This is a genomic window from Streptomyces sp. KR80, from assembly GCF_052245555.1.
In the GTDB taxonomy this organism is placed as follows: Bacteria; Actinomycetota; Actinomycetes; order Streptomycetales; family Streptomycetaceae; genus Streptomyces.
In genome coordinates, this window is record NZ_JBQQCD010000034.1 from 1 (window position 1) to 40,838 (window position 40,838).

Below are 40,838 nucleotides of genomic sequence, written 5' to 3' on the forward strand. Positions count from 1 at the left end.
GACGGTGGTCTTGGTCAGTCACAACAACAAGTCGATCCGGGACACCTGTGACCGGGTGCTGTGGCTGGAGAAGGGCGAGCTCGTCATGGACGGGCCCACCGACGAGGTCATCAAGGCCTACGAGAAGCCGCCGAGCGGATGAACCACGGCCCCGGGCCCGCCCCGTGAACACCGAGCTCCGGGGCGACGGGCCGAGGATGAAGGCCGTCGGAGGACCGTGTCCGAGGAGCAGCCGGTATGGAGTGGTTCACCGATTCCGACTACTGGCTCAGCCGGCTGGTCTTCCAGCGGAGTCTCGCCGCCGTCTACGCGGTCGCGTTCCTGACCGCCGCCAACCAGTTCCGGGCGCTGATCGGCGAACGCGGGATGCTGCCGGTGCCCGCCTTCCTGGCCCGGGTGTCGTTCCGCCAGGCGCCCAGCCTCTTCCACCTCCGCTATACCGACCGCATCTTCGCCGGCGTCGCCTGGACCGGAGTCGCGCTCTCCGTCGCCCTGGTCGCCGGCGCGGCCGATGCCGTTCCGCTCTGGGCGTCGATGCTGCTGTGGGCCCTGTTGTGGCTGCTCTATCTGTCGATCGTGAACGTCGGTCAGATCTGGTACGGCTTCGGCTGGGAGTCCCTCCTGCTGGAAGCGGGGTTCCTCGCCGTCTTCCTCGGCAACGAGCGCACCGCGCCGCCCGTCCTCGTGCTGTGGCTGCTGCGCTGGCTGCTGTTCCGGGTGGAGTTCGGCGCCGGGCTCATCAAGATCCGCGGTGACCGCTGCTGGCGCGATCTGACCTGCCTCTACTACCACCATGAGACGCAGCCGATGCCCGGCCCGCTGAGCTGGTACTTCCACCATCTGCCGAAGCCGCTGCACCGCGTCGAGGTCGCCGCCAACCACGTCGCGCAGCTCGTCGTCCCGGTGGCCCTGTTCACGCCGCAGCCGGTGGCCAGCATCGCCGCGCTGGTCATCGTCGTCACCCAGCTCTGGCTCGTCGTGTCCGGGAACTTCGCCTGGCTGAACTGGATCACCATCGTCCTCGCGCTCCCCGCGATCGACGGCACCCTCGCGGCCGAGCTGCTGCCGCTGCTGCCCGAGCCGCCGGATCTCGCCGCGGCGCCGGTGTGGTACGAGGCCCTGGTACTCGCCGTCACGGCGCTGGTCGTCTTCCTCAGCTACTGGCCCGCGCGCAATCTCCTCTCGCGCCACCAGCAGATGAATCTCTCTTTCAACCCGTTCCATCTGGTCAACACCTACGGGGCGTTCGGCAGCATCAACCGGACCCGGCGCGAGGTGGTCGTCGAGGGCACCGATGAGCCGCAGATCACCCGGGACACGGTGTGGCGGGAGTACGGATTCAAAGGCAAGCCCGGGGACCTGAAGCGGCGGCCTCGTCAATACGCTCCGTATCACCTGCGGCTCGACTGGCTGATGTGGTTCGCGGGGCTGTCGTCCGCCTACTCGCGGTCCTGGTTCCTGCCGCTGGTCGAGAAGTTGCTGGAGAACGACCGCCCGACGCTGCGGCTGCTGCGCTTCAACCCCTTCCCCGACGCCCCGCCCACGCACGTACGCGCCCGGGTCTACGAGTACCGCTTCACCACCCGCCGGGAGCGGCGCGAGACCGGGGCCTGGTGGCACCGCACGCTGGTGGGCGAGTTTCTTCCGCCGGTGGCGCTCGCGAAACCGGAGAGCCGCCCCAACGGGGCCTCGTGACCCATCGGACGGCGACGTCCACCTCCAGGCATCTCAGCTCCCCAGACCGCGGTGCCCACTCGGGAGTGGGCACCGCGGAGGGGGCGCGCGCCGGCCGCACCCACGAGGTCAGGGCAGGGTGCGGCGGGCGCGCCGTCGGCGGTGGACCATCAGGCCCCCTGCGCACAGCGCGAGGGAGCCGGCTCCGGCGGCCAGCCAGCGCACGGCCCTGGGGCCGTGCGGCACGACGGACGCCATCCGGTCCACGGTGGAGGTCGTGGCCGCGGGCGCAGCGGCGGGGTGCCGGTGCACCGCACTCGCCACGGACCGCGACCGAGGGGCGGGCAGGGAGCCCACGGCGCTGACCCGGTTCGCCGAGGCGAATCCCCAGTCGAGCAGCGAACCGGCCTCGCGATAAACGGCGTTGGGCATCCCGGAGCGCGGGTTCATGACGGTGACGACGAGGGTGCGCCCGCCTCGCCTGGCGGCGACGACCAGGGTGTTTCCGGCATGGCTGGTATAGCCGTTCTTCACTCCGATCAGCCCGGCGTACGGGGACAGGCCGGGGGCGCCGACCAGCAGCCGGTTGGTGTTCCGGATCTCGTACGAGCCGGTCGCCCTGCCGTCGGCGCCCCGGCCGGTGGGGAACTTCGCAACCGGGGTCGAGGCGTAGCGCACGAAGCGGGGATCGGCCAGCCCCGCGCGGGCGAACAGCGTCAGGTCGTAGGCCGAGGAGACCTGGCCGGGCGCATCGTAACCGTCTGCGGAGGCGACGCGGGTGTCGTGGGCCCCCAACGCCCGTGCCTTCGCCCGCATCTGCGAGATCGTCTCCGACATCGAGCCGTTCATGGCGGCCAACGCCCGCACGGCGTCGTTGCCGGAGCTGAGGAAGACCCCCCGCCACAGGTCGGCGACGGTGTACCGCTTCCCGGGCTTCACCCCGACCCGGCTGCTGCCCGCGCCGACGCCCGCGAGATCGGCCGCCGTGACGGTGCGGAGGGTCGCCTGCGGCAACTTCGGCAGCAGTGTCACCGCGAAGAGGGTCTTCAGGGTGCTCGCCGGCGCCATTGGCCGGTGCGCGTCCCTGGCCGCCAGCACCCGGCCCGTACGCGCGTCGGTCACCATCCAGGAGAGCGCCGAGAGCTTGGGCAGCTGCGTCGCACCGGCCCTCGGCCGCACCTGGACCCCGGGGCGGGGCAGCAGGGGGCCGCCCGCCGCGGCGGCGGGGGGTGCCTGCCGTTGGCCCTCCTCGTCTCCGTCCGCCTGCGCAGGCGCTGCCGGGCCGACCACGGTCAGACACGCGGCCGCGGCTACCACCGCGCCGATCCGCGCATTCCGTCCACACTGTGTGTCCATATGAGCACCGTAGGAAGGGGGCACGGGCCACGCCGCGCGTTCCTGCTCCATCCGGGTCCATGGCCGACTGACCGTCAGTTGTGCTGCGTGCATGCAAAAATGACGGGGCATCGGATCACATGGGCGCCAGGAGCGGCTCTTGCCGGGAGGGCAGGGAGTCGGCGGCACAGCGCGCGGCCCCGTCGAGGGCGGATCTCAGCGGCGCATCGACGAGGTGCACGGCCATGCCCACGGCCTTGCCCAGTTGCTCGGGCAGGCCGGCCAGCAGCGACCCGCCGCCGGTGAGGACGAGCCCGCGGCCGACGATGTCGTCGGCCACGCTCGTGGGGCACCGCCCGATGACGGCGACGACGGCGGCGGCGATCCGCTTGACCTCCGGCGCGACGACCGGGGCCAGCTCCCCGACCGAGACGATCGCCGTCTTGGGGAGATCACTGATCCGGTCGCGGCCGCGCACGGGCAGACAGGTGTTCCGTCCGCCGGCCGCCGCCACGCTGAGGCTGATCTTGACCTCCTCGGCCGCCTCCGCACTGAGGGCCAGCGTGTGCTCCCGGTACAGATAGGCGCCGAGAGCCGTCCCGAACGCATCGCCCGCGGTGGTCGTCGACTCGGCCGCGACCATGTTGCCGAAGGCGAAGGCGGCGACCTCAGTGGTCCCGGCGCCGATGTCCACGATCATCGTGCCGGTCGCGTCCCACACCGGCAGTCCTGCACCGATGGCCGCCAGCGTCACCTTGGGGAGCAGCCGGACCGAGCGGGCACCGGCAAACTGGAAGGCCTCCTCCACAGCCCGTTGCTGCACCTCGGTGGCCTCAGCGGGTACGCCCGCCACGACGCGAGGCGGCAGCCACGAGCGCAGCCGCCCGCGGCGCTGCTGTCCGAAGGCATGCCACAGCAGCCGGGTGGCGGCGTCGAAGTCGGTGATCACGCCGCGGCGCATCGGGGTGATGGTGTCGATGGCGGGGGGCGTGCGGCCGGCCATCACCTTCGCGGAGTCGCCGACCGCCACGATCTTGCCGGTCCGGGTGTTGACCGCCAGCACCGATGCGCCCTGAAAGGAGGTTCCGCGGGGGCCGCACACCCGGGTGCAGGACGTTCCGAGGTCGACTGCCAGGTGGGGCGCGCCGAGGGCCTGAGTCAAAGGCATGGGGAGTCCTTTCGCCACTGGCGTTCAGTGCGTTCTGCATCCAGCCTCGGGCCGGGTCGGGCGTCCTCCGGGCCACCACCCTCGGCCCTCCCTCGAAAGAGTGCGACGATCGGCTTGTCCTATCCGCCGTCCAGCCCCCTTCTGGCCGCGTGGACAGGCCCGTTGGCCGACCACGCGCCACAGCCCGCCACCGGCCGGACCGGTGCGTCGCTGGCGTGTACGAGCAGGCGCCGATGCGGGTGAGTGCTCGGCGGGGAAGGTGACCGCACCGCGGACCACGGCGTTGGCGACGTATGACGACAACGCAGCTACGACCGGTCGCGGGACAGCGCAGGCCGCTGCGCCGTCCGGCAGCAGGCGAAACGGTTTCCCGGTCCACCGACGCACCCATCTACACGGCCATGGTCGAACGTTGGGCATCGGCGGGGCGAGCCGTGCCCGGCCGCTACGACCACGAGTGGACGAATCTCGTACGCAGTCCGTCCTGGCCCGAGCCGCACATGGTCAAGAAGTGACCGCACGGCGCGTCGGATCCCCATCGCGTGCGCGGAGGCGGACCATCGGGTGACGTCATCCGTACACAGGAGGGATTCATCGTGGCGACGACGCGCACCGCGCACACGGTCTGGGACGGCAATCTGCTCGAAGGCAAGGGCACCGTCACCTTCGACTCCTCGGGGATCGGCGAGCACGCGGTCTCCTGGCCCGCGCGCGCCGAGCAGCCCGACGGGATGACCAGCCCGGAGGAGCTGATCGCGGCGGCTCACTCCGCCTGCTTCTCGATGGCCCTGTCCAACGGGCTCACCAAGGGCGGCACACCCCCCGCGCAGCTGCACACGCAGGCCGAGGTGACCTTCCAGCCGGGCACGGGCATCACCGGGATCCACCTCACCGTGCAGGGCCAGGTGCCGGGGCTGGACGAGGCGGGCTTCGCCTCGGCCGCCGATGAGGCGAAGGTGAACTGCCCCGTGAGCCAGGCCCTCGCGGGGACCACCATCACCCTCAGCGCCAAGCTGGCCTGACATCCGCGGCCCTCACGCATGGCGCCGCCGCCCCTGGGGCACCTCCCACCGGTAGCTGGGGGAGGTCCGGCGGCGGCGCCCGCCTCCTGGACACCGCGGCGCGCGCCGCCGTCAGAGACGCACTCCCTTCGAGGCGAGATACGACACGGGGTCGATGTCGGAGCCGTACTTGGCGCTCGTACGGACCTCGAAGTGCAGATGCGGCCCGCTGGACTTGCCGGTGTTGCCGGAGAATCCGAGCAGGCTCCCGGCCTTCACGCGCGTCCCCGGACGGATGACGATCTTGGAGAGGTGAGCAAAGAGCGTGTACCGCCTGTCGTCCATCCGCATCAGCACGATCAGGCCGTAGTCGCCGCCCCAGCCCGCTCGGACGACCACACCGGAGCCGACGGCGTACACCGGAGTACCCGGCCGGACCGCCAAGTCGATGCCCGTGTGGTGTCCGGCGATCCAGTTCCCGGGGACTCCGTAGGCGGCCGACACCCGGCCGGTCACGGTCAGGGGCTTCGCCCAGGTGCTCGGAGGACCCTCGAGCGGCTCCTCGTCGGCGTCGGCCTCGGGATCGCCGTCCGCCTCCTCCTGGGGCTCCGGCTCCCAGGGGTCGCCATCCAGCGCGCCCGAGCGGGCGTCGGTGCCGTACGCCTCCCGGTCGGACCCGAGTGAGTAGTTGGGCTGCCGGGACTGCTCCGGCGACGGAGGCGGGTCCTGGTCCCGCGCCCAGGCACTGGCCGTGGCGGGCCCGAGACCCAGCACACCGACGAGGCCACCGGTCAGCACCTGCCGGAGTATCCGGTGTCGCGGCGTGCGGCGGTGGGTTCCGCGGCGTATGTGTGCGCTCACAAGGATGTCCTTCCGTACGGCGGTCGGTTGTCCCGGTCAGGCGCGGACCCGGTCGGCTGCGCTTCCCGCCCTCGTCCGGTTCGTCGTCGCCGGGGGCGTGGCGAGTGATGCGGCCGCCGCCACGCGCACCGCGGTACGCACGAACCCCCACCTCCGGCACGGATGCGGCCCTCGCCGCCCGTACGGAGACGTCCGCGCCTTCCTGCCCATCGCACCCCGACTGCCCGTCAAGCGCACGTGCCGGAGCCGCTCGGACCATCCCGCGAAAGGAGGACAGCGGCGTCCCGCGAATGCCGCATGTGCGCAGGTGGCTGCGGCGGCGCGGGCAGCGGACGGAATGCCGGACGGCCCGCCGCCGGGCGGGTGAGAGCCACCACTGCGCCGGGGCGGCGGACCCCGGGCCCCGAACTGCCATGCTGGAGGTGTGGAGTACGCGGCGTACGAGGAACGGTTCTCGCCGGAGACCGAGGCGATGCTGTGGACCCGTACGGCGGACGGCACTCGGACTCGGGTCCTGCCGGACGGGTGCATCGATCTGATCTGGAGCGACGGGGACCTGGTGGTGGCGGGCCCGGACACCCGGGCGCATCCGGTCGCGAGCCTGCCGGGCACGCGCTACGCGGGGCTGCGGTTCCGCCCGGGTCGCGGTCCCGACGTCCTGGGCGTGCCGGCGGACGAGCTGCGCGATGCGCGCCTGCCGCTGGATGCCCTCTGGCCCGGCGGACGGGCCCGCCACCTGGCGGAGCGCGTCTCCGCCGCCACCGACCCGGCGACGGGGCTCGAAGCGGTCGGGGCCGAACTGGTGCGGGAGGTGCGCTCGCCGGACCCCTTTCTGGCGACGGTGGTCGCCGACCTGCGGGCGGGCGAGCCGGTGTCGGCCGTTGCCGCGGCGGCCGGTCTCGGCGAGCGGCAGCTGCACCGGCGGTGTCTGGCCGCGTTCGGGTACGGGCCGAAGACGCTGGCCCGAGTGCTGCGCATGAACCGGGCCTTGGCGCTGGCCCGCGCGGGAACCCCGTTCGGTGAGGTCGCGGCGGTCGCGGGCTACGCCGACCAGGCCCACCTGGCGCGCGAGGTGAAGGGGCTGGCCGGCGTTCCGCTCACCGCGCTGGTGCCGTCGCGCACCGCGCTCGCCCCGTAGCGCACCGGGCGGAGGTCACGAGGCGGGGAGCCGGGCGAACAGGTCCACGCCGTTGCCGTCCGGGTCCAGTACGACGGCGTAGCGCATCCCCCAGAAGGCGTCCCAGGGCTCCCGGTGTCCGGTGTAGCCGGCACCGGTCAGTTCGCCGTAGACCCGGTCGACGTCGGCGGGATCGTCGCAGGCGAAGGCGAGGTCGATGCGGCGGCCGCCCTGCGGGGCGGTCCACTCGGGATCGAAGGAGCGGATCGTCTCCACGGTGTCCCAGGCCATGCGCAGACCGCCGGGCAGGGCTGCCTCCACATGCGGCTGGCTGTCGGCGTCGGCCGGTACGTCCAGGCCGAGCCTGCGGTAGAAGGCGAGCGATGCGGCCATGTCGGAGACGACGAGGCCGATGAGGTCGATGCGAGGTGCCATACCGGGAGCGTAAGCAGCGGGCGGGCAACCCGTCTTGAACGAATCGGACGTGTCGGGTGTCCTGCAGAGGTGAGCGGCAGCCGCTCGAGGCTGCCGCTCGGGAAGGCGCCGAGGGGCCGGAGGGGTGGCCGGCTTCCTCGCGCCGCGTCCGGCCCTTCGCCGGGTCAGGTTTCGGCACTTGGCTTGGTCGCCGCGCCCGCGGTGAGCAGGCCGAGCAGGCACACGACGGCGCCCAGGACGACGTTGTTCCAGATCATCCCGGCGTCCGGGAAGCGGGTGACCACCCAGGGCGAAATGATCAGCCACACCCCCATGGCGGCCATGGTCCAGCTGAGCCCGCCGATCCGGTCCGGCGCAATGGCCAGTCCGGCGCCCATCAGAGCGATCGCGATGCCCAGAACGAGGTTGTTGAGAGTCAGCTCGGGGTGGGCATCCGAGAAGTGCACCACCCAGGGGGAGATGGCGCAGTACACGCCGGCGAGGAACGCCAGACCGTCGACGGCACCTGCCTTCCGCCCTTCGAGCATGCGCGCGTACCGGTCCCGCATTTCGTGGAGATCGGGGTGACTCGCGAGATCACCCGGTCTATGCGAGAGGTCGGCCATGCGACTCGCCTCCTTCGATCCATTCCGAACTGCCCGACACCAGGCCGAGCACTATCATTGTGCTCTTTGGATCGGTTTATTGATAGATGTCAACTCAAAATCCGCAGTCACTGGGCGCCGAACAGTTCCAGCAACTCCTGCTTGCCGAACATCCGGGCCGTGTCGACGGCGGACGGGGTGCCCGCGCGCGGGTCGGCACCGGCGGCCAGCAGCGCGCGGATCACCTCGTCCTCTCCCTTGAAGACCGCACCGGCCAGGGGCGTCTGGCCGCGGTCGTTCGCCCGGTCCGGGTCGGCGCCGCGCTCCAGCAGCGCCTGCACCGCCCCGGCGTGACCGTGGTAGGCGGCGAGCATGACGAGCGAATCGCCCTTGTCGTTGGTGAGGTTCGCCGGCACACCGGCATCGAGGTAGGCGGCCAGGGCCGCGGCGTCACCGGCCCGCGCGAGATCGAAGATCCTGGTCGCCAGGTCGACGACCTCCGGATCCGCCTGGCCTGCGGAGTCTTCCGCGTCCGAAGCACTCATCCGATTGATCCGCCTTCCGCGTTCTGCGCCCGTCCGGGTGATTCGACAGCCTACTGCGGCCTCTGGGACATGAGGTGGAGCGTCCGTGGCAATGATCGCCACGGCCGGCGGGCCGCCGCCATCGGGGACGCGACGGCTCGACCGGCCGATGGATTCCCATGACAATTCGCCCATTTGCAGCTTTTCAACTACGGATACATGCTGTGAGCCTGGAGCGACGCATGGTGACGGCGTTCGTTCCCGCACCCCACAGGAGAACTCCATGATTCTGTCCGTCTCGGGCGTGGTACTGCTCGCCATCATCGTCTTCCTGTTCCTCCGCAAGGACGGCCTCAAGGCCTCCCACGCCGTGGTCTGCGCGCTCTTCGGCTTCTTCCTCGCGGGCACCGCCATCGCTCCGAGCATCAAGGCCGGCAGCGCGAGCCTGGCCAGCCTCCTGGGCGGGATCAGGTTCTAGCGGCCGCCGTCTGAAGCACCCGCCGCCCGCGCACACCCCACGCGCACACCAACAGGAGACCGACGTGGCCCGGCGCCCTCTGCCCCGCATCCTCACCGTCAACGCGCCGATCGGCCGTAGCCGCGCGATCGCGCGCACGGCCGTCGACAACGCCACCGACGTGCTCCACCCACTGATCGTCGTCACCCGCGGACTGCACCGACTCGCGGTCATGGGAAGGCGTCGCTGGTCCGCGACGCCCAAGGAGCGGCGTGGTCCCGCACTGTTCCTGGGCGCGCTCGGCCTGGCGACGGTGGCCGTCCTGCCGTACGGACCACTGCTCGCGCTGATCGTTCTGATGGCGGCCGCCGCCTGGGCCGGGCACGATCGCATCTCCGCGAGCGGACCGACCAAGGCTGAACTCGGACGGCTGCGGGTGCTCTACGAAGCCCTCGTCCCGTACTTCTCCACGGCCGACGACCCCACCCCGCTCTACGCCCACGGCGGCGACTGCTCACAGGTCTTCACGGCGTACGAGTTCGACGACCACGGACGGCTCACTGGGCTGCGGCTGCGCTACCCGCCCTGGTTCACCGACGGCGAGGCGTCCTCACGCCGCCGGATCGAACAGCTCCTGCACGCCAAGTCCGGCCGCGGACGGGAGTACCTCTTCGAGTGGGAGGAGGAGGCCAACGAGCTCTCCATGAGCGTGCTCGAGCCCCTCCCCACCGATATCCACGCCCAGCGCTTCGTGACCGCGCCGGGCGAGATCGTGCTCGGCTTCACCGACCCGGGCGGCGTGCAGCGGCTGGTTCCCGTGGCGGGCGAGGGCGGGACGCGCGACGCACCGCCGGTCGTGTGGCGGACCGGCGCCCGGTCCACCGAACCGCATCTGCTCGCCCTCGGCCCCAGCGGCAGCGGCCTCACCACCCTGGTGCGCTCCATCGCCCTGCAAGCGCTGCACCACGGCGACGTACTGGTGCTGGACGGGAGCGGCACGGGCGAATACGCATGCCTGGTCGGGCGGTCCGGCGTGCTCGCGGTGGAGTCCGGACTCGCGGGCGCGCTGGCATCCCTGGAGTGGGCGGCCACCGAGACCGAGCGGCGGCTCATCGCGGGCAACCGGGCCCGGCAGCTGGGCCGTTCTGCGCCGAAGGACACCCGCAGGCCCCTGTGGCTGCTGTTCGACCGGCCGTCCGTCCTCAGCCATCTCGCCACATCCGAGGACCGGACCGATCCGCAGGAGCTGCTGCAGGTGCCGCTGCGGCACGGCCGGAGCGTCGCCGTCACGGTCGTGGTCGCCGAACAGCTCGACTGCGCGGACTCACTGGGCACGGCCGTACAGTCGCACACCCCCGCACGGGTCGCCCTTGGCCCGTGCACCGCCGAACAGATCCGGGCCGTACTCGGCGTGGAGCCGCACACCACGCCGGTCCGGGACGTGCCGCCGGGACGCGGGTACGCGCGGCTGGGCAGCAGCCCGGTCCACCGGCTCCAGGTGCCGGCCACCCCGGACCCGTACGACGACGCGGCAAGCGAGACCCACCGCCGTGCCGTGCTGGAACTCCTTCCGGAGCACACGCAGATCGGCTCGCCGACCGCGAGCCGCGCGACGGCCCACGCTGGGGGCACCTCCCCGCGTTAGCTGGGGGAAGCTGAGAACGGGTGCTCACGCACCAGAGTTCCGCCCGGCTGCCGCGCCCACCCCCCGAACGGACGTGCCCAGCGGGCGGATGCCGGTGACCGGAGCACACGATGGGCTGGGGAAACGGCCACACCCCCGACTCAGAAAGCGGGTACCTCCATGGCTGAGACCACGGGGCGAACCAAACCATCGACGCTCATCGGCGAACTGTGCGCCGAGTTCGCCGGCACCATGATCCTCATTCTCTTCGGCGTCGGCGTCGTCGCACAGGTGGTGGCGGGCCCGGCCAAAGTCGTCCCACCGGGCACCTGGGGCGACCACGACTCCATCGCCTGGGCATGGGGCATCGGCGTCGTCCTCGGCGTCTACACCGCGGCACGGCTCAGCGGCGGCCACATCAATCCTGCCGTGACGCTGGCTCTCGCGATGTTCAAGGGGTTCCCCTGGGTCAAGGTGGCGCCCTACATCGTGGCCCAGACGGCAGGGGCGTTCGTCGCGGCTCTGCTGGTGCGCTGGAACTACACCGAGGTGCTGGCGGCGGCCGACCCCGGCCACACCATCGCCACCCAGGGCGTGTTCACCACCCTCCCCGGCAACGGGGTTCTCCCCGTCAGCGATCTGGGTGCCTTCCGGGACCAGATCATCGGCACTGCGATCCTGGTGTTCATGGTCTTCGCCCTGACCGACCTGCTCAACAAGCCGCCGGCGGCCAACCTGGCCCCGTTCATCATCGGCCTCGTCGTGGTCGGGATCGGCATGGCGTGGGGTACGAACGCCGGGTACGCCATCAACCCCGCCCGTGACTTCGGTCCCCGGCTGGCGACCTTCATCACCGGCTACAGCGGCGCGTGGCGAGATCAGTACGGGGATCTGTACTTCTGGGTGCCCATCGTGGGCCCGCTGCTCGGCGGCGTGGTCGGGGGGCTCCTGTACAAGCTCCTCGTGAACCGCTTCCTGCTCCTGATGCCGCCGCAGGAACCGGGACGGATCCCCACGCCCGAGGGCGAGACCTGATCCGGATCCGGTCCGCCCCGTCCACGACGCCAGCACGTCCCGTACGAGCCCACGAGAGGCGGCAGCGATGCCAGAGTTCGTCGGTGCGGTGGACCAGGGAACCACCAGCACCCGCTTCATGATCTTCGATCACGACGGCAACGAAGTGGCGCGGCATCAGCTCGAGCACCGTCAGATCCTGCCGAGGTCGGGATGGGTGGAGCACGACCCGGTGGAGATCTGGGAGCGGACGAACACGGTGATGCAGAACGCGCTCCGGGACGGCGGCCTGTCCGCCGCCGACCTGGCCGCCGTCGGCATCACCAACCAGCGCGAGACGACCGTCGTCTGGGACCCGCGCACCGGCCGTCCGTACCACAACGCCATCGTCTGGCAGGACACCCGCACCGACTCCATCGCCAAGGCCCTGGAGCGGGACGGCCGCGGCGAGATCATCCGGCGGAAGGCGGGGCTGCCGCCGGCCACGTACTTCTCAGGCGGCAAGATCAAGTGGCTGCTGGAGAACGTCGACGGGCTGCGCGACGCCGCCGAAGCGGGCCATGCGCTCTTCGGCACCACGGACTGCTGGGTGCTGTGGAACCTCACCGGCGGGCCCGAGGGGGGCATTCACGCCACCGACGTGACCAACGCCAGCCGCACCATGCTGATGGACCTGGAGTCCCTGGACTGGGACGACGAGCTGCTCGACATCTTCGGCGTACCGCGTGCCATGCTGCCGCGCATCAATCCCTCCGCCCACCCCGAGGCGTACGGCCAGGCCCGCGCCTCGCGGCCGCTGCGGGCCGCCATCCCCATCGCGAGCGTTCTCGGCGACCAGCAGGCCGCGACCGTGGGCCAGGTCTGCTTCTCGCCCGGCGAGGCGAAGAACACCTACGGCACGGGCAACTTCCTGGTGCTCAACACCGGTACGGAGCTGGTCCGTTCGCACTACGGGCTGCTCACCACCGTGTGCTACCAGTTCGGCGACAGCCCGGCGGTCTATGCCCTGGAGGGTTCCATGGCGGTCACGGGTGCCGCCGTGCAGTGGCTGCGCGACCAGCTGAAGATCATCACTGAAGCGGCCGAGAGCGAGCGGCTGGCCCTGACGGTCGAGGACAACGGCGGCGTTTATTTCGTCCCGGCGTTCTCCGGGCTCTTCGCCCCGTACTGGCGCTCCGACGCCCGTGGCGCGATCATGGGCCTCACCCGCTACAACACGGGCGGTCATCTGGCGCGGGCGGCTCTGGAGGCGATCTGCTACCAGAGCCGCGATGTGGCGGAGGCAATGGAGCGGGACTCCGGCGTCCACCTCGATGTGCTCAAGGTGGACGGCGGTGTGACCGCCAACGATCTGTGCATGCAGATCCAGGCCGACATCCTCGGTGTTCCGGTCAGCCGGCCGGTCGTGGCCGAGACCACCGCCCTCGGTGCCGCCTATGCCGCCGGGCTCGCCACCGGCTTCTGGCGGGACACCGATGAACTGCGGTCCCACTGGCAGGAGTCGAAGCGCTGGGAGCCGCAGTGGAGCGAGGAACAGCGCGCGGAAGGCTACGACGGCTGGAAGCGAGCCGTGGAGCGCACCTTCGACTGGGTGAAGGTCACCTGACCCGGCGATCGTCTCCGGCACCGCGACGGTTGCGGGCGTACCGCCTCATCTCCCGGACGCGACATGGCCGGCCGGGGCGTCAGGCCACCAGGATGCGGGCGGTGTCCACCGCCGCGGGTGCGCCGGTCTCGACCCGCTGGACCGCCGCCGCGAGGCGGGCCGCCGCCGTCTCGGCGAGCGCGCCGCCGACGGTGAACGGCAGCCGGACGAAGCCCTCGAAGGCGCCGTCCACGCCGAACCGCGGCCCCGACGGCACCCGTACGCCCAGCCGTTCCCCCGCCTCCGCGATCCGGGAACCGGACAGGCCGCCGGTGCGGGTCCAGAGCGTGAGCCCGCCCCCAGGGACGGTGAACTCCCAGTCGGGAAGGTGCCTTTCGACGGCGGCCACGAGCGCATCGCGGTTCTCCCGCGCCTGCGCCCTGCGGATGTCGACCGCCGCGTCCCAGCCGCCCTCGCGCAACAGCCAGGCGACGGCGAGCTGTTCGAGTACGGGAGAGCCGAGGTCTGCGTAGGCACGGGCGGCCACCAGGCTGCGGATCACGTCCGGAGCCGCGCGCACCCAGCCCATGCGCAGCCCCGCCCAGAAGGCCTTGCTCGCCGAGCCGATGGTGACGACGGTGCTGCCCGAGGGGTCGAAGGCCGAGACGGGCCGCGGCTGTTCGACCTCCGGGTCCAGGCGCAGCTCCGCCATCGTCTCGTCGACGACGAGGACGGTGCCGGCGGCGCGGGCCGCGGCCACCAAGCCGCGCCGCTGCTCCTCGGTCGCCAGCGCCCCGGTGGGATTGTGGAAGTCCGCCATCACATAGGCCATGCGCGGTGCCGCGTCGCGCAACACCTGCCGCCACGCCGGGATGTCCCAGCCCGCGAGCCCGTCCGCCATGGCCACAGGTACGAGCCGGGCACCTGCCTCCCGTATCAGCTGCAGGACGTTGGCGTACGACGGCGACTCCACGGCGACCCGCTCGCCGCGTGCAGCGAAGAGGTGGCAGGTGGCGGCGACCGCACCCATCCCCCCGGTGGTGACCATGATCTGCTCGGGCATGGTCGGAATGCCGCGGGCGGTGTAGCGGTCGGCCAGGGCCTGGCGCAGGTCCGGCAGCCCGGCGGGGTAGTCGCCATGCGTGCTCGCGTACGGCGGGAGTTCCGCGAGCGCACCCTGGAAGGCCCGGCCAAGCCAGGGTTCGGGCGCGGGCAGCGCGGCACAACCGAGGTCAATCATGGTCTCGGCGGCGTCGGGCGGCAGCGGGTCCAGTCCACGGGTGGGGAGCGGGCTGCCTGCGGGGACGGCGGTCCAACTGCCCGCGCCGCGCCGCGATGCGAGGAACCCTTCCGTCCGCAGAGCCTCGTACGCCGACGCCACGGTCGTACGGCTCAGGGCGAGGGCGGCGGCCAGCTCGCGCTCGGCGGGGAGCCGGGCGGCGACCGGAACCCTGCCTTCGAGGACGAGGAGGCGCACGCCGTCGGCGAGCGCGCGGTAGGCGGGCACGCGACGGCCGTTCGCCCCACTCGCGCGTCCGCCGGTGTTCTGGGAGCCGAGCAGCCGGGCGAGTTGCGCGGCCCCCACCACAGAAGTCCACTGACTCATCGTCCGCGGTCCACCTTCCCCGAATTGGCCATAGAGATGGCACGTCTGCATGCCACAGACTGTCACGGGTCAGGCCACATTCACCACTGGGGAGGGGCTTTTTTGTCTGATTCGATGCGGTCTCGCCGGATCACCCGCCGGCTCGTTCAGCTGTACGCGGGACTGGTGCTGTACGGCGCCAGCGCGGCACTGCAGCTGCGCGCCGGGCTCGGGCTCGACCCGTGGGACGTGTTCCATCAGGGGGTGTCGAAGCACTCGGGTCTGTCGATCGGGGTCGTGTCGATCGGGGTCGGAGCCGTCGTGCTGCTGCTGTGGATTCCGCTGCGGCAGCTGCCGGGGCTGGGCACGGTGTCGAATGTGGTGGTGGTCGGTCTGGCGATGGACGCGACCCTGGCGCTCGTCCCGGACGCGCACCGTCTGGGCCTGCGGATCCCGCTGCTGGCCGGTGCGATCGTGCTCAACGGCGTCGCCACCGGCCTGTACATCTCGGCGCGCTTCGGCCCGGGCCCGAGGGACGGCCTGATGACCGGCCTGCAGCGGCGGACGGGCCGCTCGATCCGCCTCCTCCGGACTGGGATCGAGGTCTCGGTTCTCGCGGCGGGCTTCGCGCTGGGCGGCTCGGTCGGCGTGGGCACGGTCGCCTACGCGCTGGCCATCGGTCCGCTGTCGCAGCTGTTCCTGCGGGTCTTCGCGATTCCCACGGAGGCCGGCGGCCTCCCCCAGCTACCTCCCCCAGCTACCGCTGGGGGTGCCCCCAGAGGTGCCCCCACACAGGTGGTGGCGGCAGGCTGCCCGGGAGCCGAAGGGCGCGCCGGTGCCGCGAGGGTCGAGGAGGTCCGCCGACGGCAGGGGACGTGCCCCCATCGATCCCGGACACCGGACGGCGAGCCGGTCTGAACCGGCTCCCGGCCGGCTGCTCACGCGCCAGGCGGAACTGCCTGTGGGGACGGTGAACGAGGTGGAGCGGCCGCAGAGGCTGCTCTCCCCCGGCATCGATGGCATCATGACCGATCACATCGACACGCTGCGCACGGTGCTGACCGGCCGGGGAGCCTGGGCCTGACCCCCCTCCCCCGGAGTGACACCGGTGGGGTGGCACGCGGGGAACGACGGGGACGACGAGGGGGCCCGGATGGGCACGGACGTGAGCGGCCCGGCGACGGCCGGAGCCACGGACTCGGCTGCCGACCGGCGCCGCGAACAGCGGGGCTGGTATTTCTACGACTGGGCCGTCTCGGTGTACTCGACGACTGTCCTCACCCTCTTCCTCGGGCCGTATCTGACCTCGATCGCGAAGGCCGCGGCGGACACCGAAGGGCTGGTGCACCCGCTGGGGATCCCGGTCCGAGCGGGTTCGTTCTTCGCCTACTCCGTGTCGGCGTCGCTGCTGCTGGCCGTGGTGGCGATGCCGCTGGTGAGCGCGATCGCGGATCGCACCGGCCGCAAGAAGCCGCTGCTGGCCGCCGCCGCGTACATCGGTGCGGGAGCGACGACGGGGATGTTCTTCCTCGGCGGCGACCGCTATCTGCTCGGCGGCGCTCTGCTGATCGTGGCCAATGCCTCCCTCGCCGTGTCGATGGCCCTCTACAACGCCTTCCTGCCGCAGATCGCCGAGCCGGACGAGCGGGACGCGGTCTCCTCGCGCGGCTGGGCGTTCGGCTATGCCGCCGCGACCCTGGTGCTGATCGCGAATCTGGCCCTGTACCTGGGGCATGAGAGCTTCGGGGTCTCGGAGGGGACGGCGGTGCGGATCTGTCTGGCCGCGGCCGGGCTGTGGTGGGGCGCATTCGCCGTCGTCCCGCTGCGGCGGCTGCGGGACCGCCGCCCGCCGGGCAACGATGTCACGTCGCAGGACGGCGCGGCGGGGCCCGGATCCCCCGTACCGCACCTCGGCGGTTGGCGCCAACTGGTCGCGACCTTGCGGGACATGCGCCGCCACCCGCTGACGCTGGCCTTCCTGCTCGCGTACCTCGTCTACAACGACGGGGTGCAGACCGTGATCACCCAGGCGTCGGTGTACGGCTCCGAAGAGTTGGGGCTTGAGCAGTCGACACTGATCGCGGCGGTCCTGCTGGTCCAGGTCCAGGTGCTGGCTCTGGTCGGTGCGCTGAGCATGGGGCGGCTGGCGCGGCGGTACGGCGCGAAGCGCACGATCCTGTGGTCCCTGGCAGCCTGGACGCTCACCATCGGCGCGGGCTACTTCCTCCCGGCGGGAGCGCCGGTGTGGTTCTTCGTGCTCACGGGCGCGATCGGCGTGGTGCTGGGCGGCACCCAGGCGCTGTCCCGCTCGCTGTTCTCCCATCTGGTGCCGCGCGGCAAGGAGGCGGAGTACTTCTCGGCGTACGAGCTGAGCGACCGCGGGACGAGCTGGCTGGGCCCGCTGCTGTTCGGCCTGACCTACCAGCTGACCGGCAGCTACCGGGACGCCATCATCTCGCTGGTGCTGTTCTTCGCCGTGGGCTTCGTGCTGCTCGCGCGGGTGCCGATGCGGCGCGCTGTGGCGGCCGCAGGCAATCCCGTACCGGACCGGATTTAGGGTCTGGGACGGAAGGCCGGTAGTGTACGCCCTTGACCTACCGGGCGGACCGTTACTGCGCGCCAAGGATACGGAAACGCTGGGTGACATCTGCTGTCAGATGTGACAAACCGGGCGCTGGTGGGTACAACAAGGGGCGGCACGACGGGCGACGCATGTCCCGGAACGGGAATCTTCACCGCCGACCGGACGTTGCACCGGATGACGACGACAGCGACACCTGTCCTGTGGGCGACAAGCCCGGGAGGCACGATTCATGAGTGAGCGAGCTCTCCGCGGCACGCGACTCGTGGTTACCAGCTACGAGACCGACCGCGGCATCGACCTGGCACCGCGCCAGGCGGTGGAGTACGCATGCCCGAACGGCCATCGGTTCGAGATGCCGTTCTCGGTCGAGGCGGAGATCCCGCCGGAGTGGGAGTGCAGGGCCTGTGGCGCCCAGGCGCTCCTGGTGGATGGCGCAGGCCCTGAGGAGAAGAAGGGCAAGCCCGCGCGTACGCACTGGGACATGCTCATGGAGCGGCGCACCCGCGAGGAGCTCGAGGAGGTGCTGGCCGAGCGGCTGGCGGTCCTGCGCTCCGGTGCCATGAACATCGCCGTGCATCCGCGGGACAACCGCAAGTCCGCGTAGTCCGTCGGGCAGCCGCGCGGCATTTACAGCGACTCAGGCCGCGGGCGGGCACGACTCCGATTCGGAGTCGCGTCTGCTCGCGGCCTTCTTGCTGCCCAGACTCCCTGAGGGCCGGGCCTCTCCCCGGGGTCGGAACGGGGCCGCATTCGGCTCGGTACCCGTCGGAAGCGCGGTGGATCACGGTGTCAGCGGCGGCCGCTGCTCGCCCTCGCGCGGCGGCTCGCCCCCGGGCCCGCCCCCGCGTCGCTCGTCGTCGCGGATGACCTCGCCCTGGACGACCTTGCCGTGCGCGCGACGGATGCGGGACTGCCCGAAGGCGTCGCCGAAAGTGCCGGGCGGGGCGGTGCGCATCCGGCGACTCAGCGACCGCTCCAGCGAGCGGCGCAGCAGCGCCCGGGTCGGCGGGAACAGGCACAGCAGCCCGGCGGCGTCGGAGATCAGTCCGGGCATGATCAACAGCAGCCCGCCCACCATGGGCAGCGTGTTGCCACGGCTCTCCTCGCTCGCCGCCGTCGCGTCGACCGGCCGTCCGGCGGCCGCGGCGGCCTGCGCCGCCGAGAGGTTCGTGGTCAGCCCGCGCCAGGCCCTCCGGCCCGCCCGCTTGACGACGAAGCCGCCGAGTACGACGCCGGCCACCAGGACCAGCAGCACCGTGAGCCCGCCGAAGGCGTCCGCCACCACGGTCAGCAGCCAGATCTCCAGCACCAGCCAGGCCGCCACGGCCAGCGGTACGAACGGGCGGGAGCGGAAGCGCCGGGTGCGAGAGGGCTGGGGCTGATGCGGTGCGCCGGTCGTCATGCCTCCCAGTGTGCATGGGCGTGGCTCTCCCGGGTACGCGGGGCGGTCGACCCCCCGCGGGCAGGATCCCCGGATGAGCGTAAGGATGGGCCCATGACGGAACGGCCATCGGAGACACCGAAGAAGCGGGTCCCCGGCATCCCCCGGGACCTGCCGGACCAGCAGGCGTCCGACGAGGAGACGCCCGACCGGTGGGATGCCGAGGAGCCCGCCCCCGAGGTGGCGGGCGAGGAACTGCCGGAGACCGACGAGGCGGGCACCGGGCCGCGAGGCGCGCCGCAGGCGGAGCGCGGCGACCAGGACCGCCCGGCCCCGGAGGAGCCGACCGACTGACGCCGCGGACTGGGCTAGGCCTTCTTACGGGGGCCGAGGAAGCGCTCCACGCGGGAGCCCACGCCCCAGGCTGTGACCCGCCACAGCGCCTCGACCAGGATGTCGCGGCTCATCTTGCTGTCGCCGTGCTCGCGCTCGACGAAGGTGATGGGCACCTCGACGACGTGGAATCCGGCCTTGACCGCCCGCCAGGCCAGGTCGACCTGGAAGCAGTAGCCCTGCGAGGCGACGGCGTCCATGCCGAGGCCTTCCAGGGTCTCCTTGCGGAACGCCCGGAAGCCGCCCGTGATGTCGCGCAGCGGCAGGTCGAGGAGGACGCGGGAGTACGTGCTGCCGCCGCGGGAGATGAACTCGCGCGACTTGGGCCAGTTGACCACCCGCCCGCCGGGGACCCAGCGCGAACCGAGCACCAGGTCCGCGCCCTTGAGAGCGGTCAGCAGCCGCGGGAGCTCCTCGGGCTGGTGGGAGCCGTCGGCGTCCATCTCGACGAGCACGCCGTAGCCCTGCTCGATGCCCCAGCGGAAGCCGGCCAGGTAGGCCGCGCCCAGCCCCTCCTTGCCCTTGCGGTGCAGCACATGGACGCGGTCGTCTTCGGCCACCAACTCGTCGGCGAGTTTGCCGGTGCCGTCCGGGCTGTTGTCGTCGGCGATGAGGATGTGCGCCTCGGGCACGGCCGACCGGACCCGGGCGACGATGGGTTTGACGTTCTCCGCCTCGTTGTACGTCGGGATGATCACCAAGACCGTGCCGAGCGGGCCGTACGTCCGCTGGGCTCCGCCATCGGTAGCCGCATCACCGTCGATCACTGCTGCCCCTTCTGCTCCGTGCGTCCCCGCCGGCCGAGCACGACCGCCCCGGCGCAGGACAGCAGGCCCACCATAGCGAGCGCCCACTCCGGACCTGCGCCGACGCGGTCGGCGACGGTGATGTCGTCACGCAACGGGAGGCGTGCGCTGAGGACGTCCCGGGTGAATTCGTCGGTCTGCTGCTCGATGGTGCCATCGGGCGCGACGACGGCGCTGATGCCGCTGGTGGCTGCGGTGACGATGGCTCGGCCGTGCTCGACGGCGCGCAGCTTGGACATGGCGAGCTGCTGCTCGGGCTGGCCGGTCAGGCCGTAGGTGGCGTTGTTCGTCTGGACGACGAGGGCACGCGCCCCGTCGTTCACGGTGTCCCGCACGATCTCGTCGTAGGCGACCTCGAAGCAGATCACGTCGCCGAGGCGGGCGGGGCCGGTCTGGAGTACGCCGGTGTGGTCACCGGGGTAGAAGTCCCGGGGAACCTGCTGCAGCCGGGTGATCACCTTGCTCAGCTGGCCGCGGAAGGGCACGTACTCGCCGAAGGGCACCGGGTGTTGCTTGGTGTAGGACGCACCGGGACCGGTCCGCGGGTCCCAGACGATGCCCTGGTTCTCGACGTAGCCCTCCTCGCCCGGGCGGTCGACGAGTGCGCCGACGAGGACGGGCACGCCGATCGCCTTGACGGCCTCGTCGATCCGGGCGTACGCCCGCTGGTGCTGGAAGGGGTCGAGGTCGGAGGAGTTCTCGGGCCAGATCACCAGGTCGGGCTTCGGCACCTTCCCGGCCTTCACGTCCCGCGCCAGTTCGAGCGTCGCCTCGGCGTGGTTGTTGAGGATCTTCATGGGACGGCCGAGGAAGTGCATGCCCGGCTGCTGGACGTTGCCCTGGACGACGGCGATGTTCGCATGGTCGTCGGCGGCCGTGGGAATCGGCACCGCGTAACCCGCTGCCCCGACGGCCACGACGAGCGCTGCGGCCCCGGCGGCGGGCAGCGCGGACTTCACGGTCCGAGGGGCGCGGCGCAGCCGCCATCCGGCGACCACGGCTGCGGCGAGCAGTGCACCGCTCAGCGCCACGGCGAAGGTGACGAGCGGGGCGCCACCGAACGCGGCCAACGGCGTGAAGGGCGAACCGGTGTTGGCGAACGCCAGGCGCCCCCAGGGGAATCCACCGAAGGGCGTACGGTCGCGCGCCCACTCCTCGGCGACCCACAGGCAGGCGGCCCACAGCGGCCACAGCGGCAGCCGGGAGGTGACGGCCAGGCCCATGCCGAGGGCGACGACGAAGACAGACTCGATGACGGAGAGGCCGAGCACCGCGTCGTTGCCGATCACGTCCAGCCAGCGCAGCAGGACGAAGAAGAACGGCAGCGCGAAGGCGAATCCCGTCCAGGCGCCCTGCCGTGCGGTGCGGCCCCGGGTGAGCAGGCTCAGCGCGGCGACGGCGACGACAGACAGCGGCCAGAGGTCGTACGGCGGAAAGGCCACGCCCAGCGCGATCCCGGCCACCGCGGCGAGCGCGGTCCGGGGCGCCTCGCGGCGGACGGTGGCGTAGGCACGCCGCGCGCGGCCCGGGCCGGGTGCCGCTGCGGTCTCGGGCCGGTCCATCCCGTCGGCCGCACCGACGGGGCCCGGCGGCACATCCGCCTCGCGGTCGGTTCGCGGCGCGGGCCCCGGGGGGCTCGTGGCGGTGGTGTTCGGACCCGATGGCACGGTCGCTGCCTTCCTGCAGGTCGAGCGGTTGGTGATGCGACGGTACATCGCTGCGCCCGGTGTATGGGCCCCAGGCTTGCGATCCCTGGCGGAGGCTCTCCCTCCACTTTCCCGCCGCGCGGGCGCGTTCGCTTCCTCCGACACGGCACGCACATGCGTCCAGGGCCGATGGGCCGGATGGGAAGCCCTCCACATGACGCGCGAGCGCACGGAGTGAGGGACGGTCACCTGCTCGGAGAGGCGGGCTGCCAGAGATCCTGGACGCTTCATGGCCGACCGCACGGGAGGCGGACCGGCGGATCGGGGCCCGGCGCCCTTCGGGCCGACCTGGGACCCGCTGGCTGCGGGTCTACCGAAAGCCGTTGTCTACTGAACGTCCGGGCCCCACCCGGGTCGCACCTGCCGACCGGCCGGAACGCTCCCTCGCCCCCGTGGCGCGGGCGCTGGACCTGGCTCCCAGTGGCGGCACGTCGTTCGACGCACCGCCCCATGGCCCAGCGGCGTTCGGCGACTGCGTGGAGGATCCCCGGTCGGCCGTCCTGTGGTGGACTCGGCCGAAACTACCCGCCGCCGCCCGCGGTCTGTCAACAGCCGCATCACCTGCGGAAATTCCAGGATTCGGCAGGTCAGCGACGAAGATCCGCAGGTGGCACGACAGGCCGGGAGCACGCCGTTCGGCGTCGCGCCACCCCGGTACGTCACTCGTTCGGCCGTGCGTAGACCGTGTGTCCGCCTACCACCGTGCGAAGGCACACCGGCAGCGCTCCGCCCGGAGTGAGGTCCGGCAGACCGGGGGTGCCCGAGCGCGGGTCGGTGGACCAGCTCGCGACCCGCTCATCGGGGACCTGGACCACGAGTTCGCCGGTCCGCCAGACCGCATAGTCGGCCGGTGCTCCCGGAACGAGCACCCCCGCGTCGTCCCGGCCGACGGCCCGCCAGCCCCCTCGCGTGTGGGCGGTGAAAGCGGCGCGCGCCGAGATGCGGTGCTCGGGGGTCCGGTGGAAGGCCGCCGCGCGGACGGTGCCCCAGGGGTCGAGCGGCGTGACGGGGCTGTCGGATCCGACCGCGAGCGGTACGCCCGCGCGCAGCAGGGCCGCGTACGGGTTGAGCGTACGGGCGCGCTCGCGGCCCAGGCGGCGGGCGTACATCCCGTCCTCGCCTCCCCAGGCGGCGTCGAAGGCGGGCTGCACGGACGCCGTGAGTCCCAGCTCGGCGAAGCCCGCGATGGTCTGCGGGGTGAGCATCTCGGCGTGCTCGACACGGTGGCGGGCTGCACGGACGCGGTCGAGGCCGACCCGTTCCGAGGCGGCCCGTACGCCCTCGACGACGGTGGCGACGGCGGCGTCGCCGATGGCGTGGAACCCGGCCTGGAGGCCCGCCTCGGTGCAGGCGGTGACATGGGCGGCGATCGCGGCGGCATCGAGGTAGGCGCTGCCGGTGTGGTCGGCGTCCGCGTACGGCTCATGGAGGCAGGCGGTGTGGGAGCCGAGGGCGCCGTCGACGAAGAGGTCTCCGGCGGCGCCGATCGCACCGAGGTCCCGGATGCGGGCGGCGTCCCCGGCATCGGTGACCTGCTCGGCCCAGTAGCCGACGACACGAGGGCCGGGCTCAGCGGCGGCGAGGGCGAGCAGCCCGGTGAGGTCGTCCTCGCTGGAGATGTCAGGTCCGGCGCACTCGTGGACAGCCCCGATCCCGAGGGAGGCGGCACGGCGCAGGGCGGCGCGCTGGGCCGCGGTGCGCTGGGCCGGCGAGACGGCGGCGTGCGCGGCTCGTCGTACGGCGTGGTGGGCATCGCCCGTCAAGGGCGTGTCGGGGTGGCCCACAAGCTGAGGCACGAGGTCGAGCAGCGCGGTCGTGACGACTGCGGAATGCACGTCCACCCGGCTGACGTACAGCGGGCGTCCGCCGGTCGCCTCGTCGAGCTCCGCCCGGGACGGGGGACGCTGCTCGGGCCAGTCGGTGGTGTCCCAGCCGTGGCCGAGGAGGACCCGGTCATCGGGGCGGGCGGCCGCGTGGGCGCGGATCAGGTCCAGCGCGGCGCCGAGGGTGCGGGTTCCGGCGAGGTCGAGGCCGGTGAGAGCGAGTCCGGTCGAGGTGGTGTGGACGTGGGCGTCGGTGAAGGCGGGGGTGACCAGGGCCCCGTCGAGGTCGACGATCTCGTCGACGCCGTCCGCGAAGGCGTCCGCCGCACCCTCGGAGCCGACCCAGGCGACGGCGCCACGCTCCACGACCATGGCGGTGGCGAACGGGTCGGCCGGGCTGTGGACGGCGCCGCCGCGCAGCAGCACCGTGCGGGGGACGTCCTGGTCCGCGGAGATCTCGCTCATGACGGACAGTGTCTCCCCGGCGCCCGGACGGTCGCCGCCCAGGGGTCAGATCCTGGGCGGGCGCGCCTCGTACGGGGTGGAGAGCACGACCGTCGTACGCGTGGACACGCCGGACTGGGACCGGATCCGGCTCAGCAGATGCTCCAGCTCCAGCGGGGTGGCGACGCGCACCTTGAGGATGTAGTTCTCCTCGCCCGCGACGCTGTGGCACGCCTCGATCTCCGCGATGTCGGCGAGCCGGTCGGCGATGTCGTCGGGGGCGCTCGGGTCGAAGGGCTTCACCGAGATGAAGGCGGTGAGCGGCAGGCCGACGGCTTCCGGGTCGACGACGGCCGCATAGCCGCGGATGACGCCCCGCTGCTCCAGGCGGCGGACGCGCTGATGCACCGCCGAGGTGGACAGGCCGGTTGCCTTGCCCAGGTCGGTATAGCTCATGCGCCCGTCCTTGACGAGCAGTTCCACGATGTGCCGGTCCAGTTCCTCCACAGCGGATCAACCTACTGCGCCGGGGGCGAACAGGCACAGCCGGGCGCCCTGGCCGGGACGGGCACCTGCGGGCGGCATGTGACGAACGCCACACGTCTCGTGCGCTGTCCACCGATGCGGGGCGATTACCTGGCGGACGGTCAGGGAAATGCTTGCTGTGGTCGAGGCCGCAGCGCCTTGTCGGCCCACCCGAGGGGGAGAAAATCCATGCGAAGCCTGAATCGCGTCAGTCGCAGCGATCGCACCAAGCCCGCCCCTGCCGACCCGGATCTCGAGCCGCAAGGCGTCGAGGGGACGGACCAGAACCACGAGGACGGCACCGACGAAACCTACGAGATGTTCCGGGTGATCTGCCCGGACTGCACGCGCCCGATCGCGCTGCTGGCGGACGAGGACGTACTGCCCGAGCACGCGGAGATCCGTTCACCGTGGAATCCGTTCGGCCTCACCGTCTGCCTGGGCACGGGCCGCACGGTCGCCGAGACGACGCCCGCCGACGCCACCCGCGACGCTCAGGAGCAGGACGCGGCGCTGCTGCTGACCCTGCCGGAGGGCCTGGACTGGCGCAGGCAGCCGTTCTCGCACGTGGGAGGTCCGGGATCGCGGCCGATCCGGATGCCGCGGGCGCGCCGCCACGCCGCCTGATCACTTCTATCCGGGGGTCATCCGGACGTCATACGGGCGTCGCTCCAGCTGGGCGCGACCCATCCCCTCGTCGGCAGGTCAGAGCTCCAGGACCGCCTGGACGGGAAGGTGATCGCTGGGGAACTGACCGTTCCGGGAAAAGGTGTTGATGGCGGCGTAGGGCGTCCGGACGGTCGGCGAGGTGAGAATCCAGTCGATCCGGTCCCCGTCCGGAACCAGCGGCCGGTAGCCGTGAAAGGTCGCGTACTGGGCACTGCGCCGCTCAGCCGTCTCCCAGGTGTCCACGAGCGCGCCGTCGCCGACCAGGATGTCGTAGACCCGGTTCCTGCCCGCGGCGACGTTGAAGTCGCCGGTGACGATCCGGGGCAGTGCCGGGTCGAGGCTGCCCAGGCGCTCCGCGATCAGCGAGGCGGACCGCTCCCGGGCGTGCTGGGAGACATGGTCGAGGTGGGTGTTGAGGAGATAGCAGCGGCCACCCGTGTGCCGGTCCTGGAAGCGCACCCAGGTGACCATCCGCGTGATGGCGGCGCCCCAGGTGTTGGAGCCGATCACGTACGGGGTGTCGGACAGCCAGAAGTGGTCGTACTCGAGCGGGACGAGTCGAGCCACGTCGTAGAAGACCGCCATGAACTCACTCCGGCTGCCTCCCTCCCGACCGGTGCCGATCCAGTCGTAGCGCGGGCCGAGGTCGGCCTCGATGTCGCGCAGCTGCTGATACAGGCCCTCCTGGGTACCGATCACATGCGGCTTCTCTCGGCGCAGCAACTCCCGCATCACGGGCCGGCGTTCGGCCCAGGAGTTGGGTGAGGTCTCGCTGGCGTAGCGCAGGTTGAAGGTCATGGTGCGCAGCGGTCCGGCGGCGGTGGGCGCCCGCTCCTCGGTCTCGGCGGCCTGCGCGGATGGTGCGGCCTGCTGGGCGAACGGCAGCGCCAGAGCCGCGGCGGCCGCTGCACGCATGCTGTGGCGGCGGCTGAGCGGGGATACGGGCATGGCGTCTCCAGGGTCCCGAGTCCCGGGTTCCGAGTTCCGGGGCGTGGCGGTCGGCAAGTCGGCAAGTCGATGGGTCGGCATTCGACGCTCGGCCTAAGGCAGTCACCCCAGACTCTCGAACAGCCGGGTGTGAAGGAAGTGGCCCACGGGCGCCCGGAGTTGGAACAGCTGACGGCCGGGAGCCGACAAGCGGGCGTCGCTCGGTGGCGCCCGAAGGATCGTGCGGCCGGAGAACATCGCCGCACCGGTCTTGAAATCAACAAACTGTTCAAGTTATCTACCAGGACACGCGCTCGCCCCGCCCCCCGCGCCCGCTCGTGTCAAGGAGTCTTCATGTCGACAGCCGTACGCCGCTCCCTGCCCCCCGGATCGGGGCATCCCGTGGACGAGGTCCCGCCGGCCGCCCAGCTCGGCGCGTTCGGGCTGCAGCACGTGCTGGCCATGTACGCGGGCGCGGTGGCCGTGCCGCTGATCGTGGGCGGTGCCATGAAGCTGCCGCCCGCCGATCTGGCCTATCTGATCAACGCGGATCTGCTGCTCTGCGGGATCGCCACGATTCTGCAGTGCGCCGGCTGGTGGCGGTTCGGCGTACGGCTGCCGATCATGCAGGGCTGCACCTTCGCCGCGGTGTCGCCGATGGTGCTGATCGGCACCGAGGGCGGCGGGCTGACCGCGATCTACGGGGCGGTCATCGTCTCCGGTCTCGCGATGATCCTGCTCGCTCCCGTCTTCGGACGGCTGCTGCGGTTCTTCCCGCCACTCGTGACAGGCACGGTGATCCTGATCATCGGCCTTTCGCTGCTGCCGGTGGCGGGCAACTGGGCAGCGGGCGGGGTCGGTTCGCCGGACTTCGGTGCGCCGAAGAACCTCGCTCTCGCGGCCGGGGTGCTGGTGGCCGTACTCGCGGTGCAGCGCTTCGCGCCGGGCTTCGTCGGGCGGGTCGCGGTGCTGGTCGGGATCGTCGCGGGGACGGCAGTGGCGGTTCCCCTCGGCTACACCGACTTCCATGGCGTCGGCGAGGCGGGCTGGCTGGGCGTCAGCACGCCGTTCCACTTCGGCGCACCGGCGTTCGAAGGTGCGGCGATCGTGTCGATGCTCGTGGTCGCTCTCGTCATCATGACCGAGACGACGGGCGACTTCATCGCCGTCGGGGAGATGACGGACCGTACGATCGAGCCGCGGCGGCTGGCGGACGGGCTGCGGGCCGATGGGCTCTCGACGATGCTGGGTGGCGTCTTCAACACCTTCCCGTACACGGCTTACGCCCAGAACGTCGGCCTGATCGGGATGAGCCGGGTGCGCAGCCGCTGGGTGGTCGTGGCCTCTGGCGGCATCCTCGTGCTGCTGGGACTGCTGCCGAAGCTGGGTGCGGTGGTCGCGGCGATTCCGGCGCCGGTGCTCGGCGGTGCGGGCCTGGTCATGTTCGGGACGGTGGCGGCGAGCGGCCTGCGGACGCTGTCCACGGTGGACTTCCGCGGCAACCACAACCTGACGGTCGTCGCGGTGTCGGTCGCGGTCGGGCTCCTGCCGGTGGGTGTGCCGGAGATCTACGCGAAGTTCCCCGACTGGTTCCAGACGGTCATGGACAGCGGCATCAGCGCGGGCTGTCTGACAGCGATCGCCCTGAACCTGCTCTTCAACCACGGCCCGGGCCGCGGCCCGAAGCCTACTCCCAAGGCCCCGGAGGCAACCCCGGCCACCGAGCCGAGCGCCTGACGGCGGGTGCCGGAGGGGCCGCCGTGGGTGGGTGGGTCGGGGGCGCCCCCGACCCACAACGCACGGCGGCAGCAACACGCACCCGCGGAGGACCGCTAGCGGCTCTCCGGGCCCGCCAAGTGCCGGGCCACGACCATCCGCTGGATCTGGTTCGTGCCCTCGACGATCTGGAGGACCTTCGCCTCCCGCATATAACGCTCGACCGGGAAATCCGCGGTGTAGCCGTAGCCGCCGAGGAGTTGGACCGCGTCCGTCGTCACCCGCATCGCAGCGTCCGTGCAGAAGAGTTTGGCCATCGCCGCCTCCTTGGAGAACTGCTTGCCCGCATCGCGCAGCCGAGCGGCCACCAGGTAGAGGGCGCGGCCCGCCTCGATCTGGGTCGCCATGTCGGCGAGCATGAAGCGCAGCCCCTGGAAGTCCGCGATGGGCCGCCCGAACTGCCGCCGCTGCGCCGCGTACTCCAGCGCCTCGTCGAGCGCGGCCTGGGCCACGCCGATCGCGCAGGCGGCGATGCCGAGGCGGCCGGAGTCGAGGGCGTCGAGGGCGATAGTGAACCCCAGGCCCTCGTCGCCGAGGCGGCGCGCGTCGGAGACCGTGACCCCGTCGAAGTGGAGCTGCGAGGTCGGCGATCCCTTCAGGCCCATCTTGCGCTCGGGAGCCGCGGCGGACAGCCCCGGGGCATCACCCGGAACGAGGAACGCGGTGATGCCCCGGGCGCCCTCGTCCCTGGTCCGCGCCAGCACGGTGTAGAAGTCGGCGATACCGCCGTGGGTGATCCACGCCTTGGTTCCGGTGATCGTCCAGGTGTCGCCGTCGCGCACCGCGCGGGTGCGCAGGGAGGCGGCGTCGGAGCCGGAGGCGGGCTCGGAGAGGCAGTACGCGCCGAGCAGACCGCCGCCGAGCATGGCCGGCAGGTGTTCGGTGCGCTGCTCCTTGGTGCCGTAGGCGGAGAGGGCGTGACAGGCGAGCGTGTGGACGCTGACGCCGAGGCCTACGGTGAGGCGGCCCGCGGCGAGCTCTTCGAGGACCTGGAGGTACACCTCGTACGGCTGGCCACCGCCGCCGTACTCCTCCTCGTACGGCAGGCCGAGAAGGCCGGCCTGCGAGAGGAGGGAGAAGGTGCCGCGGGGGAAGTGGCCCGCGTCCTCCTCCTCGGCCGCGTTCGGAGCGATCTCCCGCTGGACGAGCTCGCGGACGAGCGCGAGCAGGTCCCGGGCCTCCTCGGTGGGCAGTTGACGTTCCACCGGCTGCGGGGCGCGGTCGGGCATGGCGTCGCTCTCCTCCCTGTCGGGCGCTGCGGCGGCCGCAAGCCGGGGTGGGGCGGCGGCGCCGGACGATGGTGCTGAAGTCGATGGTGCCTCTCCGGGTCACGGAACGGGCTGACCTGCGACTCTGGCGCGTTGAGTATGCCGGATCCGCCGACTGTCCGTCACGGGCCCCCGTGCGGGGAGCGGGCAAGAAGGTTGGTCCGAACCATTGACGCACTGGTCTAGTCCTTCTACGGTTGCCGCTCGAGCGCTCACCGCGTCCATGCCAAGAACGCTGGACGCGTGATGGGCTTCCACTCCCCCACATCGAGGAGATTCCCCACATGAGCGGATCCCACCGGCTTCGCAGGCCCCGGGTGGTCATCGCGGTGGTCGCCGCGGCGTCTTCCACGGCACTCGCCGCGACGCTGCTGGCGGGCTACGCCACGGCAGGCGAGGACGCCCCCAAGAAGCCCAAGGCCGGTAAAACGGTGCTCGGCTACTTCACCGAATGGGGTGTCTACGACCGCAATTACCACGTCAAGAACATCAAGACGTCCGGCTCCGCCGACAAGCTGACGCACATCAACTACGCGTTCGGCAATGTCGAGGGCGGCAAGTGCACGGTCGGTGAAGCCTTCCCCGCGTACGAGAAGGCCTACACCGCCGAGCAGAGCGTGGACGGCAAGGCCGACACCTGGGACCAGCCGATCCGCGGCAACTTCAACCAGCTGCGCAAGCTGAAGAAGATGAACCCGAACCTCAAGGTTCTCTGGTCCTTCGGCGGCTGGACCTGGTCCAAGGGCTTCCCCGAGGCCGCCAAGAACCCCGAGGCGTTCGCCGAGTCCTGCCACAAGCTCGTCGAGGACCCCCGCTGGGCCGATGTCTTCGACGGCATCGACATCGACTGGGAGTACCCCAACGCTTGCGGCCTGACCTGCGACACCAGCGGGAAGGAGGCCTTCACGAACATGATGGGGGCGCTCCGGAAGAAGTTCGGCAAGGACCTGGTCACCGCGGCCATCACCGCCGACGCCTCCTCCGGTGGCAAGCTCGACAAGGCGGACTACAAGGGCGCCGGCCAGTACGTCGACTGGTACAACGTGATGACGTACGACTTCTTCGGTGCCTGGGACAAGGAGGGCCCGACCGCCCCGCACTCGCCGCTCACCTCCTACAAGGGTCTGCCGAAGGAGGGCTTCACCTCCGACGCGGCGATCAAGAAGCTCAAGGCGATGGGCGTTCCGTCGGAGAAGCTGCTGCTGGGCATCGGCTTCTACGGCCGCGGCTGGACCGGTGTCACGGAGAAGGAGCCCGGCGGCAAGGCCACCGGGCCGGCGCCCGGCAAGTACGAGGCGGGCATCGAGGACTACAAGGAGCTGAAGGGCAAGTGCCCGGCCAACGGCGAGGTCGGGGGCACGGCGTTCGCGCACTGCGGCAGCCAGTGGTGGAGCTATGACACGCCGAACACCATCAAGGGCAAGATGGCGTACAAGAACAAGGAGAAGCTGGGCGGCAGCTTCTTCTGGGAGCTCAGCGGTGACACCGCCGACGGCGAGCTGATCAAGGCGTTCAACTAGATCGTCCAGCCAGTCGTCCGGTTTCACAGGGCGGGGACGGGTGCGGTGCACCTGTCCCCGCCCCTTCCCGTTTCCCGTCCTCGCGCCCTCGGCGGCGAGAAACGGCACTCCGTCATTCCCCCACCGGGGCGCGACCAGGGGTGCGGGGAGGAGACTGGTGGCGGACGGCCCGTGCTCGGCGCAGGTCGTACGCCCTCACCCGTCGCGAACCGAGGAGTCGAAAGCCCATGACCGTGCCCGCGGGCCCCGCCGCCGCCCTCGACACCGCGTTCTTCCGCCGCTGGCTCGACCGTGCCACCCGCGTGATCACCCAGGAGGCCGACTACCTCACGGAGCTCGACTCCGCTATCGGGGACGCGGACCACGGCATCAACCTCAGGCGCGGCTTCACCTCGGCCTCCGCGTTCGTCACCGCCCAGCCGTCGGCCACGCCGGGTGCCCTGCTGAAGGCCTTCGGCACCCACCTCACCAGCACGGTCGGCGGTGCGTCGGGCCCCCTCTACGGCACGGTGCTACGGCGGGCCGGCCGTGCCATGGGGGACGAGGAGTCCGTGACCCCCCAGGCCCTCGGCGAGGCGCTCGCGGCGGCCGTGACGGGCGTACGGAGGCTGGGCGACTCCGGGCCCGGGGACAAGACCATGGTCGACGCGCTCGCGCCCGCCGCCGAGGCGTACTCCGCGGCGCTCCAGACCGGGGCAGCCGTCGGCGAGGCGCTCGCCGCAGCCGCGCGGGCCGCGGACCAAGGCGCCGAGGAGACCATTCCGATGCTGGCCCGCCGCGGCCGGGCCAGCTACCTGGGCGAGCGGAGCATCGGACACAAGGATCCGGGCGCGGCCTCGTCGGCGATGCTGATCACCGCGCTGTACGAGGCGCTGGATGAGGAGCGGGACGAGGAGCCGGGCCGGGTGACCGGGTCCGGAACCGAGATCGCGGCACCGACCGGAACCACGGCGCCGGCGGCCTCGGGCACCGACGAGGCGTCCCCGGCGCCGGACGCCACCTCACAAGCGGCGGCCGCGGACCCGCAGGACGAGGCGCGGTCCGCGGGAGGCACCGAGGCCGGCCCGCGGGTCGGCGTGGTCCTGGTGGCGCACAGTGCCGCAGTGGCCGAAGCCACGGCCGATCTCGCCAAGGCCCTGGTCGGTACGGGCGACCCGGCGCCGGTCGCCACCGCGGGCGGCGTCGAGGGCGGCGGCATCGGCACCAGTGCCGCCCTGATCCGAGCCGCGGTCAAGAACGTGGACGCGGGCCGCGGCGTCGTCGTGCTCTGCGACATGGGCAGTGCGGTGCTCACGGTGAAGGCACTGCTGGCCGAGACCGGTCCCACGGGCCTGCCGGACAGCGTGCGGATCGCGGACGCCCCTTTCCTGGAAGGCGCGGTGGCGGCGCTGGTGGCGGCTTCGGCCGGCTCGGAGCTGAGCGTGGTGCTCTCGGCCACGGACGACTCGCGGGCGTACCGCAAGATCTGACGTCGGCGCGGCGGGCCGTGACGGCCGCCGCGCAGGGTCAGCGGGTTGGTCAGCGGTTCATCCGCAGGCTCCGGAGCCGGTTGAGGGCCGCCGCGACCTCGAAGCGGCGCGGCACCGCGCAGTCGTCGTCGTACACCGCCAGGAGCTGCTCCGCTCCGCCCGCCAGGTCGCGGTCCAGCAGGTCCAGCGCCTCGGCGAGCGTCCGCCTCCCGTCCAGGTGGCCGCGGCGGACCAGCAGTTCCATGGCGAACCCGATACCCGTGACATACCCCGGGTCGACGACCTGCTCCACCGCCCGCAGGTCCACGTACTCCTCCCCGAAGGCCAGCCCATCGGTGCCCCGGGCCCGGATGCGAGGGCGGCCGCGCACCATGGAGTCGACGGAGGAGGGGTCGGGGCGCCGGTGGGTGACGGCCGGAAAGACGTCCGCCTCCGCCTGCCTCCCGGTCGGGATGCGCGCCAGCTCGCGCGCCCGCGCGGTGACGTCGTACGGCCGGTAGGCGTCCATCATCAACACCTGGTCGGCGACGTCGATGTAGTCCCCGGAGCCTCCCATGACGAGGATCGTGGACACCCCGCGGTCGCGGTGCAGGGAGCGGACCAGGTCGACGAAGGGTGTGAGGGGCTCACGGTCCTTGGCCACCAGCGCCTGCATCCGCGCATCACGGATCATCAGGTTCGTGGCGGCGGTGTCCTCGTCGATGAGCAGGGTCCGCGCGCCCGCCTCGACGGCTTCCACCAGGGACGCGGCCTGTGAGGTGGAGCCCGAGGCGTTGTCGGTCGAGAAGTCGTCGGTGCCGGCGCCGCTCGGCAGGTGGCCGACGAACGCATGGACGTCGGCCCGCTCGACCCGGCGACCGTCCTCGGCGCGGATCGTGACGGTGTCGGCCCGGGCGACCACCAACTCCCGCCCGTCGCCCGGCACATGATCCCGGACCCCCGCTTCCAGAGCCCGCAGCAGAGTGGACTTGCCGTGGAAGCCACCGCCGACGATCAGGGTGATCCCCTCGGGCACACCCATCCCCGTCACCCGTCCCGCATGGGGCAGGTCCACCGTCACACGGAACGCGTCGGGGGCGGCGAAGGGCACGACGCCGGGCCCGGTCAACGGCCGGTCGTCCACCCCGCTGCGGCGCGGCAGCACCGCGCCGTCGGCGACGAAGGCGACCAGGCCGCGCGGCTGAAGCGACCGCCGCAGCGCGTCGGCGTCCTCGACGGTGTCGACAAAGTGTCGGACCTCGACCGCGTCCAGCGCCTCGTAGACCAGGGCGCGTTCCACCATCTCGGGCAGCAGACGGCAGAGGGCGTCCGCAGCCGCAGGACCGTCGATCCGCCGTCCCCGCCCGGGCAGTTCGACGCCCGTACGGACCGTCACCGCTCCCGGCTCGTCCTCCGCCGCACGCCCGTCGCCGATCCGGCAGGAGCTCCGGTCGAGCACCTCCTGCCCGCCGCAGTCCACCTGGACCGCGCTGCGGCGGGCGACCCGCGCAGCCTGCCGGGCCAGGTATCCGGCCAGGGCGCGACGGCGCACCGGGGTGTTCCACAACTCCCCCGGAAACCCCGCGTGTTCGGCGGACACGTGGACGGCGACCCGTGCGGGCGGGGCGAAGGGGTCGGCCTGACCGCGCACCACCTCGAGGGTGAAGCCGGGCATCCGCCATGCGCCGACGAGGGATCGGTAACGGCCGTACGGGGCCCCGTCCAGCCGGCGCAGCTCCTCCGCAAGACCGACCCGGGCTCGGCGCGTCACCGCAGGACCGGAGCGCAGGCGGCTTCGAGAACGGTGCATGTCGCCGGCCTTTCCGTTGGGCACGAGGGGCACGAAGGGCATCCGATGGACGACGGACGGTGCAGCCTACCGATCACTCGCCGGAGCAGACCGCTCACCCGGTATCGAGGCCCCGCGGTCAGTCACCACCCCAGTGCCGAGGGATGAACTCGCTCCACACGCTCTTGCCGGTCCCCCGCGACTCCACGCCCCACACGTCCGCCAACCGGTCCACCAGCAGCAGCCCGCGCCCCGACACCCCCATCTCGCCCGGCTCACGGCGCCGCGGCCAGGTGCTGGATCTGTCCTGCACCTCGACCCGCAGCCGCCGCTCGGGTCCCGCGAGCATGTGCACGGTGACCACGGCTCCGTCGTCGGTGTGCAGCAGCGCGTTGGTGATCAGCTCGTCGGCCACCAGTTCGACGTCGTCGGCCCGGGCGGCGGCACCCCAGGTCCGTACGGCCTCACTGATCATGTGCCGGGCGAGGGTGAGGGCCTCGGGGTCGGCGGGTCCGATGTGCTGGTGGACCCGGCGGCCTATCTCGGGCAGAGCGACGCCCTCCCGGTGCAGGAGGAGCATCGCCATGTCGTCGCCCCCGGTCCGCTCCCCCATCACCGCCTCCAGGTGGTCGGCGAGCTGCTCGACCTCGTGCGGACCCTCGTACACCGCCTGGGTCAGCAGTCCCATCCCGTCGTCCAGGTCCTTGCCCGGCTGCTCGACCAGCCCGTCCGTGAACAGCAGCAGCGTCTCCCCCGGGGCGAGGGCGAACCGGGTGACGGGATACTCGGTGCGCCCGAAGACCGCGGAGAGGCCCAGCGGCAGCCCTCCCGCCACCGGCAGCGGGCGGCAGCCGCCGTCCGGATACCGCACGAGGGGGTCGATGTGCCCGGCCCGGACGATTTGCACCGCCCCGTCGGCGGGGTCGAACTCGGCGTACGAGCAGGTGGCGAAGCGGTCGGTGTCCAGCTCGTGCAGGAAGACCGAGGCCCGGGCCATGACGGTGACCGGTGAGTGGCCCTCGGAGGCGTACGCGCGCAGGGCGATGCGCAGCTGGCCCATGACGGCGGCGGCGTGCGTGTCGTGGCCCTGGACATCCCCGATGACCGCACCGACCCGGCCTCCGGGCACCGGGATCACGTCGTACCAGTCGCCGCCGATGTCCCGGCCGAAGCGCGTGGAGCGGTAGCGCACGGCGATCTGGGTGCCGGGGAAGGTGGCGATGGTGCGCGGCAGCATGGCCGTCTGGAGGCCCTCGGCGATGTCGTGCTCCTGATCGAAGAGCATGGCGCGCTGCAGGCTCTGGGCGATGCTGCTGCTCAGCGCGATCAGCACATTGCGCTCCTCGGGGCTGAACTCGTGCTTGTCCCGGTAGAGGAGCCCGATCGCCCCGAGCGGCCTGGCCTGCGCGATGAGCGGCAGATAGGCGGCGGCGGAGACGTTCAGCGGCTCGATGTGCGGCCACAGCCGGGGATAGCGGTCTGCGAACTCCCGGGGCGAGGTGATCAGGCGCGGGGCGAGGGTGCGGACCACCTCGCTCATCGGGAATTCCTCGTCCACCCGGGTGTACTCGAGCTGGGGCACCCAGCTGCCCGCCTGTCCCTCGGCGACGATGTGTATCCGGCCGTTCTCCAGCAGGCCCATCATCAGGCTGACGGCGCCGATCCGGCCCATGCCGTGGCTGTCGCCGAGCACCTCGATGACGTCCTGCACGGTGATCGCGTGGGCCAGCGCCGCGGCGGTCTCCTCGACCACGCTGGTCTGGAGTCGGCGTTCCTCGTCCAGCACCATGCGCTCCGCCGAGTGAGTGAGTTCCTCGGTGGCGTCCCGGATGATGCCGATGACACGGTGCGGGCGGCCGTCGGGGTCGCGCAGAACGCGGCCCTGGGTGTAGGTCCAGCGCAGGGAGCCGTCCCGGCGGCGGACGCGGAAGTACGCGCCGTACGTCGTGCTGCCGTCCTTCAGTGCCCGGGCGACGATGGAGTCGATGCGTGCTCCCTCGGTGGACGGCACCCGGGGGGACAACGTGACCGGATCCAGGTCGTACTCGTCCGGTCGCAGGTCGAAGACCTCCAGGGCGGCATCGTCCATGTGCAGCCGGCCACTCTCGAGGTCCCAGTCGAAGCTGCCGATGCTGTTCAGGGCAAGGTTGGTCTCCGCACCCAGGGGCCAGTCGTCCGGCAACGGGGCGGAGGCCGGGGTCGTACCCCGTTCAACCATGTCGCCCTCCCGGAACGGAGGACCGCCCATGGGCGGCATTCCGTCGGTTCCGCATTCCACTCAGCGCAACTCTGTCACTTTTTACTCTGATTTACGAAAGATGCGGCCCGCCCCTGGTGGGCGCCTGGGGCACCTCCCTGGGGGAGCACGCCGGAGGGGCCGACGGCCCGTGGCCGCCGACCCCTCCGGCACCGCTGGTAAGGGCGGTCAGCCCTTGGACTTCGTGATCTTCTTGCCGTCCGGCGAGACCACGAACCAGGCGCCGCCGACGCCCTGCCCGTTGGTGTCTCCGGCCTTCTCGTCGCCCGTGTACGTGTACAGCAGCCAGCAGTCGATCGACAGCTGCTCGGTGCCGTCGGGACGCGTGAACTTGTTGACCAGCTTGGGGTCGACGCCCTCGACGTCGTTCTTGCTGACGGGCTTGGCGGGCTTCCAGGTGTCGAGGCACGCGCCCGTGCAGTTGGACTTCATCGGCCAGGCCGAGTCCTTGTTGAACCGGTAGAGGGTGCGGCCCTTGCCGTCCCGGAGGATCTCGCCCAGCACTGGGTCGTTCACCGTCGACAGCCCGGCCAGGTTCCCGTTCCCGCCGGCCTCGCCGGCCCCGCCGCCGGCCTCGGCGCCGTCGGCGGACGCCTTCTTGCCGTCGGGCGCCGAGGCGAACCAGGTGCCGCCCACGCCCTCTCCCTTGGTCTGCCAGGGCTTGGTGTCCTTGGCGTACCGGTACATCGGCCAGCCGGCGACCGTCAGCTGCTGGGTGCCGTCGGACCGGGTGACCTCACCGAGCAGCGACGGGTCGATCCCGGCGGCCGACGAGACGTCCGATGCCGGAACCGGCGGCCACGTCGCCGCGCAGTCCCCGTCGCAGTTGGACTTCGCCGGCTTCGGCGTGTCCTTGTCGAATCGGTAGAGGGTGAAGCCCTCGCTGTCGGCCAGCACGGAGCCGAGCTTCTTGTTCTCGCTGATCATGAGCTGGCCCGCGGGCTTCGGCTTCGCGGGATTGCCCTGCGGCTCCGCACCCCCGTAGTCACCGCCATAACCACCCTGGTCCTGACCGTACGCGGTGTCGGCCTGGCCGGCCGGCTGTACTCCGGTCGACTGGGACTCGCTCTGCTCTGCCCCGCATGCCGTCGTCAGCATGATCGCCGCAGCCGTCACCGCGATCGAGGCGCTCTGCCACTTCCTCATGTCCTACTCCTGCAGTCCGCTTCCCGTCCGGCGCGGGTGTGCGCCTCTGACGGCGCTATGTACGGACAGTGGAGCGTTGAGTGTTCAAGGCGGAGCGAGATTTTTTCGCGGCGGAGTCCGTTGGGCGCCGCGGGCACGGCTCGCCGGCAGAGGCCCCACGTGCAGCGGAAGTCCTCGACGGCGCGGACGAGTTGGCGCGTCGTCCGATCGGGCCGTCGGCTCGCCGGGCTACGGCTGCCGGCCGAGCAGAGCGACCAACCGGTCCTGGACGCGCGCCGAGTCGGGCACCTTCACCGGCGGGCCGAAGACGCCCGCGCCCCGCCAGCTGTCGGCCCGGGGCTCCAGGTACGCGTAGACCGCCGCGGCCAGGTCCTCGGCCAACGTGTCGTCGTCTCCGATGCCTCGGGCCAGATCCCAGGCGTGCACGGCCAGATCGGAGGTCATCTGCCAGCCGTAATCCGTGGCAGCCGTGAGACCGCCGCTGGTGTGCACCTCCAGGTCGAGCGCGCCCGGACGGTGGAACGCCGCGCTCGACTCCTTCTCCGCGCGGTCCCAGACCCCGACGGGATCATCGCCGAGCACATCGCCGTCGAAGCGGTCGCCGACCTCGGTGAGCGTCGCGCCGCGCAGCAGCCAGGGCGCCCAGAGATGCTCGCCCGTGACGTGGTTCACCAGGTCGCGCACCGTCCACTCGGTGCACGGCGTGTCGGCCGACCACTGGTCGGCCGACACGCGGTGCACCCTCCGGCCGAACTCCTCGCGCCCCCGGTCGAACGCCTCGAGCAAGTCCATGCCATCAGCCTCCTCATGCGCGCGGGGCCGGGGCGGGCTGCGGCTCGGGCGCCGGCTCCGGCCTGTTGGGCCCCGGCGGAATCGGCGGAATCGGATCGGGTTCGGGAATGGGAAGGGGCCGGCCCGGTCCGGGACCCGGGCCTGGTCCTGGGCCCGGCCCCGGCGGTGGCGTGGGGCTGGGCGGTACGGGATCGGGGCGGGGCGTGGTCATCGCATACCTCACGGACGGATCGGAACCATGTGCGGCACCTGCCGGCACTGATCGGCTCGGGTACCCCGTGAGGGCCGATCCAGACGCCTCAGCCGCTCAGCCGGCCCGATTTTCGACCGCCTCCGGACCGCCGGCGGGCTGCCGGCGGACCCGGCCGTCCGCCAGGTCTTCGAGCACACGGGACAGGGGCAGCGGCTCGGCGAGGGTGCGCGTGGCCACAAGATCGCGGAAGCAGGAGTCGCACAGGGCGTACGGGATACGGAGGCCGAGGTCGCGGACGGTGCCGTCGTCCGCGCGGCCGCATTCGCCGCACCGGGGCTGCTGAGGTCGGTTGCTGTCCCCCATGTGTTCGAGGGTGCGCCCGACAGCCGTGTGACGCCAGGGCGCCTCCCTGGGGCCCTGTGTTGGCTGGGGGCACGGGCGCAGGGACGTCCGGGCCAAGCGCAGGTCCCGGGCAGGGGCGTAGCGTGGAGGAGAAGCGATCCCGATACCCGGTCTCAGGCGACAACGGGAGGTGCGGGAGCGATGGCGAAATTCATGGATGTCCACCACGACATGGTGGGAATCACCGCCGAGCAGATGCAGGAGGCCCACCAGGCCGACCTGGCGATCGAGCGCGACGAGGGCGTGCACTTCGAACGGGCCTGGGCGGACCCGGAGTCGGGCACGGTCTACTGCCTGTCCGAGGGACCGTCCAAGGAGGCAGTCCTGCGCGTCCACGAGCGCGCCGGGCATCCGACCGACGAGATTCACCCGGTGCCACTCTCCGTATAGGTGAGCCCTCAATGCGATAGCCCTACGTGGCGATCTGAAGCATCACCCACCGATCCGACCGCGGAGGTGAGGTGCCGATGGCGGCTATCGACATCCGCAGCAGCGTCACCGACCGGGCGGCCGTCGTCGCCGTGGCCGGCGACCTGGACGTCGACACGGCGCCACAGCTGCGCCTGGCGCTGTCGCGCTGCTTCGAGCAACCACTGGACAGCCTGAGTGTGCAGCTGGGCGAGGTCTCGTTCTGCGACTGCGCCGGGCTGAACGTACTCCTGTGGATGCGCAAGTGGGCCATCGACGCCGGGGTCCGCTTCCGGCTGCTCGCCCCCCGCCCCCAACTGATCAATCTGCTCAAGGCGACCGGTACCGTCGAACTGTTCCGCGAGGCGTTCAGCCCCGCCTCGGGCGCCGCATAGCCCGACCGACGGGAAACGCGCCACCGTAGACCCGTAGACGCCGTAGAGGCGGAGGCCCGGCGACGCATGCGACCCGACACGGGGGCGCCGCACTCACGCGGACCGGTCGGGCGCTTCGTCCGAGGGCATCCGCACCGCGTACGGCAGGTCGGAGGGGCGGATGCGATAGACCTCGAGCCGCATGCCGTAGTACTTCGTCGTCTCGCCCACCCACTGCATGCCGACCCTGCGCGCCGTCGCCACGGCCCTGATGTTTCCGGGGCGGGCGACGGCGAACAGCTCGTCCACGCCCTGCTCGAAAGCCCAGCGGACCAGGGCGGCCGCGGCTTCGGTGGCGTACCCGTTCCCCCACGCGTCGGGGCTGAGCTGCCAGCCGATCTCCAGATCCTCCTCGTACGGCGGCAGCATGCGGATCACCAGACCGCCGACCACCCGGCGGTCCTCCTGGCGCTCGATTGCCCATCTGCCCGACGGGATCACCAGGTTGTACTGCGCCTCCTCCCACGCCTGGAGGACGGCCCGCATCGCCGACAGGTCGGTGACCCGGTGCATGGCCGGCGTCAGCCAGTGCGCCACTTCCTCGGCGCCGTAGATCCTGAGTGCCGCCTCGGCGTCGGAGACGGCCCAGTCACGCACGAGAAGGCGTTCCGTACGCAGGGGCGGTCGCATGCCTTCACGCTAACCGCGCCGGGCGGGGGCGGCTCGCCGAGAAGATCGCCCGTTTATCGCCACTTTCACCGGTTCGGCACAGTCCACGTAACCACGGAGATCGTTATGCGTTGACGATGTCGTTACCGTCCGAAACCGGGCGGAGACAGGCTTTCTGCAGAAGGAGACGACTTCATGTCGCGTATCGTCAAGGCCGCCGCCGTCACGGCAGCGGCGGGTGCCATGCTCGCCGGTTCCGCCGGCGCCGCCGCCGCCGATGCCAAGGCCAAGGGCTTCGCCGCCCACTCCCCCGGGGTTCTCTCGGGCAACGTTGTCCAGATTCCCATCCACATTCCCATCAACGCCTGCGGCAACAAGGTCATCTACCTCGTCGGCGTTCTGGACCCGGCCTTCGGGAACGTCTGCATCAACGACGGCCACCACAAGCACAAGAAGCACCGCCACCACAAGGGCCTCAGCACCAAGACCCTCGGCCAGAAGAAGCTCGTCAAGAAGTGGTAATGACCACGCGCCCATGACGGCGTGGCCTCCCGGGCTCCCCGGGAGGCCACAC

At 71.6% G+C, this 40,838-nt stretch carries 39 protein-coding genes and 3 pseudogenes; 22 read left to right on the forward strand and 20 right to left on the reverse strand.

The window, feature by feature from the left end; genetic code table 11:
• Both ACTWQI_RS28685 and ACTWQI_RS28690 read left to right on the forward strand, forming a co-directional pair.
• Positions 1-142: pseudogene (locus tag ACTWQI_RS28685) on the forward strand (ABC transporter ATP-binding protein); the annotation flags it as partial.
• A 95-nt stretch (positions 143-237) separates the two neighbouring features.
• Positions 238-1,695 carry a lipase maturation factor family protein gene (locus tag ACTWQI_RS28690; protein ID WP_443274846.1) on the forward strand — a complete coding sequence of 486 codons (1,458 nt, stop codon included), beginning with the start codon at positions 238-240 and terminating at the stop codon, positions 1,693-1,695.
• A 108-nt stretch (positions 1,696-1,803) separates the two neighbouring features.
• Here the strand turns inward: ACTWQI_RS28690 and ACTWQI_RS28695 are convergent, their stop codons facing one another.
• The gene (locus ACTWQI_RS28695; protein ID WP_443274847.1) at positions 1,804-3,030 is read right to left on the reverse strand and encodes a D-alanyl-D-alanine carboxypeptidase family protein; all 1,227 of its coding nucleotides are present in this window, start codon (positions 3,028-3,030) and stop codon (positions 1,804-1,806) included.
• A 115-nt stretch (positions 3,031-3,145) separates the two neighbouring features.
• The gene (locus tag ACTWQI_RS28700; protein WP_443274849.1) at positions 3,146-4,177 is read right to left on the reverse strand and encodes a rod shape-determining protein; all 1,032 of its coding nucleotides are present in this window, start codon (positions 4,175-4,177) and stop codon (positions 3,146-3,148) included.
• Between the two features lie 293 nt (positions 4,178-4,470).
• Here ACTWQI_RS28700 and ACTWQI_RS28705 point away from each other — a divergent pair, with 293 nt between their 5' ends.
• Positions 4,471-4,692 (forward strand): hypothetical protein, encoded by a 222-nt coding sequence (locus ACTWQI_RS28705; protein WP_443274851.1) that lies wholly within the window; start codon positions 4,471-4,473, stop codon positions 4,690-4,692.
• Between the two features lie 81 nt (positions 4,693-4,773).
• On the forward strand, positions 4,774-5,199 hold the full coding sequence (locus ACTWQI_RS28710) for an OsmC family protein (RefSeq protein WP_443274853.1): 426 nt from the start codon (positions 4,774-4,776) through the stop codon (positions 5,197-5,199).
• Positions 5,200-5,310: 111 nt separating this feature from the next.
• On the opposite strand, the gene ACTWQI_RS28715 is transcribed toward ACTWQI_RS28710, so the two are convergent.
• Positions 5,311-6,039: a M23 family metallopeptidase gene (locus ACTWQI_RS28715; RefSeq protein ID WP_443274855.1), complete on the reverse strand. Its 729-nt coding sequence runs from the start codon at positions 6,037-6,039 to the stop codon at positions 5,311-5,313.
• Between the two features lie 472 nt (positions 6,040-6,511).
• Between ACTWQI_RS28715 and ACTWQI_RS28720 the strand changes: the two genes are divergently transcribed.
• A complete protein-coding gene (locus tag ACTWQI_RS28720; RefSeq protein ID WP_443274910.1) occupies positions 6,512-7,177 on the forward strand; it encodes a helix-turn-helix domain-containing protein in 666 nt (221 codons plus the stop codon).
• A gap of 15 nt (positions 7,178-7,192) precedes the next feature.
• Here ACTWQI_RS28720 and ACTWQI_RS28725 read toward each other — a convergent pair whose 3' ends face one another.
• From ACTWQI_RS28725 to ACTWQI_RS28735, 3 genes are all read right to left on the reverse strand, one after another.
• Positions 7,193-7,591, reverse strand: a complete 399-nt coding sequence (locus ACTWQI_RS28725) for a VOC family protein (protein ID WP_443274857.1) — start codon at positions 7,589-7,591, stop codon at positions 7,193-7,195.
• Positions 7,592-7,755: 164 nt separating this feature from the next.
• Entirely contained in the window at positions 7,756-8,196 is a 441-nt protein-coding gene (locus ACTWQI_RS28730; protein ID WP_443274859.1) for an SPW repeat protein, read from the reverse strand.
• 107 nt (positions 8,197-8,303) lie between these two features.
• Positions 8,304-8,720, reverse strand: a complete 417-nt coding sequence (locus ACTWQI_RS28735; protein ID WP_443274860.1) for an ankyrin repeat domain-containing protein — start codon at positions 8,718-8,720, stop codon at positions 8,304-8,306.
• 262 nt (positions 8,721-8,982) lie between these two features.
• Between ACTWQI_RS28735 and ACTWQI_RS28740 the strand changes: the two genes are divergently transcribed.
• The 4 genes from ACTWQI_RS28740 to glpK all read left to right on the forward strand — a co-directional run bounded on the left by ACTWQI_RS28740 (position 8,983) and on the right by glpK (position 13,400).
• Positions 8,983-9,177 (forward strand): hypothetical protein, encoded by a 195-nt coding sequence (locus ACTWQI_RS28740; RefSeq protein ID WP_443274862.1) that lies wholly within the window; start codon positions 8,983-8,985, stop codon positions 9,175-9,177.
• Between the two features lie 64 nt (positions 9,178-9,241).
• A complete protein-coding gene (locus ACTWQI_RS28745) occupies positions 9,242-10,801 on the forward strand; it encodes a hypothetical protein (RefSeq protein ID WP_443274863.1) in 1,560 nt (519 codons plus the stop codon).
• 159 nt (positions 10,802-10,960) lie between these two features.
• On the forward strand, positions 10,961-11,815 hold the full coding sequence (locus ACTWQI_RS28750) for an MIP/aquaporin family protein (RefSeq protein ID WP_443274865.1): 855 nt from the start codon (positions 10,961-10,963) through the stop codon (positions 11,813-11,815).
• A 67-nt stretch (positions 11,816-11,882) separates the two neighbouring features.
• Positions 11,883-13,400: a glycerol kinase GlpK gene (gene glpK, locus ACTWQI_RS28755; protein ID WP_443274867.1), complete on the forward strand. Its 1,518-nt coding sequence runs from the start codon at positions 11,883-11,885 to the stop codon at positions 13,398-13,400.
• Positions 13,401-13,479: 79 nt separating this feature from the next.
• Here the strand turns inward: glpK and ACTWQI_RS28760 are convergent, their stop codons facing one another.
• Positions 13,480-14,985 (reverse strand): SCO1417 family MocR-like transcription factor, encoded by a 1,506-nt coding sequence (locus ACTWQI_RS28760; protein WP_443274869.1) that lies wholly within the window; start codon positions 14,983-14,985, stop codon positions 13,480-13,482.
• 114 nt (positions 14,986-15,099) lie between these two features.
• Between ACTWQI_RS28760 and yczE the strand changes: the two genes are divergently transcribed.
• The 4 genes and pseudogenes from yczE to ACTWQI_RS28780 all read left to right on the forward strand — a co-directional run bounded on the left by yczE (position 15,100) and on the right by ACTWQI_RS28780 (position 18,152).
• Positions 15,100-15,882 carry a membrane protein YczE gene (gene yczE / locus ACTWQI_RS28765; protein ID WP_443274912.1) on the forward strand — a complete coding sequence of 261 codons (783 nt, stop codon included), beginning with the start codon at positions 15,100-15,102 and terminating at the stop codon, positions 15,880-15,882.
• 43 nt (positions 15,883-15,925) lie between these two features.
• Positions 15,926-16,048, forward strand: a pseudogene (locus ACTWQI_RS28770) (glycerophosphodiester phosphodiesterase); the annotation flags it as partial.
• Between the two features lie 69 nt (positions 16,049-16,117).
• Positions 16,118-17,521, forward strand: coding sequence for an MFS transporter (locus tag ACTWQI_RS28775; protein ID WP_443274870.1), 1,404 nt, complete (start codon positions 16,118-16,120; stop codon positions 17,519-17,521).
• Between the two features lie 256 nt (positions 17,522-17,777).
• On the forward strand, positions 17,778-18,152 hold the full coding sequence (locus tag ACTWQI_RS28780; RefSeq protein WP_443274872.1) for an RNA polymerase-binding protein RbpA: 375 nt from the start codon (positions 17,778-17,780) through the stop codon (positions 18,150-18,152).
• A gap of 177 nt (positions 18,153-18,329) precedes the next feature.
• Here the strand turns inward: ACTWQI_RS28780 and fxsA are convergent, their stop codons facing one another.
• A complete protein-coding gene (gene fxsA, locus ACTWQI_RS28785; RefSeq protein WP_443274873.1) occupies positions 18,330-18,950 on the reverse strand; it encodes an FxsA family membrane protein in 621 nt (206 codons plus the stop codon).
• 93 nt (positions 18,951-19,043) lie between these two features.
• Here fxsA and ACTWQI_RS28790 point away from each other — a divergent pair, with 93 nt between their 5' ends.
• Entirely contained in the window at positions 19,044-19,283 is a 240-nt protein-coding gene (locus ACTWQI_RS28790) for a hypothetical protein (RefSeq protein ID WP_443274874.1), read from the forward strand.
• A 14-nt stretch (positions 19,284-19,297) separates the two neighbouring features.
• Here the strand turns inward: ACTWQI_RS28790 and ACTWQI_RS28795 are convergent, their stop codons facing one another.
• The 4 genes from ACTWQI_RS28795 to ACTWQI_RS28810 all read right to left on the reverse strand — a co-directional run bounded on the left by ACTWQI_RS28795 (position 19,298) and on the right by ACTWQI_RS28810 (position 24,608).
• The gene (locus ACTWQI_RS28795; protein ID WP_443274876.1) at positions 19,298-20,089 is read right to left on the reverse strand and encodes a polyprenol monophosphomannose synthase; all 792 of its coding nucleotides are present in this window, start codon (positions 20,087-20,089) and stop codon (positions 19,298-19,300) included.
• A complete protein-coding gene (gene lnt, locus ACTWQI_RS28800) occupies positions 20,086-21,795 on the reverse strand; it encodes an apolipoprotein N-acyltransferase (RefSeq protein ID WP_443274878.1) in 1,710 nt (569 codons plus the stop codon). The genes ACTWQI_RS28795 and lnt overlap by 4 nt, the downstream gene beginning before the upstream one ends.
• A 698-nt stretch (positions 21,796-22,493) precedes the next feature.
• Positions 22,494-24,122: an amidohydrolase gene (locus tag ACTWQI_RS28805; RefSeq protein WP_443274880.1), complete on the reverse strand. Its 1,629-nt coding sequence runs from the start codon at positions 24,120-24,122 to the stop codon at positions 22,494-22,496.
• 45 nt (positions 24,123-24,167) lie between these two features.
• Positions 24,168-24,608 carry an Lrp/AsnC family transcriptional regulator gene (locus ACTWQI_RS28810; protein ID WP_443274882.1) on the reverse strand — a complete coding sequence of 147 codons (441 nt, stop codon included), beginning with the start codon at positions 24,606-24,608 and terminating at the stop codon, positions 24,168-24,170.
• A gap of 207 nt (positions 24,609-24,815) precedes the next feature.
• Here ACTWQI_RS28810 and ACTWQI_RS28815 point away from each other — a divergent pair, with 207 nt between their 5' ends.
• On the forward strand, positions 24,816-25,253 hold the full coding sequence (locus ACTWQI_RS28815; RefSeq protein WP_443274884.1) for a hypothetical protein: 438 nt from the start codon (positions 24,816-24,818) through the stop codon (positions 25,251-25,253).
• Positions 25,254-25,331: 78 nt separating this feature from the next.
• Here the strand turns inward: ACTWQI_RS28815 and ACTWQI_RS28820 are convergent, their stop codons facing one another.
• A complete protein-coding gene (locus tag ACTWQI_RS28820; RefSeq protein ID WP_443274886.1) occupies positions 25,332-26,243 on the reverse strand; it encodes an endonuclease/exonuclease/phosphatase family protein in 912 nt (303 codons plus the stop codon).
• Between the two features lie 333 nt (positions 26,244-26,576).
• Between ACTWQI_RS28820 and ACTWQI_RS28825 the strand changes: the two genes are divergently transcribed.
• Complete coding sequence (locus tag ACTWQI_RS28825) at positions 26,577-27,959, forward strand: nucleobase:cation symporter-2 family protein (RefSeq protein WP_443274888.1); 1,383 nt, start codon at positions 26,577-26,579, stop codon at positions 27,957-27,959.
• Positions 27,960-28,054: 95 nt separating this feature from the next.
• On the opposite strand, the gene ACTWQI_RS28830 is transcribed toward ACTWQI_RS28825, so the two are convergent.
• Positions 28,055-29,227 carry an acyl-CoA dehydrogenase family protein gene (locus ACTWQI_RS28830; protein ID WP_443274889.1) on the reverse strand — a complete coding sequence of 391 codons (1,173 nt, stop codon included), beginning with the start codon at positions 29,225-29,227 and terminating at the stop codon, positions 28,055-28,057.
• 323 nt (positions 29,228-29,550) lie between these two features.
• On the opposite strand from ACTWQI_RS28830, the gene ACTWQI_RS28835 reads away from it, so the two are divergent.
• The 3 genes and pseudogenes from ACTWQI_RS28835 (at position 29,551) to ACTWQI_RS28845 (ending at position 32,255) form a co-directional block, all read left to right on the forward strand.
• Entirely contained in the window at positions 29,551-30,786 is a 1,236-nt protein-coding gene (locus ACTWQI_RS28835; protein WP_443274891.1) for a glycoside hydrolase family 18 protein, read from the forward strand.
• Positions 30,787-31,013: 227 nt separating this feature from the next.
• A pseudogene (gene dhaL / locus ACTWQI_RS28840) lies at positions 31,014-31,667 on the forward strand (dihydroxyacetone kinase subunit DhaL); the annotation flags it as partial.
• Positions 31,668-31,871: 204 nt separating this feature from the next.
• Positions 31,872-32,255, forward strand: coding sequence for a PTS-dependent dihydroxyacetone kinase phosphotransferase subunit DhaM (locus ACTWQI_RS28845; RefSeq protein WP_443274914.1), 384 nt, complete (start codon positions 31,872-31,874; stop codon positions 32,253-32,255).
• Between the two features lie 49 nt (positions 32,256-32,304).
• On the opposite strand, the gene ACTWQI_RS28850 is transcribed toward ACTWQI_RS28845, so the two are convergent.
• The 5 genes from ACTWQI_RS28850 to ACTWQI_RS28870 all read right to left on the reverse strand — a co-directional run bounded on the left by ACTWQI_RS28850 (position 32,305) and on the right by ACTWQI_RS28870 (position 38,774).
• Positions 32,305-34,005: an ABC-ATPase domain-containing protein gene (locus ACTWQI_RS28850; protein WP_443274893.1), complete on the reverse strand. Its 1,701-nt coding sequence runs from the start codon at positions 34,003-34,005 to the stop codon at positions 32,305-32,307.
• A gap of 157 nt (positions 34,006-34,162) precedes the next feature.
• Entirely contained in the window at positions 34,163-36,241 is a 2,079-nt protein-coding gene (locus ACTWQI_RS28855) for a SpoIIE family protein phosphatase (RefSeq protein ID WP_443274895.1), read from the reverse strand.
• Positions 36,242-36,448: 207 nt separating this feature from the next.
• Entirely contained in the window at positions 36,449-37,426 is a 978-nt protein-coding gene (locus ACTWQI_RS28860) for an SCO0930 family lipoprotein (protein ID WP_443274897.1), read from the reverse strand.
• Positions 37,427-37,654: 228 nt separating this feature from the next.
• Complete coding sequence (locus ACTWQI_RS28865) at positions 37,655-38,218, reverse strand: TIGR03086 family metal-binding protein (protein WP_443274899.1); 564 nt, start codon at positions 38,216-38,218, stop codon at positions 37,655-37,657.
• A 307-nt stretch (positions 38,219-38,525) separates the two neighbouring features.
• Positions 38,526-38,774, reverse strand: coding sequence for a hypothetical protein (locus ACTWQI_RS28870; protein ID WP_443274900.1), 249 nt, complete (start codon positions 38,772-38,774; stop codon positions 38,526-38,528).
• A 180-nt stretch (positions 38,775-38,954) separates the two neighbouring features.
• Here ACTWQI_RS28870 and ACTWQI_RS28875 point away from each other — a divergent pair, with 180 nt between their 5' ends.
• Together ACTWQI_RS28875 and ACTWQI_RS28880 are read left to right on the forward strand one after the other, a co-directional pair.
• A complete protein-coding gene (locus tag ACTWQI_RS28875) occupies positions 38,955-39,203 on the forward strand; it encodes an SCO4226 family nickel-binding protein (protein ID WP_443274902.1) in 249 nt (82 codons plus the stop codon).
• Between the two features lie 77 nt (positions 39,204-39,280).
• On the forward strand, positions 39,281-39,616 hold the full coding sequence (locus ACTWQI_RS28880; RefSeq protein ID WP_443274904.1) for an STAS domain-containing protein: 336 nt from the start codon (positions 39,281-39,283) through the stop codon (positions 39,614-39,616).
• Between the two features lie 93 nt (positions 39,617-39,709).
• Here the strand turns inward: ACTWQI_RS28880 and ACTWQI_RS28885 are convergent, their stop codons facing one another.
• The gene (locus tag ACTWQI_RS28885) at positions 39,710-40,285 is read right to left on the reverse strand and encodes a GNAT family N-acetyltransferase (RefSeq protein ID WP_443274906.1); all 576 of its coding nucleotides are present in this window, start codon (positions 40,283-40,285) and stop codon (positions 39,710-39,712) included.
• A 174-nt stretch (positions 40,286-40,459) separates the two neighbouring features.
• Here ACTWQI_RS28885 and ACTWQI_RS28890 point away from each other — a divergent pair, with 174 nt between their 5' ends.
• Positions 40,460-40,786 carry a chaplin gene (locus ACTWQI_RS28890; RefSeq protein ID WP_443274908.1) on the forward strand — a complete coding sequence of 109 codons (327 nt, stop codon included), beginning with the start codon at positions 40,460-40,462 and terminating at the stop codon, positions 40,784-40,786.
• The last annotated feature ends 52 nt before the right edge of the window (positions 40,787-40,838 follow it).

Coding starts and splice junctions, on each gene's coding strand:
- ACTWQI_RS28700 (WP_443274849.1), bottom strand. CDS start 4,177: ATGCCTTTGACTCAGGCCCTCGGCGCGCCCCACCTGGCAGTCGACCTC.
- ACTWQI_RS28730 (WP_443274859.1), bottom strand. CDS start 8,196: ATGGCCGACCTCTCGCATAGACCGGGTGATCTCGCGAGTCACCCCGAT.
- ACTWQI_RS28860 (WP_443274897.1), bottom strand. CDS start 37,426: ATGAGGAAGTGGCAGAGCGCCTCGATCGCGGTGACGGCTGCGGCGATC.
- ACTWQI_RS28835 (WP_443274891.1), top strand. CDS start 29,551: ATGAGCGGATCCCACCGGCTTCGCAGGCCCCGGGTGGTCATCGCGGTG.
- ACTWQI_RS28820 (WP_443274886.1), bottom strand. CDS start 26,243: ATGCCCGTATCCCCGCTCAGCCGCCGCCACAGCATGCGTGCAGCGGCC.
- ACTWQI_RS28790 (WP_443274874.1), top strand. CDS start 19,044: ATGACGGAACGGCCATCGGAGACACCGAAGAAGCGGGTCCCCGGCATC.
- ACTWQI_RS28805 (WP_443274880.1), bottom strand. CDS start 24,122: ATGAGCGAGATCTCCGCGGACCAGGACGTCCCCCGCACGGTGCTGCTG.
- ACTWQI_RS28825 (WP_443274888.1), top strand. CDS start 26,577: ATGTCGACAGCCGTACGCCGCTCCCTGCCCCCCGGATCGGGGCATCCC.
- ACTWQI_RS28855 (WP_443274895.1), bottom strand. CDS start 36,241: ATGGTTGAACGGGGTACGACCCCGGCCTCCGCCCCGTTGCCGGACGAC.
- ACTWQI_RS28885 (WP_443274906.1), bottom strand. CDS start 40,285: ATGCGACCGCCCCTGCGTACGGAACGCCTTCTCGTGCGTGACTGGGCC.
- ACTWQI_RS28775 (WP_443274870.1), top strand. CDS start 16,118: ATGGGCACGGACGTGAGCGGCCCGGCGACGGCCGGAGCCACGGACTCG.
- ACTWQI_RS28890 (WP_443274908.1), top strand. CDS start 40,460: ATGTCGCGTATCGTCAAGGCCGCCGCCGTCACGGCAGCGGCGGGTGCC.
- ACTWQI_RS28750 (WP_443274865.1), top strand. CDS start 10,961: ATGGCTGAGACCACGGGGCGAACCAAACCATCGACGCTCATCGGCGAA.
- yczE (WP_443274912.1), top strand. CDS start 15,100: ATGCGGTCTCGCCGGATCACCCGCCGGCTCGTTCAGCTGTACGCGGGA.
- fxsA (WP_443274873.1), bottom strand. CDS start 18,950: ATGACGACCGGCGCACCGCATCAGCCCCAGCCCTCTCGCACCCGGCGC.
- ACTWQI_RS28880 (WP_443274904.1), top strand. CDS start 39,281: ATGGCGGCTATCGACATCCGCAGCAGCGTCACCGACCGGGCGGCCGTC.
- ACTWQI_RS28875 (WP_443274902.1), top strand. CDS start 38,955: ATGGCGAAATTCATGGATGTCCACCACGACATGGTGGGAATCACCGCC.
- ACTWQI_RS28870 (WP_443274900.1), bottom strand. CDS start 38,774: ATGGGGGACAGCAACCGACCTCAGCAGCCCCGGTGCGGCGAATGCGGC.
- ACTWQI_RS28725 (WP_443274857.1), bottom strand. CDS start 7,591: ATGGCACCTCGCATCGACCTCATCGGCCTCGTCGTCTCCGACATGGCC.
- ACTWQI_RS28760 (WP_443274869.1), bottom strand. CDS start 14,985: ATGAGTCAGTGGACTTCTGTGGTGGGGGCCGCGCAACTCGCCCGGCTG.
- ACTWQI_RS28830 (WP_443274889.1), bottom strand. CDS start 29,227: ATGCCCGACCGCGCCCCGCAGCCGGTGGAACGTCAACTGCCCACCGAG.
- ACTWQI_RS28815 (WP_443274884.1), top strand. CDS start 24,816: ATGCGAAGCCTGAATCGCGTCAGTCGCAGCGATCGCACCAAGCCCGCC.
- ACTWQI_RS28720 (WP_443274910.1), top strand. CDS start 6,512: ATGCTGTGGACCCGTACGGCGGACGGCACTCGGACTCGGGTCCTGCCG.
- ACTWQI_RS28695 (WP_443274847.1), bottom strand. CDS start 3,030: ATGGACACACAGTGTGGACGGAATGCGCGGATCGGCGCGGTGGTAGCC.
- ACTWQI_RS28705 (WP_443274851.1), top strand. CDS start 4,471: ATGACGACAACGCAGCTACGACCGGTCGCGGGACAGCGCAGGCCGCTG.
- ACTWQI_RS28735 (WP_443274860.1), bottom strand. CDS start 8,720: ATGAGTGCTTCGGACGCGGAAGACTCCGCAGGCCAGGCGGATCCGGAG.
- ACTWQI_RS28780 (WP_443274872.1), top strand. CDS start 17,778: ATGAGTGAGCGAGCTCTCCGCGGCACGCGACTCGTGGTTACCAGCTAC.
- ACTWQI_RS28865 (WP_443274899.1), bottom strand. CDS start 38,218: ATGGACTTGCTCGAGGCGTTCGACCGGGGGCGCGAGGAGTTCGGCCGG.
- glpK (WP_443274867.1), top strand. CDS start 11,883: ATGCCAGAGTTCGTCGGTGCGGTGGACCAGGGAACCACCAGCACCCGC.
- ACTWQI_RS28740 (WP_443274862.1), top strand. CDS start 8,983: ATGATTCTGTCCGTCTCGGGCGTGGTACTGCTCGCCATCATCGTCTTC.
- ACTWQI_RS28690 (WP_443274846.1), top strand. CDS start 238: ATGGAGTGGTTCACCGATTCCGACTACTGGCTCAGCCGGCTGGTCTTC.